The sequence below is a fragment of the Pseudomonas sp. NPDC089918 genome, from assembly GCF_050280605.1.
GTDB lineage: Bacteria > Pseudomonadota > Gammaproteobacteria > Pseudomonadales > Pseudomonadaceae > Aquipseudomonas.
In genome coordinates, this window is sequence record NZ_JBNNVP010000004.1 from 115,344 (window position 1) to 171,423 (window position 56,080).

At 59.9% G+C, this 56,080-nt stretch carries 56 protein-coding genes (2 of these 56 only partly in view); 22 read left to right on the plus strand and 34 right to left on the minus strand.

Annotated elements, in window-relative coordinates:
- Positions 1-68, minus strand: partial view of a Nif3-like dinuclear metal center hexameric protein gene (locus ACQKPC_RS04660; protein WP_018927191.1) — the start only. The gene continues 691 nt to the left of window position 1, outside the view; the window shows 68 of its 759 coding nt (coding positions 1-68); its start codon is at positions 66-68; its stop codon lies beyond the left edge, outside the window.
- A gap of 103 nt (positions 69-171) precedes the next feature.
- Here ACQKPC_RS04660 and algW point away from each other — a divergent pair, with 103 nt between their 5' ends.
- From algW to ACQKPC_RS04675, 3 genes are all read left to right on the plus strand, one after another.
- Positions 172-1,329 carry a Do family serine endopeptidase AlgW gene (gene algW / locus ACQKPC_RS04665; RefSeq protein WP_427623330.1) on the plus strand — a complete coding sequence of 386 codons (1,158 nt, stop codon included), beginning with the start codon at positions 172-174 and terminating at the stop codon, positions 1,327-1,329.
- Positions 1,330-1,451: 122 nt separating this feature from the next.
- Positions 1,452-3,557 carry a TonB-dependent siderophore receptor gene (locus tag ACQKPC_RS04670; RefSeq protein WP_427623331.1) on the plus strand — a complete coding sequence of 702 codons (2,106 nt, stop codon included), beginning with the start codon at positions 1,452-1,454 and terminating at the stop codon, positions 3,555-3,557.
- A gap of 13 nt (positions 3,558-3,570) precedes the next feature.
- Positions 3,571-4,290, plus strand: a complete 720-nt coding sequence (locus ACQKPC_RS04675; RefSeq protein ID WP_427623332.1) for a DUF4198 domain-containing protein — start codon at positions 3,571-3,573, stop codon at positions 4,288-4,290.
- 118 nt (positions 4,291-4,408) lie between these two features.
- Here the strand turns inward: ACQKPC_RS04675 and hisC are convergent, their stop codons facing one another.
- The 10 genes from hisC to ACQKPC_RS04725 all read right to left on the minus strand — a co-directional run bounded on the left by hisC (position 4,409) and on the right by ACQKPC_RS04725 (position 12,375).
- The gene (gene hisC, locus ACQKPC_RS04680; RefSeq protein ID WP_427623334.1) at positions 4,409-5,461 is read right to left on the minus strand and encodes a histidinol-phosphate transaminase; all 1,053 of its coding nucleotides are present in this window, start codon (positions 5,459-5,461) and stop codon (positions 4,409-4,411) included.
- A gap of 2 nt (positions 5,462-5,463) precedes the next feature.
- Positions 5,464-6,801 carry a histidinol dehydrogenase gene (gene hisD, locus ACQKPC_RS04685; RefSeq protein WP_427623336.1) on the minus strand — a complete coding sequence of 446 codons (1,338 nt, stop codon included), beginning with the start codon at positions 6,799-6,801 and terminating at the stop codon, positions 5,464-5,466.
- Positions 6,802-6,927: 126 nt separating this feature from the next.
- The gene (gene hisG, locus ACQKPC_RS04690) at positions 6,928-7,563 is read right to left on the minus strand and encodes an ATP phosphoribosyltransferase (RefSeq protein ID WP_007901570.1); all 636 of its coding nucleotides are present in this window, start codon (positions 7,561-7,563) and stop codon (positions 6,928-6,930) included.
- 128 nt (positions 7,564-7,691) lie between these two features.
- Complete coding sequence (gene murA / locus ACQKPC_RS04695; protein WP_008070575.1) at positions 7,692-8,957, minus strand: UDP-N-acetylglucosamine 1-carboxyvinyltransferase; 1,266 nt, start codon at positions 8,955-8,957, stop codon at positions 7,692-7,694.
- 22 nt (positions 8,958-8,979) lie between these two features.
- Positions 8,980-9,219 carry a BolA family protein gene (locus tag ACQKPC_RS04700; protein WP_007901566.1) on the minus strand — a complete coding sequence of 80 codons (240 nt, stop codon included), beginning with the start codon at positions 9,217-9,219 and terminating at the stop codon, positions 8,980-8,982.
- A gap of 115 nt (positions 9,220-9,334) precedes the next feature.
- Complete coding sequence (locus tag ACQKPC_RS04705) at positions 9,335-9,640, minus strand: STAS domain-containing protein (protein WP_253553224.1); 306 nt, start codon at positions 9,638-9,640, stop codon at positions 9,335-9,337.
- Positions 9,637-10,290: an MlaC/ttg2D family ABC transporter substrate-binding protein gene (locus tag ACQKPC_RS04710; protein ID WP_427623338.1), complete on the minus strand. Its 654-nt coding sequence runs from the start codon at positions 10,288-10,290 to the stop codon at positions 9,637-9,639. The genes ACQKPC_RS04705 and ACQKPC_RS04710 overlap by 4 nt, the downstream gene beginning before the upstream one ends.
- Before the next feature lie 11 nt (positions 10,291-10,301).
- Positions 10,302-10,769 (minus strand): outer membrane lipid asymmetry maintenance protein MlaD, encoded by a 468-nt coding sequence (gene mlaD, locus ACQKPC_RS04715; RefSeq protein WP_008070583.1) that lies wholly within the window; start codon positions 10,767-10,769, stop codon positions 10,302-10,304.
- Positions 10,769-11,566 carry a lipid asymmetry maintenance ABC transporter permease subunit MlaE gene (gene mlaE, locus ACQKPC_RS04720; RefSeq protein ID WP_008070585.1) on the minus strand — a complete coding sequence of 266 codons (798 nt, stop codon included), beginning with the start codon at positions 11,564-11,566 and terminating at the stop codon, positions 10,769-10,771. The genes mlaD and mlaE overlap by 1 nt, the downstream gene beginning before the upstream one ends.
- Complete coding sequence (locus ACQKPC_RS04725; protein WP_008070586.1) at positions 11,566-12,375, minus strand: ATP-binding cassette domain-containing protein; 810 nt, start codon at positions 12,373-12,375, stop codon at positions 11,566-11,568. The genes mlaE and ACQKPC_RS04725 overlap by 1 nt, the downstream gene beginning before the upstream one ends.
- 277 nt (positions 12,376-12,652) lie before the next feature.
- Here ACQKPC_RS04725 and ACQKPC_RS04730 point away from each other — a divergent pair, with 277 nt between their 5' ends.
- The 10 genes from ACQKPC_RS04730 (at position 12,653) to ACQKPC_RS04775 (ending at position 19,683) form a co-directional block, all read left to right on the plus strand.
- Positions 12,653-13,627 (plus strand): KpsF/GutQ family sugar-phosphate isomerase, encoded by a 975-nt coding sequence (locus tag ACQKPC_RS04730; RefSeq protein ID WP_032830275.1) that lies wholly within the window; start codon positions 12,653-12,655, stop codon positions 13,625-13,627.
- Positions 13,627-14,151, plus strand: a complete 525-nt coding sequence (locus ACQKPC_RS04735; protein WP_192346224.1) for a KdsC family phosphatase — start codon at positions 13,627-13,629, stop codon at positions 14,149-14,151. The genes ACQKPC_RS04730 and ACQKPC_RS04735 overlap by 1 nt, the downstream gene beginning before the upstream one ends.
- 7 nt (positions 14,152-14,158) lie before the next feature.
- A complete protein-coding gene (gene lptC, locus ACQKPC_RS04740; protein WP_008070592.1) occupies positions 14,159-14,731 on the plus strand; it encodes an LPS export ABC transporter periplasmic protein LptC in 573 nt (190 codons plus the stop codon).
- On the plus strand, positions 14,718-15,266 hold the full coding sequence (lptA, locus tag ACQKPC_RS04745; RefSeq protein WP_030128010.1) for a lipopolysaccharide transport periplasmic protein LptA: 549 nt from the start codon (positions 14,718-14,720) through the stop codon (positions 15,264-15,266). The genes lptC and lptA overlap by 14 nt, the downstream gene beginning before the upstream one ends.
- The gene (gene lptB / locus ACQKPC_RS04750) at positions 15,266-15,991 is read left to right on the plus strand and encodes an LPS export ABC transporter ATP-binding protein (RefSeq protein WP_008070596.1); all 726 of its coding nucleotides are present in this window, start codon (positions 15,266-15,268) and stop codon (positions 15,989-15,991) included. The genes lptA and lptB overlap by 1 nt, the downstream gene beginning before the upstream one ends.
- Positions 15,992-16,176: 185 nt before the next feature.
- Positions 16,177-17,670 (plus strand): RNA polymerase factor sigma-54, encoded by a 1,494-nt coding sequence (locus ACQKPC_RS04755; protein ID WP_032830276.1) that lies wholly within the window; start codon positions 16,177-16,179, stop codon positions 17,668-17,670.
- A 79-nt stretch (positions 17,671-17,749) separates the two neighbouring features.
- Positions 17,750-18,058 (plus strand): ribosome hibernation-promoting factor, HPF/YfiA family, encoded by a 309-nt coding sequence (gene hpf, locus ACQKPC_RS04760; RefSeq protein WP_003178005.1) that lies wholly within the window; start codon positions 17,750-17,752, stop codon positions 18,056-18,058.
- Between the two features lie 12 nt (positions 18,059-18,070).
- Positions 18,071-18,535 (plus strand): PTS IIA-like nitrogen regulatory protein PtsN, encoded by a 465-nt coding sequence (gene ptsN, locus ACQKPC_RS04765; RefSeq protein ID WP_008070599.1) that lies wholly within the window; start codon positions 18,071-18,073, stop codon positions 18,533-18,535.
- A 2-nt stretch (positions 18,536-18,537) separates the two neighbouring features.
- The gene (gene rapZ / locus ACQKPC_RS04770; protein ID WP_123498993.1) at positions 18,538-19,395 is read left to right on the plus strand and encodes an RNase adapter RapZ; all 858 of its coding nucleotides are present in this window, start codon (positions 18,538-18,540) and stop codon (positions 19,393-19,395) included.
- 15 nt (positions 19,396-19,410) lie between these two features.
- Positions 19,411-19,683 carry an HPr family phosphocarrier protein gene (locus ACQKPC_RS04775; protein ID WP_063341543.1) on the plus strand — a complete coding sequence of 91 codons (273 nt, stop codon included), beginning with the start codon at positions 19,411-19,413 and terminating at the stop codon, positions 19,681-19,683.
- 104 nt (positions 19,684-19,787) lie between these two features.
- Here ACQKPC_RS04775 and ACQKPC_RS04780 read toward each other — a convergent pair whose 3' ends face one another.
- From ACQKPC_RS04780 to pmbA, 6 genes are all read right to left on the minus strand, one after another.
- A complete protein-coding gene (locus tag ACQKPC_RS04780; RefSeq protein ID WP_427623340.1) occupies positions 19,788-20,681 on the minus strand; it encodes a ZIP family metal transporter in 894 nt (297 codons plus the stop codon).
- A gap of 297 nt (positions 20,682-20,978) precedes the next feature.
- On the minus strand, positions 20,979-21,590 hold the full coding sequence (locus tag ACQKPC_RS04785; RefSeq protein WP_427623342.1) for a superoxide dismutase: 612 nt from the start codon (positions 21,588-21,590) through the stop codon (positions 20,979-20,981).
- Between the two features lies 1 nt (position 21,591).
- Positions 21,592-22,032: a hypothetical protein gene (locus ACQKPC_RS04790; RefSeq protein ID WP_008070619.1), complete on the minus strand. Its 441-nt coding sequence runs from the start codon at positions 22,030-22,032 to the stop codon at positions 21,592-21,594.
- Between the two features lie 27 nt (positions 22,033-22,059).
- Entirely contained in the window at positions 22,060-23,436 is a 1,377-nt protein-coding gene (locus tag ACQKPC_RS04795; protein ID WP_427623344.1) for a class II fumarate hydratase, read from the minus strand.
- Positions 23,429-23,824 carry a FagA protein gene (locus ACQKPC_RS04800; protein WP_427623346.1) on the minus strand — a complete coding sequence of 132 codons (396 nt, stop codon included), beginning with the start codon at positions 23,822-23,824 and terminating at the stop codon, positions 23,429-23,431. Before ACQKPC_RS04800 ends, ACQKPC_RS04795 begins: the two co-directional genes overlap by 8 nt.
- Before the next feature lie 245 nt (positions 23,825-24,069).
- Complete coding sequence (pmbA, locus tag ACQKPC_RS04805) at positions 24,070-25,416, minus strand: metalloprotease PmbA (protein ID WP_427623348.1); 1,347 nt, start codon at positions 25,414-25,416, stop codon at positions 24,070-24,072.
- A gap of 108 nt (positions 25,417-25,524) precedes the next feature.
- Here pmbA and yjgA point away from each other — a divergent pair, with 108 nt between their 5' ends.
- Positions 25,525-26,049 (plus strand): ribosome biogenesis factor YjgA, encoded by a 525-nt coding sequence (yjgA, locus tag ACQKPC_RS04810; RefSeq protein ID WP_007901505.1) that lies wholly within the window; start codon positions 25,525-25,527, stop codon positions 26,047-26,049.
- A gap of 48 nt (positions 26,050-26,097) precedes the next feature.
- Here yjgA and tldD read toward each other — a convergent pair whose 3' ends face one another.
- The 8 genes from tldD to mreB all read right to left on the minus strand — a co-directional run bounded on the left by tldD (position 26,098) and on the right by mreB (position 37,475).
- A complete protein-coding gene (gene tldD, locus ACQKPC_RS04815; RefSeq protein WP_427623350.1) occupies positions 26,098-27,540 on the minus strand; it encodes a metalloprotease TldD in 1,443 nt (480 codons plus the stop codon).
- Between the two features lie 12 nt (positions 27,541-27,552).
- On the minus strand, positions 27,553-28,407 hold the full coding sequence (locus ACQKPC_RS04820) for a carbon-nitrogen hydrolase family protein (protein ID WP_427623352.1): 855 nt from the start codon (positions 28,405-28,407) through the stop codon (positions 27,553-27,555).
- Between the two features lie 186 nt (positions 28,408-28,593).
- Positions 28,594-32,397 carry a YhdP family protein gene (locus ACQKPC_RS04825; RefSeq protein ID WP_427623354.1) on the minus strand — a complete coding sequence of 1,268 codons (3,804 nt, stop codon included), beginning with the start codon at positions 32,395-32,397 and terminating at the stop codon, positions 28,594-28,596.
- A gap of 75 nt (positions 32,398-32,472) precedes the next feature.
- Complete coding sequence (gene rng / locus ACQKPC_RS04830; protein ID WP_008067330.1) at positions 32,473-33,930, minus strand: ribonuclease G; 1,458 nt, start codon at positions 33,928-33,930, stop codon at positions 32,473-32,475.
- A 57-nt stretch (positions 33,931-33,987) separates the two neighbouring features.
- On the minus strand, positions 33,988-34,584 hold the full coding sequence (locus ACQKPC_RS04835) for a Maf family protein (protein ID WP_427623356.1): 597 nt from the start codon (positions 34,582-34,584) through the stop codon (positions 33,988-33,990).
- 89 nt (positions 34,585-34,673) lie between these two features.
- On the minus strand, positions 34,674-35,165 hold the full coding sequence (gene mreD, locus ACQKPC_RS04840) for a rod shape-determining protein MreD (RefSeq protein WP_007901481.1): 492 nt from the start codon (positions 35,163-35,165) through the stop codon (positions 34,674-34,676).
- Positions 35,165-36,295, minus strand: coding sequence for a rod shape-determining protein MreC (gene mreC, locus ACQKPC_RS04845; protein WP_427623421.1), 1,131 nt, complete (start codon positions 36,293-36,295; stop codon positions 35,165-35,167). Before mreC ends, mreD begins: the two co-directional genes overlap by 1 nt.
- Positions 36,296-36,437: 142 nt before the next feature.
- The gene (gene mreB / locus ACQKPC_RS04850) at positions 36,438-37,475 is read right to left on the minus strand and encodes a rod shape-determining protein MreB (RefSeq protein ID WP_002555108.1); all 1,038 of its coding nucleotides are present in this window, start codon (positions 37,473-37,475) and stop codon (positions 36,438-36,440) included.
- 210 nt (positions 37,476-37,685) lie between these two features.
- Here mreB and gatC point away from each other — a divergent pair, with 210 nt between their 5' ends.
- From gatC to ACQKPC_RS04880, 6 genes are all read left to right on the plus strand, one after another.
- A complete protein-coding gene (gatC, locus tag ACQKPC_RS04855) occupies positions 37,686-37,973 on the plus strand; it encodes an Asp-tRNA(Asn)/Glu-tRNA(Gln) amidotransferase subunit GatC (protein WP_007901429.1) in 288 nt (95 codons plus the stop codon).
- 16 nt (positions 37,974-37,989) lie between these two features.
- On the plus strand, positions 37,990-39,441 hold the full coding sequence (gene gatA / locus ACQKPC_RS04860) for an Asp-tRNA(Asn)/Glu-tRNA(Gln) amidotransferase subunit GatA (RefSeq protein ID WP_427623359.1): 1,452 nt from the start codon (positions 37,990-37,992) through the stop codon (positions 39,439-39,441).
- A gap of 10 nt (positions 39,442-39,451) precedes the next feature.
- Positions 39,452-40,897: an Asp-tRNA(Asn)/Glu-tRNA(Gln) amidotransferase subunit GatB gene (gene gatB / locus ACQKPC_RS04865; protein ID WP_427623361.1), complete on the plus strand. Its 1,446-nt coding sequence runs from the start codon at positions 39,452-39,454 to the stop codon at positions 40,895-40,897.
- Positions 40,898-41,046: 149 nt separating this feature from the next.
- Entirely contained in the window at positions 41,047-41,421 is a 375-nt protein-coding gene (locus ACQKPC_RS04870; RefSeq protein ID WP_048396578.1) for a septal ring lytic transglycosylase RlpA family protein, read from the plus strand.
- A gap of 50 nt (positions 41,422-41,471) precedes the next feature.
- Positions 41,472-42,533: a calcium/sodium antiporter gene (locus ACQKPC_RS04875; RefSeq protein WP_427623363.1), complete on the plus strand. Its 1,062-nt coding sequence runs from the start codon at positions 41,472-41,474 to the stop codon at positions 42,531-42,533.
- Positions 42,530-42,910 carry a carboxymuconolactone decarboxylase family protein gene (locus tag ACQKPC_RS04880; RefSeq protein ID WP_008067305.1) on the plus strand — a complete coding sequence of 127 codons (381 nt, stop codon included), beginning with the start codon at positions 42,530-42,532 and terminating at the stop codon, positions 42,908-42,910. Before ACQKPC_RS04875 ends, ACQKPC_RS04880 begins: the two co-directional genes overlap by 4 nt.
- A gap of 129 nt (positions 42,911-43,039) precedes the next feature.
- Here the strand turns inward: ACQKPC_RS04880 and ACQKPC_RS04885 are convergent, their stop codons facing one another.
- The 5 genes from ACQKPC_RS04885 to kdgD form a co-directional block, all read right to left on the minus strand.
- Positions 43,040-43,981, minus strand: coding sequence for an AEC family transporter (locus ACQKPC_RS04885; RefSeq protein WP_427623365.1), 942 nt, complete (start codon positions 43,979-43,981; stop codon positions 43,040-43,042).
- 167 nt (positions 43,982-44,148) lie between these two features.
- Entirely contained in the window at positions 44,149-45,702 is a 1,554-nt protein-coding gene (garD, locus tag ACQKPC_RS04890) for a galactarate dehydratase (protein ID WP_427623367.1), read from the minus strand.
- A gap of 11 nt (positions 45,703-45,713) precedes the next feature.
- Positions 45,714-47,081: an MFS transporter gene (locus ACQKPC_RS04895; RefSeq protein ID WP_008015294.1), complete on the minus strand. Its 1,368-nt coding sequence runs from the start codon at positions 47,079-47,081 to the stop codon at positions 45,714-45,716.
- Between the two features lie 160 nt (positions 47,082-47,241).
- Positions 47,242-48,687, minus strand: coding sequence for an aldehyde dehydrogenase family protein (locus tag ACQKPC_RS04900; RefSeq protein WP_427623369.1), 1,446 nt, complete (start codon positions 48,685-48,687; stop codon positions 47,242-47,244).
- A gap of 60 nt (positions 48,688-48,747) precedes the next feature.
- Positions 48,748-49,659, minus strand: coding sequence for a 5-dehydro-4-deoxyglucarate dehydratase (kdgD, locus tag ACQKPC_RS04905; RefSeq protein ID WP_192346260.1), 912 nt, complete (start codon positions 49,657-49,659; stop codon positions 48,748-48,750).
- 235 nt (positions 49,660-49,894) lie between these two features.
- Between kdgD and ACQKPC_RS04910 the strand changes: the two genes are divergently transcribed.
- On the plus strand, positions 49,895-51,226 hold the full coding sequence (locus ACQKPC_RS04910) for a phospholipase (protein WP_427623371.1): 1,332 nt from the start codon (positions 49,895-49,897) through the stop codon (positions 51,224-51,226).
- A gap of 14 nt (positions 51,227-51,240) precedes the next feature.
- Entirely contained in the window at positions 51,241-51,432 is a 192-nt protein-coding gene (locus ACQKPC_RS04915; protein ID WP_427623373.1) for a hypothetical protein, read from the plus strand.
- Between the two features lie 156 nt (positions 51,433-51,588).
- On the opposite strand, the gene ACQKPC_RS04920 is transcribed toward ACQKPC_RS04915, so the two are convergent.
- From ACQKPC_RS04920 to ACQKPC_RS04935, 4 genes are all read right to left on the minus strand, one after another.
- Positions 51,589-52,338 (minus strand): FadR/GntR family transcriptional regulator, encoded by a 750-nt coding sequence (locus ACQKPC_RS04920; protein WP_427623375.1) that lies wholly within the window; start codon positions 52,336-52,338, stop codon positions 51,589-51,591.
- 220 nt (positions 52,339-52,558) lie between these two features.
- The gene (locus ACQKPC_RS04925) at positions 52,559-54,286 is read right to left on the minus strand and encodes an ABC transporter ATP-binding protein/permease (RefSeq protein WP_427623376.1); all 1,728 of its coding nucleotides are present in this window, start codon (positions 54,284-54,286) and stop codon (positions 52,559-52,561) included.
- Between the two features lie 96 nt (positions 54,287-54,382).
- Positions 54,383-54,943, minus strand: coding sequence for a response regulator transcription factor (locus tag ACQKPC_RS04930; protein WP_007901386.1), 561 nt, complete (start codon positions 54,941-54,943; stop codon positions 54,383-54,385).
- Positions 54,936-56,080: the 3' portion of an ATP-binding protein gene (locus ACQKPC_RS04935; protein WP_007901384.1), read on the minus strand. The gene runs 118 nt beyond the window's last position; 1,145 of the gene's 1,263 nt are visible here — the last part of the coding sequence; its start codon lies beyond the right edge, outside the window; the stop codon is at positions 54,936-54,938. The genes ACQKPC_RS04930 and ACQKPC_RS04935 overlap by 8 nt, the downstream gene beginning before the upstream one ends.

The following is a 56,080-nucleotide window of genomic DNA, read 5'->3' on the forward strand; positions in this document are numbered from 1 at the left end:
TCGGCGATCTTCGCACTTGCCAGGTAGCGGTCGGCTTCTTCGACCAGGGTGCTCAGGGCGACGGCCATAAAAGACTCCTAAATATCCCATTCAGAGGCGCGCTTGGCCTCGTATAATGCGCGACATTATGGGCGGTCTCACACCGCCTGCAACCTCTGTAGGACTTGCTTAATGCTCAAGGCGCTGCGTTTTTCCGGCTGGCCGCTGTTGGCCGGCGTGCTTATCGCTCTATTGATTATGCAGCGTTATCCGCAATGGGTCGGGCTACCGAGCCTGGACGTGAATCTGCAGCAAGCCCCGCAAACCATCGGTCTGCAGCAGGGCCCGGTGTCCTATGCCGACGCGGTGACCACGGCCGCGCCGTCGGTGGTCAATCTGTACACCACCAAAGTGGTCAACAAGCCCAGCCATCCGCTGTTCGAAGATCCGCAGTTCCGCCGCTTCTTCGGCGACAACTCGCCCAAGCAGAAGCGCATGGAGTCGAGCCTCGGTTCGGGCGTGATCATGAGCCCGGAAGGTTATCTGCTGACCAACAACCACGTGACCAGCGGTGCCGACCAGATCGTGGTGGCGCTCAAGGATGGCCGTGAAACCCTGGCCCGGGTCATCGGCAGCGACCCGGAAACTGACCTCGCGGTATTGAAGATTGACCTGAAAAACCTGCCATCGATCACCGTCGGCCGTTCCGACAATATCCGCATCGGCGACGTGGCCTTGGCCATCGGCAACCCCTTCGGCGTCGGCCAGACCGTGACCATGGGCATCATCAGCGCCACCGGGCGCAATCAGCTGGGGCTGAACAACTACGAAGACTTCATCCAGACCGATGCCGCGATCAACCCCGGCAACTCCGGCGGTGCACTGGTGGACGCCAATGGCAACCTGACCGGCATCAACACGGCGATCTTCTCCAAGTCCGGCGGTTCTCAGGGCATCGGCTTCGCGATCCCGGTCAAATTGGCGATGGAAGTGATGAAGTCGATCATCGAACACGGCCAGGTGATTCGCGGCTGGCTCGGCATCGAAGTACAACCGTTGAGTCAGGAACTGGCGGAATCGTTTGGTCTGTCGGGACGTCCGGGGATTGTGGTCGCGGGGATTTTCCGTGACGGCCCGGCGCAAAAGGCCGGCCTGCAACTGGGCGACGTGATCCTTAGCATCGACGGTGAACCGGCCGGCGACGGTCGCCGTTCGATGAACCAGGTGGCACGGATCAAGCCGACCGACAAGGTCACCATTCAGGTGATGCGCAACGGTAAAGAGCTCAAGCTCACGGCAGAAATCGGTCTGCGTCCGCCACCCGCGCCGATCAAGGAAAAAGAAGAGTAGGAGCTGCCGAAGGCTGCGATCTTTTCGAGGTCTTTGAAAGCACAGAGACAGCTAGCCTTAAACGAATACATTCTCATTAGGCATGTTATATTGTTTCAATACTACTATTGGAACAACATAACATGTCGTCTCGAACAATGGCTTCCCTCGCAGGCCTGGCCCTCGGTTTGCTGGGGGATCCGGTCTTTGCCGAAGAATCGCAAACCGTTGAACTGGACGCCATCAGCGTCACCTCCGACTACGAATCCCCCACCGGCCCGGTCAACGGTTACCGCGCCACACGCTCCTCCAGCGCCACCAAAACCGACACCGCCCTTCGCGATATCCCGCAATCGATCAGTGTGATTCCCGTCAGTGTGCTCAAGGACTTGGGTAGCACCAGCGTCGAACGCGCACTGGAATTTGCCGGTGGCGTGTCTAAACAGAACAATTTCGGCGGCCTGACGCTCTACGAATACAGCGTGCGCGGCTTCACCACGTCGGAGTTCTACAAGGACGGTTTCAGCGCCAACCGTGGCTATCCAAGCACGCCGGACGTGGCCAACATCGAACGCATCGAAGTGCTCAAAGGCCCGGCCGCCAGCCTCTATGGTCGTGGCGATCCGGGCGGCACGGTGAACATCGTCACCAAGAAACCCCAGCCCGAAGCCTTCACCACACTGCAAACCAGCGCCGGCAGTTGGGATCGCTATCGCACCGCCGTGGACGCCAACACACCGCTGGATGATGACGGCAACGTTCTGTCCCGGGTGAACCTGGCCGTCGAGGACAACCACAGCTTCCGCGATCACGTCGACAGCCAGCGTGTGTTCGTTGCGCCCTCCTTCAGCTGGCAACTGAACCCGGACACCAGCCTGTTGGTGGAGAGCGAGTTCGTGCGCCACAGCTCGACCTTCGATCGCGGTATCGTCGCGCCGAACAATAAATGGAGCGGTGTCTCCCGTTCGACCTTCCTTGGTGAACCCAACGACGGCAACATCGACAACCATAACAATCTGCTGCAAGCCGCCCTCGAACATCAGCTCAACGACCGCTGGAAACTACGCCTCGCCAGCCATTACAAGGAAGGCAAGCTCTGGGGCTTCGCCTCCGAAAACCGTCCATTGAACGCCGACGGCCACACCATCAACCGTCGCTATCGCGAGCGCGATACCAACTGGCATGACAGCATCACCCAACTCGAACTGCGTGGTTTGTTCGACATCGGCAGCTGGCAACACGAACTACTAATTGGCAGCGAATACGAGAATTTCCGCAAGAACGAACGGGTCACGACCATTGCCGGCGGCCCGTACGCCATCGATATCTATCGACCGATCTACGGCCAGCCGAAACCCAATGGCGCACGCTCCGGGACCGACTTCTTCGAGCACGTCGAAAGTCAGGCACTGAACCTTCAGGACCAGATCGTCTTCACCGACAAACTGCGCGGCATGCTCGGTGCGCGCTTTGAGCATTTCGAACAAAGCATCAACGATCACAGCCGCAACGCCACCAGCCGCCAGCGCCACGATGCCCTGACCCAGCGGGCCGGCCTGCTCTACCAGATGACGCCCGAAGTGGGCTTGTTCGCCAACGCCTCCACCTCGTTCAAACCGAACAACGGTCTGGACGCCGCCGGCAAATCCTTCAACCCGGAAGAAGGCGTCGGTTATGAAGTCGGGATCAAGAGCGAGCTGTTCGATGAGCGCTTGAGCACCACCCTCGCCGCCTTCCATATCGAAAAGGAAAACGTCCTGGCGCTTGATCCCAGCACCGATTCCAGTCGCGCCATGGGCAAGGCCCGCAGCCAGGGTGTCGACCTGCAAGTCACCGGGCAAGTAACCGATGCCGTGCGAGTAATCGGTGCTTTCGCGTACATCGACGCCGAAGTCACCCAGGGCGACAAGGTCATTCCCACTGGCAGCCGAATTCTTGGCGTGGCCAAACGCAGCGGCAGTCTGTTGGGTGTTTATGAATTTCAGGACGGCTATTTGCGCGGTTCGGACCTTGGTGCAGCGTTCACTTATGTCGGCGATCGCTCGGGTGAAGCCGGCAGCGACTTCGAACTGCCGGCCTACCACTCCGTCGACCTGCTGGCCCATTACAAGGCCAGCGAAAACGTCACCGTGGGCCTGAACCTGAACAATCTTTTCGACGAGAAATACTTCGAGCGCTCCTACAGCAACTACTGGGTCAACCCCGGAGAGCCGCGCAATTTCACCGTCAGTCTGACACTCAACCTGTAAAAGGACGTCCACCATGCGACACCTAAAATCCCTGGCGCTACTCAGTCTGTTGTGTGCCGGCCAAGTCTCGGCCCACGGTCTCTGGACCGAAGAACGTCGCGGCAACATCGAAGTCATCTACGGCCACGGTGCCGAAGACAACGCCTTCAAGGCACAGAAAATCAGCGGCGCGTGGGCCTATGACGTAGCCGGAAAAATGATCCCGGTGAACGTGCAACGGCTGGCCGACCACGCCCGCCTGCAACCGTTGAAACCACCGGCGGTGATGGCCGTGGCGCTGAACAATGGCATGTGGTCGCAGACGGCGGATAAGAAATGGATCAACGAAGGGCGCAGCAAAGTACCGGGGGCCATTGAGTCGACCCAGACCTTCAAGTACAGCCTGGCGATCTACCAGCCGGGGACGAAGCTGCCGAAGCTCGATCAGATGAAACTGCTGATTCTGCCGGAGGTTGATCCGCTAACCGTGGGGCCGGGCAAGTCGTTGCCGGTTCGGGTGCTGCTGGACGGTAAGCCGGCGGCGGGCGTGAAGTTGGTGGGCGACTATCGCAGCGCGCCGAATACGTTAAGCACCGAGACCGATGCAGAGGGTCGGGCGCAAGTATTGGTGCGTAATGAAGGGTTGAATGTGATTGCGGCGCAGATGGAGATTGCGCTGAAGGACAACCCGGATGTCGCGACGCGCGGGTTGTTCACGTCGCTGACCTTCCTGGGCGAAGCGCATCACGAGTAACCCACAGCCCCCTTGTGGGAGCGAGCCCTGCTCGCGATAGCGGTCTTGCATTCAACATCAATGCTGAATGTTATGGCCTCATCGCGAGCAGGCTCGCTCCCACAGGATCGGGGAAGCCTTACAGGTCGCCGAGGCCGTCGATCAGCGCCTGATTCTGCTCCGGCGCGCCGATGGAAATCCGCAGGAACTGGGCAATCCGCTCCTGCTTGAAGTGCCGAACGATTACGCCCTGTTCGCGCAACTTCGCCGCCAGCCCTGCCGCATCGTGCTTCGGGTGACGGGCGAAAATGAAGTTCGCCGCCGACGGCAACACCTCAAACCCCTTTGCCTCCAGCTGCGCGACCACCTTTTCGCGACTGTCGATGACCAACCGGCAGGTCTTGTCGAAATACTCACGATCCTCGAACGCCGCCGCAGCCCCCACAATCGCCAGTCGATCCAGCGGGTAGGAGTTGAAGCTGTTCTTGATCCGCTCCAGCGCCTCGATCAGATCCGGATGCCCCACCGCCAGACCAACCCGCAGGCCCGCCAGTGAACGGGACTTGGACAGGGTCTGAGTCACCAGCAGGTTCGGATAACGGTCCACCAGCGTGATCGCCGTTTCACCACCGAAATCAATGTAAGCCTCATCCACCACGACCACCGAATCCGGGCTGGCCTTGAGGATTTGCTCAACCGCGTCCAGCGCCAGCAGGCAACCGGTCGGCGCGTTCGGGTTGGGGAAAATGATCCCGCCGTTCGGCTTGGCGTAGTCCGCCGGGTTGATCTGGAATTGCTCATCCAGCGGCACCGCGTCGAATGCAATGCCGTACAGCCCGCAGTAAACCGGGTAGAAGCTGTAGCTGATATCCGGGAATAGCAGCGGCTGATCGTGTTGCAGCAAACCGTGGAAAATGTGCGCCAGGACTTCATCGGAACCGTTGCCGAGGAACACCTGATTGCCCTGCACGCCGTAGTACCTGGCAACAGCCTGCTTGAGCAGGTCGCTGTTCGGGTCCGGGTAAAGACGCAGGTTATCGTTCAGTTCGGTCTGCATCGCGGCCAGCGCTTTGGGCGATGGACCGTATGGGTTTTCGTTGGTGTTGAGCTTCACCAGTTTTGCCAGCTTCGGCTGCTCGCCCGGCACGTAAGGCACCAGACTCTTGACGAAGGGACTCCAGAATTTACTCATGTTCAGTTGCCCTGCTCTTGAAGAAAGTCTTCGTCAACGATGCGGTATTCGGCGCTCCGCGCGTGAGCGGTCAGCGACTCGCCACGGGCCAGCACGGAAGCGGTTTTGCCCAGTTCGGAGGCACCCTGCTCGGAGCAGAAGATGATCGACGAACGTTTCTGGAAGTCGTAAACACCCAGCGGGGAGGAGAAGCGCGCAGTGCCCGACGTCGGCAACACGTGGTTCGGGCCGGCACAGTAATCGCCCAAAGCTTCGGACGTGTGACGGCCCATGAAGATCGCGCCGGCGTGGCGGATCTGCGGCAACCAGGCCTGCGGATCGGCAACCGACAGCTCCAGGTGTTCCGGCGCGATACGGTTGGCGACTTCAATCGCTTGTTCCATGTCGCGAACCTTGATCAGCGCTCCGCGACCATTGATCGAGGTTTCGATGATTTCGGCGCGTTCCATGGTCGGCAGCAGTTTGGCGATGCTGGCGGCGACCTTGTCAAGGAACTCGGCGTCCGGGCTGACCAGAATCGCCTGGGCGTCTTCGTCGTGCTCGGCCTGGGAGAACAGGTCCATGGCAATCCAGTCCGGATCGGTCTGACCGTCACACACCACGAGGATCTCGGAGGGGCCGGCGATCATGTCGATGCCGACCTGACCGAACACGTGGCGCTTGGCGGTGGCGACATAGATGTTGCCAGGGCCGACCACTTTGTCGACCTTCGGAACGCTTTCGGTGCCGTAAGCCAGCGCCGCAACTGCCTGGGCGCCGCCGATGGTGAACACCCGGTCAACCCCGGCAATGCAGGCCGCGGCCAGCACCAGCTCGTTGATCTCGCCTCGCGGAGTCGGCACGACCATGACCACTTCGCTCACGCCTGCAACCTTGGCCGGAATCGCGTTCATCAGCACCGAAGACGGGTACGACGCCTTGCCGCCCGGCACATACAGACCGGCGCGATCCAGCGGCGTGACCTTCTGGCCCAGCACCGTGCCATCGGCTTCGGTGTAGCTCCAGGAATCCTGCTTCTGTTTTTCGTGGTAGCTGCGCACGCGAGTCGCGGCTTTTTCCAAGGCTTCACGCTGAGGCGCGGTGATGCGGGTCAGGGCCAGTTCCAGGCGTTCACGCGGCAGGATCAGGTCTGCCATGGAGGCGACTTGCAGGCCGTCGAACTTCTGAGTGAATTCCACCAGTGCCGCGTCGCCGCGTTCGCGCACAGCCTTGATGATGTCCAGCACCCGCTGATTGACCGAGTCGTCAGACACACTTTCCCAGCTCAGCAGATGATCCAGATGATGTGCGAAATCCGGGTCAGCAGCGTTGAGTCGGCGAATTGCAGTCGGTGCGGTCATAGCGAGAGCCTCATAGGAATGGCAAAAACTCAGGCGCCCTAACTTAGCAGTCGTTTCCGCTTGGGCACCTGAGAATTCTGGCTATGAGGCGGATAGACGGGCGCGACTCAAGGTCGCGCGGGTGAATCAGCCGCGGTGTCGAGACTCCACTGCTTTGCGCAGGGTGTCGATCAACGCCTGGATTCGGGCGTGCTGCATTTTCATCGAAGCTTTGTTGACGATCAGCCGGGAGCTGATGTCGGCAATGAAATCCTGGGGCTCCAGGCCATTGGCACGCAGAGTGTTACCGGTGTCGACTACGTCGATGATCTTGTCCGCCAGACCGATTAGCGGCGCCAGCTCCATCGAGCCGTAGAGCTTGATGATGTCGACCTGACGGCCTTGCTCGGCATAGTAACGCTTGGCGACGTTGACGAATTTGGTCGCCACCCGCAGACGCCCCTTGGGCTCGACATCGCCGACACGGCCGGCGGTCATCAGCTTGCAGAGGGCAATTCGCAGATCCAGAGGCTCGTACAGACCCTGGCCGCCATATTCCATCAGCACATCTTTACCGGCGACGCCGAGGTCCGCGGCACCATGCTCGACATAAGTCGGCACATCGGTGGCGCGCACGATCAGCAAGCGCACATCGGCCTGGGTTGTGGGGATGATCAGCTTGCGGCTCTTGTCCGGATTCTCGGTCGGCACGATACCCGCTTCAGCCAGAAGCGGCAGGGTGTCGTCAAGGATGCGGCCCTTGGACAGTGCGATGGTCAACATGGGAAACGTCAGTCCTTATCAAGGTACTCATGCCCGGTCGCAAACGGCGCCGGACATACATCGAGGCCGTTACCAGCCCCGACTTGAACAAAATCAACGGGCGCGTCCTTGCGCCCATGCAGCAGAAACTAGCCCGGTACGCGGCGGATCTTCGCGCCGAGCATCTGCAGTTTCTCTTCGATGCACTCGTAACCACGGTCGATGTGGTAGATGCGGTCGATCAGGGTATCGCCTTCGGCGATCAGCGCTGAGATCACCAGGCTGGCCGAAGCACGCAGGTCGGTGGCCATTACTGGCGCGCCCTTGAGCTTCTCGATACCGGTGACGATGGCGGTGTTGCCTTCGACCTGGATATGAGCGCCCATGCGGTGCAGTTCGTAAACGTGCATGAAGCGGTTTTCGAAGATCGTCTCGATCACCGCACCAGTGCCTTCGGCAATGGCGTTGAGGGAGATGAACTGCGCCTGCATGTCGGTCGGGAACGCCGGGTATGGAGCGGTCCGCACGTTGACGGCTTTCGGCCGCTTGCCGTGCATGTTCAGCTCGATCCAGTCTTCGCCGCAGGTGATTTCAGCACCCGATTCGCGGAGCTTTTCCAGAACGGCTTCGAGGATGGTCGGATCAGTGTCCTTGACCTTCACACGACCGCCGGTCACCGCCGCCGCCACCAGGTAGGTGCCGGTCTCGATGCGGTCAGGCATCACTTTGTAAGTGGTGGTGTGCAGACGCTCGACGCCATCGATGGTGATGGTGTCGGTACCGGCGCCGGAAACCTTCGCGCCCATGGCGTTCAGGAAGTTCGCCAGGTCGACGACTTCAGGCTCGCGAGCGGCGTTGGCCAGAACGCTACGGCCCTTGGCCAGAGCGGCCGCCATCATGATGTTTTCGGTACCGGTCACGCTGACGGTGTCGAAGAAGAAGTGCGCACCGCGAAGGCCGCCTTCAGGGGCCTTGGCCTTGATGTAGCCGCCTTCGACGTCGATGACCGCGCCCATGGCTTCGAGGCCACGGATGTGCAGGTCGACCGGACGCGAACCGATGGCGCAACCGCCAGGCAGTGCGACTTCGGCTTCACCGAAACGGGCAACCATCGGGCCCAGCACCAGGATCGAGGCACGCATGGTTTTCACCAGTTCGTACGGCGCGATCAGGGTCTTGATGGTGCGCGGGTCGATTTCGACGCTGAGCTTCTCGTCGATCACCGGCTCGATGCCCATGCGACCGAACAGCTCGATCATCGTGGTGATGTCGTGCAGGTGCGGCAAGTTGGCCACGGTCACCGGGCCATCGCACAGCAAGGTGGCAGCCAGGATCGGCAGGGCAGAGTTCTTTGCCCCGGAAATGCGAATCTCGCCATCAAGACGAGCGCCACCAGTAATAATCAATTTATCCATAAGAATCTCGACGCCCTTGGGCTCAGGTGCGCTCGGCCCAGGCCGCGCTGCTGAAAAATTTCATAGTGACCGCATGGATGCTGCCATCGGTGATCCATGGGTTCAAATGGGCATAGACCTGCTGCTGACGCTTCACCGGGCTCAACGCCGCCAGTTCATCGCTAATCACGTTCAGCTGGAAATTGCAGCCTTCGCCTTCAACTTCCACCTTCGTGTTTGGCAGCTTTCCTTCAAGGAAGCTCTTCACTTCTACGGCCTGCATGCTCAACCTCAATCGGCGCCCTGTGCGCGCGGGTCGGACATCATACAAAAAAGCCCCGCGCCTGCGAACCCCGCATTCACAGGACTCTGACGGGGGGCTTCTTTATAGATGCGGTTCAGGGGTGCGCCAACAGCTCGGTCAATTCGCTGACCTGAGCGATTTCACGCATATCGTCGGGCATCGCGCGAATGCTCAGGGCCTTGCCGGCCGCCTGGGCATCGCGCATGAAGCACAGCAACAGCGACAAGCCGACGCTGCTGGACTTCTCCACCGCTGAGCAATCAACCACCAGCGCAGCCGCGTTACTGGACTTGATCAGCGCCTGCCCCTGCTTGCGCAGGTTCGGGCCTGTGCGGTAATCCAGCACGCCACTGAGCAGCAGCTCGCCGGTTTCGCTCATGCGAATGACCGACTCACTCATTGGGTTTGCTTCTCGGCGGATTTCTCGGTGACTTCCTTGGCTTTGGCGACTTCCCCGGCCCAACCGTTGATGGTCTTGTCCAGGTCGTTGCCATTGCGCTGCATCGCATCAGCGAACTGATCGCGGAACAGCTTGCCAATGTTGATGCCGTTGATGATCACGTTGCGCAGCTTCCACTCGCCGTTGATCTTCTCAAGTGTATAAGACACAGGATAGATCGCGCCGCTGCTACTCTTGACCGTCATGCCAACGCTGGTACGGTCGCCTGACTCATCCTTGGCAGGATCGACGACGATGCCCTGGTTGTCGTACTCAAGCAAAGCATTGCCATAGAACTGGAACAGGCCTTTTTTGAAGTTCTCGACAAACTTCTGCATCTGCTCGGGCGTGGCCTTGCGTGAATACTTGACCGTCATGATGCTCTTGGAAATGCCTTCGGCATCCACCACAGGCCCGACGATGGTGTTCAGCGCCGTATAAAAGTCCTGCGGGTCCTGTTTGTACTTTTCTTTGTTGGCGGCAAGATCCGCCAACAACCGGGTGGTGGTGTCCTGTACCAGATCGTGCGCGGAAGGCGCCGCCACGGCGTTAGCCATCAACGGCAAAGCCGCGAGTATTACCAACAGGCCACGTCGCAAGATAGAGATCATTCAAAAGCTCCTCATTTGGCGTCTTTGCTAACGGTATTGAGCAGGAATTTACCGATCAGGTCCTCGAGCACCAGCGACGACTGCGTGTCGTGGATGGTTCCCCCTTCCTTGAGCAGGGTTTCTTCCCCGCCCACGCTGATACCGATGTATTTCTCACCCAACAGGCCAGCGGTCAGGATAGATGCAGTGGAGTCAGTCGGCAGATTATCTACGCGCTTTTCCAGTTGCATGGTCACCCGACCGGTGAAGCTGTCGCGATCCAGATCGATTGCGGTGACTTTGCCGATGGTGACACCGGCCATGGTCACTTTAGCTCTGACCGTCAAACCGGCGATATTGTCGAAATACGCATAAAGTTTATAAGTATCGGTGCTCGCCGTCGGAGCCAGGCCACTGACCCGCAGCGCAAGCAACAGCAAAGCCAGGATGCCAGCCAGCAAGAAAAGGCCGACACCGATTTCCAGGGTGCGGTTTTGCATCAGAAATCTCCAAACATCAAGGCGGTCAAGATAAAGTCCAGGCCAAGTACAGCCAAAGAGGCATACACCACGGTCTTGGTAGTGGCACGACTGATCCCCTCGGAAGTGGGCTCGCAGTCATAGCCTTGGAATACGGCGATCCAGGTCACGACGAAGGCAAAAACGATGCTTTTGATAATACCGTTGAGCACATCGTCGACAAACGTCACGCTGTTCTGCATGTTCGACCAGTAGGAGCCTTCATAGACACCCAGCCAGTCGACGGCCACCCACGAACCGCCCCAGATACCCACCACGCTGAAAATCGTCGTCAGCACCGGCAAGGAAATGAAACCGGCCCACAGGCGCGGGGCAATGATGTACTTGAGCGGGTCGACCCCGATCATTTCCAGGCTGGACAATTGCTCGGTGGACTTCATGTTGCCGATTTCGGCGGTCAGCGCCGACCCAGCGCGCCCGGCGAACAGCAAGGCCGTGACCACCGGCCCCAGTTCACGCAGCAGCGTCAACGCGACCATCTGCCCGACGGCCTGTTCCGAACCGTAGCTGGACAGAATATTGAACCCCTGCAGGGCCAGCACCATGCCGATGAACACCCCGGAGACCACGATGATCACCAGGGACATCACGCCCACCGAATGCAGTTGCTTGACCAGCAAGCCGAAACCGCCGCCGATGCCGCCACGACCGAGCAAGGCATGGAACAGGAACAACGCCGAACGCCCGAACACCGCCATCACATCGATGCCGGCATGACCGAAACGGCGCACCCTTTCTATTAGTGTGATCTTGCGCATCAACGCTTCCCCAGAAGATCTGCGCGGTAATCCGGCGCTGGAAAGTGGTATGCGACCGGGCCGTCGGGTTCGCCAGTCAAGAATTGACGAATACGTGGCTCATCCGATTTCATCAGATCCTTGGGCGTGCCTTGCCCCAACACTTGCCCGTCGCCCACCACGATGAGGTGGTCGGCGATGCTCGCGGTCTCGGCCAGGTCGTGGGAAACCACAATGCTGGTGATGTTCAGCGCATCGTTGAGCAGGCGGATCAAGCGCACCAGCACGCCCATGGCGATCGGGTCCTGGCCGACGAAAGGCTCGTCGTACATCAGGATTCGCGGATCGAGAGCAATTGCCCGGGCCAGCGCGACGCGACGTTTCATGCCGCCGGACAATTCGTCAGGCATCAGGTCGATGGCGCCACGCAAGCCAACAGCCTGCAATTTGAGCAGGACAATGTCGCGGATCATTTCTTCCGGCAGCGCTGTATGAACACGTAGCGGAAAAGCGACGTTCTCGAACACATCAAGGTCGGTAAACAATGCACCGCTCTGAAACAGCACACCCATGTGCTTGCGCGCATCGAACAGATCGTTGCGCGACAGTGTTGGCAGGTTCTGGCCATTGACCCAGACTTCGCCGCTGGTGGGGCGCAATTGTGCGCCGATCAGCCGCAACAGCGTGGTCTTGCCACACCCGGAAGGTCCCATGATGCCGGTAACCTTGCCGCGCGGGATGCGGATATCGATGTTATTGAAAATGCTGCGCGTACCGCGCTTGAAGGTCAGTCCCTTCAGCTCGACCGCGTAGGCGTTATCGGCACTCATCTAAACTCCTTGCGATGCAGCCTCTCACTCGGACGCCTGGCTTTCTGGCGAAAGCACATACCTCCCCGGGCAGGCCGAACTGGCGGCGAACTATATCACTGCAAAGCTCAAGCGCCCAAGGCCCAAGCCGGGCATGTTCAGCAACATGACTGCCCGAAATCATCCATTTAGAGAGGATTCGGTAACAAGGAATGACAAACCGCGACGAACTAGCGTGAGGGTTTTGATCATTACCGCTATAATCGCCGCCTTTTCATCAGGCTATTCGATTTCCGACATGAACCAATCCAGCGACCTGATTCAATCCGCACAACGCACCATCCGTTTGGAACTGGAAGCCGTACAAGGCTTGCTACCCCATATCAATGCGGATTTCGTACGTGCGTGCGAGATGATTCTGGCCAGCAAAGGCCGCGTAGTCGTGGTCGGCATGGGCAAATCGGGGCACATCGGCAACAAGATTGCCGCCACCCTGGCCAGCACCGGCACCACAGCGTTCTTCGTGCATCCGGCCGAGGCCAGCCATGGCGACATGGGCATGATCACCCGTGATGACATCATTCTGGCGCTGTCGAACTCCGGCTCCACCAACGAGATCGTCACCTTGCTGCCGCTGATCAAACGCCAGGGCATTCAAATGATCAGCCTGACCGGCAACCCCGAGTCGCCGCTGGCCAAGGCGGCGGAAGTCAACCTCAATGTAAGCGTCGAACACGAAGCCTGCCCGCTGAATCTGGCACCTACCTCGTCGACCACCGCGGCACTGGTCATGGGTGATGCTCTCGCCGTTGCCTTGCTTGAAGCTCGCGGCTTTACCGCCGAAGATTTCGCCTTTTCCCACCCGGGCGGCGCCCTTGGCCGCCGCTTGTTGCTGAAAGTGGAAAACGTCATGCATGCCGGCACCGAATTGCCGCAAGTGATGTGCGGTACGCTGCTCAAGGATGCCTTGATGGAAATGACCCGTAAGGGATTGGGCATGACCGTTGTACTGAGTACGGATGGAAAACTCGCCGGGATCTTCACCGACGGCGACCTGCGTCGCACGCTGGACCGCACCATCGATATCCACAGCACGACCATTGATGAAGTGATGACCGCCCACGGCAAGACCGCCCGCGCCGAGATGCTCGCCGCCGAGGCCCTGAAAATCATGGAAGACCACAAGATCAACGCACTGGTAGTGGTCGACAGCGAAGACCGTCCGGTCGGCGCCTTGAACATGCACGATTTGCTGCGTGCGGGAGTAATGTAATGAGCACGGACCTGCTGCAACGCGGCAAACAGATCAAACTGGCGGTGTTCGACGTCGATGGTGTGCTGACCGACGGGCGCCTGTACTTCCTCGAAGACGGTAGCGAATTCAAGACGTTCAACACCCTCGACGGCCAAGGCATCAAGATGTTGATGGCCGCCGGCGTGCAGACCGCTATCATCAGCGGCCGCAAGACCCCGGTGGTTGAACGGCGCGCGAAGAACCTCGGCATTCCGCACCTTTACCAGGGTCGCGAAGACAAACTGGTGGTGCTCGACGAACTTCTTGGCCAGCTAAACCTGAGCTATGAACAAGTGGCCTACCTGGGCGACGACCTGCCGGACCTGCCGGTGATTCGCCGCGTAGGCCTTGGCATGGCGGTGGCCAGCGCCGCCAGTTTCGTGCGCGAACACGCCCACGGCATCACCCAGGCCCGCGGTGGCGAGGGGGCCGCTCGCGAATTCTGCGAATTGATCCTGCGCGCCCAGGGCCGCCTCGATGCGGCCAACGCCGCGTACCTGTGAGCCCATCATGCTGAGCAAGAAAATTCGTAACATCCTGGTGTTCGGTTGCATCGCCGCGATTTTTGCAGCGGTCGGCTACTGGAACATCAGCCCGGAGCGTTTCCTCGACAAGCCGGTGGTGAAGGTCGATGAAACCGCGATCGACTATTACGCCATCAACGCCCACAGCGTGCAGTACCTGCCCGACGGCAAACTGCAATACGAGATGACGTCGGACAAGGTCGAACACGTCAAAGCGAGCGAGGTGACGTTGCTGACCAATCCGGACCTGAACATGTTCCGTGGCACCGAATTCCCCTGGCACGTCCAGAGCGAGCGCGGCGAAGTCAACCCGGACGGCACTCAGGTCGAGCTGATTGACTCGGTACGTATCACGCGTTTCGACGAAAAAAACCGCAAAACCCTGATTACCACCACCCGTATGACAGTGTTCCCGCAGCAGCAATATGCGCAGACCGATCAACCCGTTAGAATCGACGGCGCCGGCGGTGTATCGACAGGCAACGGAATGAAAGCGTACTTGAAAGAAAGCAGGATACACCTGCTATCTAACGTAAGAGGACAGTATGAGGCTCGTTAAAACCCTCCCTATTTTGCTCAGTCTGGGCGCAGCACTGGGAAGCGTGAGCGCCTGGGCTCTGCCGAACGATCAAGAGCAGCCTATCCGCATTCAGGCCGACGATGCCCAACTGGACGACAAGAACGGCGTTGCCACCTATAAGGGCGATGTAATCATCACCCAAGGCTCGATGAAGGTCACCGGCAATACCGTGACCATCACCCGCACCCCGGCCGGCGACATCGACGTGGTAACTTCGGTGGGCAACCTCGCCTACTTCGAGCAACTGCAAACGGCGGGCGATACCAAGCCGGTCCAGGGCTACGGCGTAACTATCCAGTACCACGCCTCGCAAAACCGCGTAGTGCTGATCGATCGCGCCAAGGTCATCGATAAGGACAACAACGTCACCCAAGGCGAGAAAATCGTCTACGACACGGTCAAAAAGCTTGCGAGCGCCGGTCGCGCCACGGGTAACAAGGTCACCGAGGCACGCCCTCGCATCGACATGGTGATCCAGCCGAAGAAGAAAACCGACGAGCAAAAGGCCCAGTAATGGCAACTCTGAAAGCTCAGCATCTGGCCAAGAGCTACAAGAGCCGTCAGGTCGTGCGCGACGTCAGCCTGTCCATCGACAGCGGTCAGATCGTCGGCCTGCTTGGCCCTAACGGCGCCGGTAAAACCACCTGTTTCTATATGATTGTCGGCCTGGTACAGGCTGACCAGGGCCGCGTACTGATCGACGACCTGGACGTCAGCCACCAGCCGATGCACGGTCGTGCGAAGGCGGGCATCGGCTATCTTCCGCAAGAAGCGTCGATCTTCCGCAAACTGTCGGTGGCCGACAACATCATGGCCATCCTCGAGACCCGTAAGGAGCTCGATCAGGCCGGTCGTCGCCAAGAGCTGGAAAGCCTGCTGCAGGAATTTCACATCCATCACATCCGCGACAATCTCGGCATGAGTCTGTCCGGTGGTGAACGCCGCCGTGTGGAAATTGCCCGGGCACTGGCTACAAACCCGAAATTCATCCTCCTCGACGAACCCTTCGCCGGCGTGGACCCGATTTCGGTGGGCGACATCAAGCAGATCATCCATCACCTCAAGGCTAAAGGCATTGGCGTGTTGATCACGGACCACAACGTTCGTGAGACCCTGGATATCTGCGAAACCGCCTACATCGTCAACGATGGCCAACTGATTGCTGAAGGTGACTCCGCCACCATCCTCGCCAATGAACTGGTCAAGGAAGTGTATCTGGGCCACGAGTTCCGCCTGTAAGCACCTGAGGTGCCCGGGTCGCCGAGGGAGCGCTCGCTTCAATAAAAAATCAATAACTTTTTATTGTTACAGCGCTCTAGGCAAACACTTCAGTTTCGGGCATATAATTTGCTTATGTTTGGCGCTTCGGCGCCCTGTAGTGGATGGCGCATGTGCGCCGGCGAATAAGGTGTTAAGCCCCTGCCATGAAACCATCGCTAGTCTTGAGAATGGGCCAGCAGCTGACGATGACACCGCAGCTGCAACAGGCCATCCGCCTGCTCCAATTGTCGACCCTGGACCTGCAACAGGAAATCCAGGAGGCTCTGGAGTCCAATCCGATGCTCGAACGCCAGGAAGAAGGCGACGACTTCGATAACGCCGACCCCTTGGCCGATAGCGCCGAACAGAAACCCAACGCCGACATTCAGGAACCCTCCTACCAGGAAACCGCCCCGACGGTGGACAACCTTGAGGAAGGCGACTGGAACGAGCGCATCCCCAACGAATTGCCCGTCGACACAGCCTGGGAGGATGTCTACCAGACCAGCGCCAGCAGCCTGCCGAGCAACGATGACGACGAGTGGGATTTCACCACCCGCACATCGGTCGGTGAAAGCCTGCAAAGCCATTTGCTCTGGCAACTGAACCTGGCACCGATGTCCGACACCGATCGCCTGATCGCCGTGACCTTGATCGACTGCATCAACAATCAGGGCTACCTGGACGAAACCCTCGAGGAAATCCTCGAAGCGTTCGACCCGGAGCTGGACATCGAACTGGACGAAATCGAAGCCGTCCTGCACCGCATCCAGCAATTCGAACCCGCTGGCATCGGCGCCCGCAACCTCGGTGAATGCCTGCTACTGCAACTGCGCCAGTTGTCCGCCAAGACCCCTTGGCTGGCCGAAGCCAAGCGCCTGGTCACCGATTACATCGACCTGCTCGGCAGCCGCGATTACAGCCAGCTGATGCGCCGCATGAAGCTCAAGGAAGATGAGCTGCGCCAGGTCATCGAATTGGTCCAGAGCCTCAATCCACGCCCGGGCTCACAAATCGAGTCCACCGAAGCCGAATACGTCGTTCCCGACGTGATCGTGCGCAAGGACAACGAGCGCTGGCTGGTGGAGCTGAACCAGGAATCGGTGCCACGCCTGCGGGTCAACGCCCAATATGCCGGTTTCGTGCGCCGCGCCGATACCAGCGCTGACAACACCTTCATGCGTAATCAGTTGCAGGAAGCTCGCTGGTTCATCAAGAGCCTGCAAAGCCGCAATGAAACCCTGATGAAAGTCGCCACCCAGATCGTCGAGCATCAACGCGGCTTTCTCGAATACGGTGACGAAGCCATGAAGCCGTTGGTGCTGCATGACATTGCCGAAGCAGTCGGCATGCATGAATCGACGATTTCACGGGTGACCACGCAAAAATTCATGCATACCCCACGGGGCATCTATGAACTGAAATACTTTTTTTCCAGCCACGTCAGTACCTCTGAAGGCGGTGAATGCTCGTCCACGGCGATCCGCGCGATCATCAAAAAACTGGTTGCCGCGGAAAATCAGAAAAAGCCGTTGAGTGACAGCAAGATCGCTGGTTTACTGGAGGCACAAGGCATTCAGGTAGCCCGTCGCACCGTCGCCAAGTACCGCGAATCCCTGGGGATCGCGCCTTCCAGCGAACGGAAGCGGTTGATGTAGCCGCCGGGCTCGCCACAGCGTTCCAGTGGCAGGCATTTCTGCCTGCCGCTTTATGCACTGGCAACGAAGGAGAAGCTGTATGCAAGTCAACATCAGTGGACACCAACTGGAAGTGACCGAACCCCTGCGCACCTACATCGGCGAAAAACTCGACCGATTAGAGAGGCATTTCGACAAGATCACTAATGTGCAAGTCACGATGAACGTCGAAAAACTGCTGCAGAAGATCGAAGCCACGCTGCATATTCCCGGCGGAGAAGTGGTCGCCAATGCCGAGCATACGGACATGTATGCCGCCATCGACCTGCTGACCGACAAGCTGGATCGCCAACTTAAAAAGCATAAGGAAAAGACCCAGAGCCTCCTCCAGGGCGCGACCGGTCGTTAACACCCCCAATCCATGATCCGACTAGAAACCATCCTGACCCCCGGCCGTTCCCAAGTGAACGCGCCGGGTGGCAGTAAAAAGAAAGCCCTCGAGCAAATTGCCAACCTTATCCACCGCGAAGTACCGGATCTGGAAATGCAGGACGTCTTCGAGGCCTTGATTGCCCGTGAGAAACTCGGTTCTACCGGTTTCGGCAACGGCATCGCCATCCCCCACTGCCGGCTCAAAGGCTGCACCTCGCCAATCAGTGCGCTGCTGCACCTGGAAGCCCCTATCGATTTCGATGCCATCGACGGTGCCCCGGTTGACCTGCTGTTTGTGCTGCTGGTCCCGGAAGCCGCCACCGATGCACACCTGGAATTGCTGCGCCAGATTGCCAGCATGCTGGATCGCAAGGAAGTGCGTGAAAAACTGCGCAGCGCCCCGAGCAACCAAGCCTTGTATCAGGTTGTCCTGGACGAGCAGAACGGTCACTAATCATGCGCCTGATCATCGTCAGTGGCCGCTCCGGCTCAGGTAAAAGTACCGCCCTCGATGTGCTCGAGGACAACGGCTACTACTGCATCGACAACCTGCCTGCCGGCTTGCTGCCGGAACTGGCCGAACGCGCGCTGATTCACACCGAACTGGCACAACCGCTGGTGGCCGTGTCCATCGATGCACGCAACTTGCCAAGCCACCTGTCACGGTTCCCCGAATTGCTGGAGGAGGTCCGCAGCCGGCATATCCAGTGCGATGTGCTGTATCTGGACGCTGACGAAGAAACCTTGCTCAAGCGCTTTTCGGAAACTCGCCGTCGTCACCCGTTGAGCAGCGCCAATCGTTCGCTGGCGGAGGCGATCCAGGATGAAACCAATCTGCTGGGGCCTATCGCCGATCTGGCTGACCTCAAGGTCAACACCACCAATCTGAACCTGTATCAGCTACGCGATACCATCAAGCTGCGCCTGCTGAATCAGCCGGAGCCCGGCACTGCGTTCCTGGTGGAATCTTTCGGGTTCAAGCGTGGCATGCCGGTGGACGCCGATCTGGTGTTCGACGTGCGCTGCCTGCCCAACCCTTACTGGAAGCCGGAGCTACGGGCACAGTCCGGGCTCGATCAACCGGTGGCCGAGTACCTGGCGGCACAGCCGGACGTAGAAGAGATGTTCCAGGACATTTCCTCATACTTGCTCAAGTGGCTACCCCGCTTTGCCGCCAGCAATCGCGCCTATGTCACCATTGCCATTGGCTGCACTGGCGGGCATCACCGCTCTGTCTACCTGACCGAACGTCTGGGTCAGGTCCTGCAAAAAACCCTGAAGAACGTCCAGGTCCGCCACCGCGACCTCAGCTAAAGGATTCACATCGCGATGCCTGCTCTGGAAATCGAAATCATCAACAAGCTGGGCCTGCATGCCCGCGCGTCTGCAAAATTCGTTGGGGTAGCGGGTCAGTATCCTTGCCAGATCAGGGTTGGCCGTACACCGGAATCAATGATCGACGGCAAAAGCATCATGGCCATGATGATGCTGGCCGCTGGCAAAGGCACCACAATTCACCTGAATACCGAAGGCGAGCAGGAACAGGAAGCGCTGGATGCATTGGTGGCACTGATCAACAACTTCTTCGACGAAGGCGAATAAACAGCAAAAGATCGCAGCCTCGTTTCACTCGACAGCTCCTACGGCATCCGATCCTTGTAGGAGCTGTCGAGTGAAACGAGGCTGCGATCTTTTGATCCTGTTTTTCAAGTCAACGCTGTATCCATCACCATCATCAGACAAAACCCGATCAGCAGCCCAAGGCTGGCCAGTTTGTCGTGACCATGGCGGCGCGATTCGGGGATGACTTCGTGAGTCACCACCAGCAACATCGCACCGGCCGCCAGTGCCAGCCCCAAAGGCAACAGCAGTTCGGCCAGGCTCACCAGCCAGGCGCATAACAATGCAAAGACCGGCTCGACCAACCCTGATGCAGCACCGATCAGGAACGCCTTGACCCGCGACATCCCTGCTCCGGCCAACACCAACGCAATGACCAGTCCTTCCGGCACATCCTGCAAGGCGATGCCCATGGCCAGGCTGTCGGCGTCAGGCATGCCACCGCCCGCCGAAACGCCAACCGCCATGCCTTCGGGGATGTTGTGGGCGATGATGGCAAACACAAACAACCAGATCCGCGGTGGAATCACCGATCGCTTCAGTGTCCCCACGAGCATTTCGGGCGTAGCGCCAGACACCCTGCGATCCACCAGAAACAACCCGAATGCGCCCAGAAGGATGCCGAAGCTGATCAGGCCGCTGGCCGCCCAAGGCGTCAGCCCGAGGTTTTCTGCCGCGGCAATGCCCGGCACGATCAGCGAAAACGCCGTCGCGGCGAGCATCACCCCGGCTCCGAAACCGAGCAATATGTCGCTGACAGCCTGAGGTATCTGCCGAATCACCAGCACCGGCACCGCGCCCAAAGCCGTACCCAAGGCACAAATCGCCCCGCCTTGCAGGGCGCGCTGCAGTTTCGGTTCGAGGTCCAGCCAGCTCAGCCCTTGGGCAGCCAATAACGTCATACCCGCCAGCAGTAACAGCGATCCCAGTGCGTAACGAAACATTCGTCCACTTCCGACCGCCAGTGTTTCAGTGCCCATAGTCAGCCCTGGATTGTTTTATAGAGACTTAGGGGGGCGCTCTCAACTAGTTCCCCCTCCGCGTTGTCGCCTTAAAGCGGGCCAGGCAAGGCGCAGGCCGCTGGGAATGGTTGTTCCCTTTCCAAGGCCTGCAACGCAGCCTGGCCCGCTTTAAGGCACAACCCGAAGGGCCGGGCCTGCTGTTGTGCAGGGCTGCGTTGCTCGAAGCTTATTTGGAATGACCAAACCACGCTTCTCGCGCCTTGCCCTGCACAACAGCAGACCCGGCGCGGAGGGGAAACTAGTTGAGAACGCCCCCTAAACCAGCGCAGCCTGATAACGCGCAGCGACTTCAGGCCAATTGATCACGTTGTAGAACGCATTGATGTAATCCGGACGACGGTTCTGATAACGCAGGTAATAAGCATGTTCCCAGACGTCCAGGCCAAGGATCGGCGTATTGCCGTTCATCAACGGGCTGTCCTGGTTGCCGCTGCTTTCAACGATCAAGATCTTTTGCGGCGTCATACTCAACCAGGCCCAACCGCTGCCAAAACGGGTCAACGCAGCTTTGGTGAAGGCCTCCTTGAAGCTGTCGAGACCACCCAGCTGTTCGTCGATCGCCTTGGCCAGCGAGCCTTCAGGTTGGCCTCCGCCGTTGGGTGCCATCACTTCCCAGAACAACGAATGGTTGGCATGCCCACCGCCCTGATTGATCACTGCAGCACGGAGCTTTTCCGGCAATTGCTGGACAGCCGCCACCAGTTTTTCCACCGGCCATTCAGCAAATTCAGTGCCTTCGACTGCAGCGTTGAGGTTGTTGATGTAGGTCTGGTGGTGTTTGGTGTAGTGGATTTCCATGGTTTGCGCATCGATGTGCGGCTCCAGGGCGTCGTAGGCGTACGGCAAGGCGGGCAAGGTAAAAGCCATTTCAATGAACTCCATGTTGTAAGGGCGCAGGCTGATGCGAGGTCGAAGCGGTGTCGGTGCGCAGCAATCTGTGGGTGCGCGGATACTCGCCGTGTTCGCTGATGAAATTCAGCAGCTCGACATAGGTTTTGCTGCTCTGGCGTAGCGCGGCTTCACGCAAGGCCGGCGCCAGTCGCGGGTCCTGCATGGTCTGCAAAAGCCGTTGATGGATCGCGCACAGGTACTCGGCGCTCTCCTCCGGCTGGTTCAGACGCAGGTGCAGGTCCGCCAGGTTATGGTGGGAAATCACGCAAGCCGCCACCGCTTCGTCGGCATCCGCCCAGCGCTCGAACAACACCTGGGCCAGGGCCAATGCCTGCAAGTAGGCCTCGCGGGCATCGATCAGCTCGCCCAGCATGAAACAGCGATTTGCTCTTTCGATCGTGCGTTTCCAGTGCTCCATGGTGAGCCTCCAAAGCGGTAGCGGTGATTACACGCCGCCTGCGGTGAGCTTCTCCGGGTTGAGCAATTCTTCCAGTTGGCTGCGCGTCAGGTCGGTGTGTTCCAGGGCGACATCGATCACCGGCCGGCCCTGCTGATAAGCCTTCTTGGCAATCTCAGCAGCTTTTTGGTAACCAATGATCGGGTTGAGTGCGGTGACCAGAATCGGATTGCGCGACAGCGCTTCCTTGAGCCGGGCCTCGTTGACCTTGAAGCTGGCAATAGCCTTGTCGCCCAGCAGACGGCTGGCGTTGGCCAGCAACTCGATACTGCTCAGCAGGTTCTGGGCGATGATCGGCAGCATGACGTTCAGCTCGAAATTGCCCGACTGACCGGCGACGGTGATCACCGTGTCGTTGCCAATCACCTGAGCGGCGACCATGGCGGTGGCTTCGGGGATCACCGGATTGACCTTGCCGGGCATGATCGACGATCCGGGCTGCAAGGCTTCGAGTTCGATTTCACCGAGCCCGGCCAACGGGCCGGAATTCATCCAGCGCAGGTCATTGGCGATTTTCATCAAGGAAACCGCCGTGGCCTTGAGCTGCCCTGAAACGCTGACCGCCGTGTCCTGCGAGCCGATTAGCGCAAACAGGTCCTTGCCCGGCGTGAACTGCACCTGCGTCAGTTGGCTGAGTTGCTGGCTGAAACGCGCCGCAAACTCTGGATGGGCATTGATCCCGGTACCCACCGCCGTGCCGCCCTGGGCCAGGGATTGCAGGCTTGGCAGCAGATCCTGCAGGTGACCGATATTGGCCTTGAGCTGTTGCGCCCAGCCATTGAGCACCTGACTCATGCGCACAGGCATGGCGTCCATCAAATGGGTACGCCCGGTTTTGACGAACGGATGAACCTGCTCGGCCTTGTGCTCGATCACCTGCACCAGATGCACCAGCGCCGGCAGCAACTGCTCATGCAAGCTCAACGCGGCGCTGACATGGATGGTGGTCGGGATGATGTCGTTGCTGCTTTGGCCGCAATTGACGTGATCGTTGGGATTGACCGGCTCGCCCAACAAGCGGCTGGCCAGGGTGGCGATCACTTCGTTGGCGTTCATGTTGGAACTGGTGCCGGAACCGGTCTGGAAGATATCCACCGGGAAGTGCTGCATGAAGTCGCCTTCAAGCAGTCCTTGAGCGGCGTCGACGATCGCCTTGCCCTGGGATTCGCTGATCTGTTTGAGTTCGACGTTGGCTCGGGCGGCAGCGGCCTTGGCCAGAATCAGCGCCCGGATGAACTGCACGGGCATCGGTTTGCCGCTGATCGGGAAGTTATCCACCGCGCGTTGGGTTTGCGCGCCGTACAAAGCATCAATCGGGACATTTAACTCGCCCATGCTGTCGCGTTCGATACGTGTGTTATTCATCAGGAGATCCTTGCACCAGTTCTATGAGAGGAATCGAAGGTTGCAACTCGCAAGTCGCCAATTGCCACGCGTAGCTTTGCCAACGTTTGAGGCGGCATTTGCAGAGTGACTGCCGCTCGAGATCGCGCAACGGCCGCCAGGCCTGGTCGAGACACAAGCTGCGCCAGTGCCAGGGCAGCGCGACGTCGGCGGCCGTGTCGAGCAATAAACGGAAGGAAGTTTCGGCGATGGTCCAGGGAGCGGTGGCCGTGCAACACGCCAGATACCGGCCTTCGGCCAGGTAATGTTCAATCAGGCGCGGCTCGTCAGGGTCCATGGCGCAACGGATCTGGCGACTCATCCAGCGCCAGCTTTCGAGGTAAGGCTGCTCGTGCAAGGCAGAACTCATGATCCGGGCTCATTCGGTAATGAGATTTATTATTAGATGATAATGAGAACCAAAACAAGGTCTACAGCCCACACCGATCATGTGGGAGCGAGCCTGCTCGCGATATTGGCGGAACATTCGCCAACTTTGTCGACTGACACATCGCTATCGCGAGCAGGCTCGCTCCCACAGGGGAACACTGCAAGGCGCATAAAAAAGGCGCGCCACCCAACGGTGGCGCGCCTTTTTGTGCAGCGATCTGAGGCTTAGCTACCCGCCACCGTCATCCGCTCGATCAACACCGACCCGGTGCGAATATTGCTGCGCAGTTCCAGGTCATTACCAACTGCGATGATCTGCTTGAACATGTCACGCATATTGCCGGCGATAGTCACCTCCTGCACCGCGAACTGGATTTCGCCGTTCTCGACCCAGAAACCCGCCGCGCCCCGGGAATAATCGCCAGTGACCATGTTCAGGCCCTGCCCCATCAGTTCGGTGACCAGCAAGCCTCGGCCCATGCGGCGCAGCAAGGCTGCCTGATCTTCATCGCCGTGGGTGACGAACAGGTTGTGCACGCCGCCGGCGTTGGCGGTGCTCGGCATGCCTAGCTTACGACCGGAGTAGGTGCCGAGTACGTAGGACACCAACTCGCCCTTCTCCACGAAGGGCTTGGCGTAGGTCGCCAGGCCATCGCCGTCGAAGGCCGAACTGCCCAGAGCGCGCATCAAATGCGGACGCTCATCGATGGTCAGCCATTCCGGGAAAAGCTTCTGCCCCAGGGTGCCTTCGAGGAACGAGGATTTGCGGTACAGACTGCCACCGGAAATCGCCGACAGGAAACTGCCGAACAAGCCACCGGCCAGTTCCGCAGAAAACAGCACCGGCACTTCGCAAGTCGGCACCGGACGCGCGCCCAGGCGGCTCGCCGCCCGTTGCGCGGCACGTTGGCCGATGCTCTCCGGAGAGGCCAGCAAATTGCCCTGACGGTTCACGTCATACCAGTAATCGCGCTGCATCTGGCCATCGGCTTCGGCGATCATCACGCAACTGAGGCTGTGACGAGTCGACGCGTAGCCACCGATAAAACCGTGGCTGTTGCCGTAAACCCGGCAGCCCTGGTGAGTGCTGAGGGTGGTGCCGTCGGCATTCTTGATCCGGCTGTCGGCGGCAAACGCCGCCGCTTCACAGGCCAGGGCCTGCTCGATGGCTTGCTCCGGGGTAATGTCCCATTGATGAAACAGGTCGAAATCCTGCAGATCCTTGGCCATCAGCGCGGCATCCGCCAGGCCCGAGGCTTCGTCTTCAGACGTGTGCTTGGCGATGGCGAGTGCCGCGGCGACGGTTTCGCGAATCGCTTCCGGGCCGCTGGCCGATGTGCTGGCCGAGCCCTTGCGCTGGCCTACGTACAAGGTGATGCCGAAGCCCTGATCGCGATTGAACTCAACGGTTTCGACTTCCCGCTGACGCACCGTGGTCGACAAGCCCTGCTCCAGCGACACGGCCACTTCACAGGCACTGGCGCCCTGGCGCTTGGCTTCAGCGATGATCTGCTCGACTTGTTCTTGCAGTGCCGGCAACGCTTGTGGGCCGACGCTTTCAACTGCACTCATGCTGTTCTCCACTCAAATTCTGCTTTCGGCTGGGGCCTTCGAGCGACCGGGCCGGACAAGCGGCCCCCGACTGGTTATCATGGCGGCGTTTCTTTGCGGACGGCCACCATGGTTGATTCTTACGACGACTCCCTCGATACGGGAGAAAAAAGCAAATCCCAGGTTAAACGCGAGCTGCATGCTCTGGTTGACCTCGGCGAGCGCCTTACAACGCTCAAGCCTGACTTGCTGGCAAAACTGCCATTGACCGACGCTATGCGCCGGGCCCTGGCCGATGCGCCCAAGCACACCGCGAATATCGCGCGTAAACGGCACCTTATGTTCATCGGCAAACTGATGCGCGATCAGGACACTGACGCCATTCTGACTCTGCTCGATCAACTCGATGCCTCCACTCGGCAGTACAACGAACGTTTCCATGGCCTGGAACGCTGGCGCGATCGCTTGATCGCGGGCGACGATGCAGTCCTGGAGAAGTTCGTGCTCGACTACCCGGAAGCTGATCGTCAGCAATTGCGCTCCCTGATCCGTCAGGCCCAGCACGAACTGGCGACCAACAAGCCACCGGCTTCGAGCCGTAAAATCTTCAAGTACATCCGTGAGCTGGACGAGACTCAACGCGGTCTGCGTTAAGTCCCGAATCGGGTGAGTCGCTACGCGGTTCACCCGAAGCTCCATCCCTCAAGATCCTGTGCCACCCACAGTGATCGCATCGATTTTCAGCGTTGGCTGGCCGACACCCACCGGCACCGACTGCCCATCCTTGCCACACGTGCCCACACCGCTGTCCAGCGCCAGATCGTTACCGACCATCGACACCTTGCTCATGGCTTCCGGCCCGTTGCCGATCAACGTCGCACCTTTGACCGGGGCAGTAATCTTGCCGTCTTCGATCAGGTACGCCTCGCTGGTGGAGAACACGAACTTGCCGCTGGTGATGTCCACCTGGCCACCGCCGAGGTTGGCGCAGTAGATGCCGCGCTTCACCGAGGCGATGATTTCCGCCGGGTCGCTTTCGCCACCGAGCATGTAAGTGTTGGTCATGCGCGGCATCGGCAGGTGCGCATAGGACTCCCGACGACCGTTGCCGGTGCGGGCCACGCCCATCAGACGCGCATTAAGCTTGTCCTGCATATAACCTTTGAGCACGCCGTTTTCGATCAGCGTGGTGCACTCGGTCGGGGTGCCTTCGTCGTCGACGCTCAGCGAACCACGGCGCCCGGCGAGGGTGCCGTCATCGACGATGGTGCAGAGCTTCGAGGCAACCATCTCGCCCATGCGCCCGCTGTAGGCCGAACTGCCCTTGCGGTTGAAATCGCCTTCCAGGCCATGACCGACAGCTTCGTGCAGCAACACGCCTGACCAACCGGAACCCAACACCACCGGCAACGTACCGGCCGGGGCCGGGATCGCTTCCAGATTCACCAGCGCCTGACGCAACGCTTCGCGGGCATAGCCCATGGCGCGGTCGTCGCTGAGGAAATAGCGGTAATCGGTACGACCGCCACCGCCATGACCGCCGCGTTCACGACGACCATTCTGCTCGACGATCACGCTGACGTTGAAACGCACCAGTGGTCGCACATCCGCCGCCAGCCCGCCGTCGGTGGAAGCAATCAAAATCCGCTCCCAGACCCCGGCCATGCTCACGGTGACTTGCTGGATACGCGGGTCGAGGGCGCGAGTCGCCACGTCGATGCGCTTGAGCAGTTCGACTTTCTCGGCACGGGTCATCACTTCCAGCGGGTTATCCGGCCCGTACAATTGGGCGACATCCTGGGTGGTGAATGCCTGCACAGTGCCGTTCTGCCCGGCCCGGGAGATCGAACGGGCTGCACGGGCTGCCGCGCCCAGCGCTTCGAGGGTGATCGCATTGCTGTAGGCGAAACCGGTCTTCTCACCCGATTGCGCACGCACGCCGACACCTTGGTCAAGATTGAAGCTGCCTTCCTTGACGATCCCGTCTTCCAGCGCCCAGGATTCGGAAATCTGCCCCTGGAAATACAGGTCGGCGGCATCGATGCCCGGGCCGGCCAGATCGCCGAGCACACCTTGCAGGCTCTCGATCGTTACGCCGCCGGGCGCCAGGAGGTGTTCACTGACGGAGGACAACAACTCGCTCATATGCTTTACGCCTTAAATTCGTCGTTCTGATGCAGGTCGCTGGGCGCCCTGCGAGAAAAAGCGCCGGTGAGTGGACACCGGCATCCGCGCCCTGATAGACGCCTGTTCGCTGCTGTCGCGCTCGGCCAGCAGCACGGCCTCGCCTTGATCCTGTTGCGCCAGCACACGTCCCCATGGGTCGATAATCGCGGCATGACCAAAGGTTTCTCGTGGCCCCGGATGCATCCCACCCTGAGCGGCCGCGAGCACATAACACTGAGTCTCGATAGCCCGCGCGCGAATCAGCACATCCCAATGGGCCGCGCCGGTCACCGCGGTAAAGGCCGACGGCGCGGTAATCAATTCCGCGCCGGCCGCACGCAATTCGCTGTACAGCTCCGGGAAACGCAGGTCATAACACACCGTCAGGCCGACTCGACCGACCGGAGTGTCGGCAATAACCACACCACTGCCATAAGCATAGTCATCGGATTCGCGATAACGCCCGCGATTATCCGCCACGTCTACGTCGAACAGGTGCAGCTTGTCATACCGTGCAACGGTTTCGCCGCGGTCATCCACCAGCAACGAGCATGCATGCACTTTGGCCGTCGGTTGATCCACTGGCGGCAACGGCAATGTGCCGGCCACTATCCATAACTTGAGGTCGCGGGCGGTCTGTTTCAACCACGGCAGGATCGGGCCTTCGCCCAAGGCTTCGGCGCGGCCGATGTCAGCAATGTCGCGCCGGCCCATGGCAGCGAAGTTTTCCGGCAGCACGGCAAGCCGCGCGCCACCGGTCGCCGCCTGCTCAAGCAGACGACGGGCCTGGGCCAGATTGACCAGCACGTCGCTCTGGCTGACCATTTGAATCACCGCTACAGACATGGCCTATTCCCTATGTGAAATCTACGCATACCTGTAGGAGCTGCGGAGTGAAACGAAGCTGCGATCTTTTGACCTTGAACTTTGAAGTCAAAAGATCGCAGCCTGCGGCAGCTCCTGCAGGGGTATGCGGCGTCGCATGAAAACATGCTACTCCATAGGCCCGAAGAGTGCTTTTTCAAAAAGAATTCAAAAAGGCTTGTCGAAGGTGATTTTCGGTTCTTTCCATGGGCCTTTGACGGTGTATTTGACGCTGGCAAAGCGCGCCACGCGGTCACCGATCAGCTTATCGATCAGGAATAGCGCCCCGCCGACAGCCGGTGCACCGACGATCAGCGCGGCAATCGGCAGGTTGTTGGTCACCGGCAAAGTCACCAACAACTTGGCATCGACCTGATCACCCACCAGGTCCAGTGTGCCATTGAGCTCCACATTGCTCGACGGCCCGGTCAGCAGAATGGGTTCACGGGTCACGTAGACCCCGTTACTGGCGACCAGCAGGCCTTTGACCCGGTCATAGCTCAAGCCTTTGCCGAACAGGTCGGAAAAGTCCAGGCGCAAGCGGCGGCCGATTGAGTTGAAGTTGAGCAGACCAAATACCCGCAGCGCCTGAGCGCTGCCCTCGACTTCAACAAACTGACCTTTATTCAGTGACGCATCAAGGCTGCCGGAGAAGCGTTTGGTGGCCAGCCACGCGGGTGACCCAGGCCAACGACCATCGACGTCCATGTGAAACTCTTCGCTGGTGACGCTCGGTGCAAAACCCCAGCCCTTGAGCACGTCGGCAAGGTTCTTGCCACTGACTCGGCCCTTGTACCAACTGCTGGAGTTACCCGGCACGCCTTCCCAGCCACCGCTGCCCCGCAAGAGAATGCCCTTGAGGCCCAGATCAAGGGCATTGAAGGCGACGCCCTTGTCGGTCGGCCGAACCTTCAGGTGCCACCCGCCCACCAGATCCGGCCCCTGGAACAGCTGATTAATAGTGACATCCAGCGCCGGGATCTTCGTCGGGTCCACCGTGGCCAGCGGATCCGGCGAATTCTCGTCAGCCAGCGCGGTAGGGTCTCGTGCCGGCAAACGTACGTATTGCAGATTGACCGCAATCGGTGCGGCTTTCGCATCGGGAATTCCGACGCTGCCCTTGGCTTGCTGACTGTCGAGTTGCAAGGCCCACGCGGTCGGTTTACGCGTCAACTGCACCGACGCCTGATCGAGGGTGGTGCCGAAACCAGTGAGTTTTCCAACCTTCAAATCCGCGCCACTGAGCAACTGTTTGGCACTGCCGCCAGGATCCTGGCCAGCGTATTTGCTCACCAGATCCTGCCAAGGGGCGAGATCCAGCTCGGACAGTACCCCACGCACGCGCAAGCCTTTGGCGCCGGGCAACACGGCACTGCCGCCACCGAGAAACAACTCGCCGCGACCGTCGGCGAAATTGCCGGTCGGTGCCGCAAACGTGAAACTCGCCAGTTCACCATAGGTGGCCCAGTAACGCCGCTCCGGCCCCTGCAGGGTCATGCGGAACACGGTATCGCGCCCGACATCGGCCGCCATGCCGAACGGTGCCGGCAAATCCACCGCCACGCCTTTGAGGTTGGAGCTGACCATCAATTGGCTGTCTGCGCCATCAAGGTTCAGTTGCAGCTGATAAGGGATCGTCCCCGTCACCGGCAATGGCTGAGTGACATTCAGCCATTCAGTCAGCTTTTTGACCTCGACCTCACTCGTTGCCGTGACCCGAGTGTTGAGCTTGCCCGGGCTGCCTTCAGCGAAGATCTGTGCGGTCACCGGCTTGTCGAAGGCTCGCGCCGTGATCTTTTGCCCGCTCAGCCCCTTGGTGCTGTCGAAACGGAAATCACCCTTGAGGTGCGTCAGTTCCAGGGTGGGCTCACTGAGCTTCAAACGGGCCTTGGCGGTTTTGAAGTCGACGAGGATTTTCGGCTGCTCGCCTTTGACCAGCGGGATATCGAGTTTGAGCTTGCCTTGCAGATCGCCCTCGCCTTCCCAGCCAGCGAACGTGTCGGCGGTGCCGATTGGCGCTTCTTGCAGAATCTTCAGGCCATCGCCCAACCCGCCAGCGAACGCGCCATCGAGGAACAGATGAGTGCTCTGCCCGGCAGGCACACGAGGAATATTGACGTAGACGTCGCTGACCTGGGTGTCGAGCAATTGGCCCTCGCTCGCGAGGATCCGCACGCCGCTGTCTTCGATGAACACATCGCCGCTGACCTTGCTGACATGCGGCCAGCCCGGCTGAAACGCCAGCTCGGCATCGTGGACCTTGAAAAACAGGCTGATGCTGCGAGCCGTTTCGGCGGCGCCGTGGTTCAGCGAACCCTGGTACTGGAAGAAGCCTTCATCCACGGCGCCTTTGAGAATCGCGGTGCGCAGCCATTCGTCCAGCCCCGGGCTGAGAACCGTCGGCAGGTACTTGGCGGTGTAGCGACCGTCGCCGTCGACCAGGCCGACCCGCAAGTCCATGTAGTCTTCCTGGGTGTGATCGAAATGCAGGCGGATCAGGAAGTCGCCGGCAATCTTGCCCTCCTCGCCCAGTACCTTCAGGTACGGTGCGATCAGGGTGAAACCTTCTTTGTCGAGTTTCCAGGTCAACCGGGCGTTGGCCTGAATGTACTGCCATGGCTTGGCGAAAATCGGGTCCAGGTGCAGGGAGAAATCCTTGCTGTCCATGCGCAGCTCGCCCTGCCCGAGGTCGCCGCTGATGTTGCCGCTGACATTTCGCACCGCTGGTGCACCGCGATAGGCGTCGAAGCCGACCTTTTCCAGATTGGCGGCAAAGCTGAATTTGCTGTCATCGGTAGCGCCTGGGCGGAAGTCGATCAGCACGTTGCGCAAAACTCCGGTGACCTTGAGCCGCTCGACCGCCGTGGCGACACCTTCGGGCAGTGGGCCCAGCGCGTTCAGCAGCGGAGTGAGCGGTGTGAGATCGAGACGGTCGGCTTGCAGGTGCAAGAGCTCTGGCACCTTGTCTGTCGCCGCCGTTTGTTGAAATTGCAGTTTCGATTCCCAGCGGGTGTCACCCAGGCTCATGGCCAGAGAATCCAGGGTCACCAGAACGCCTGTGGAACTGCGCTGGAAATACCCGTTCAGAGCCAGGTTGTTGATCTGGATCGGCTTGCGCTCGGCATAGGCGCCCTTGAGTTGCGGCGCGTTCAAACGAATCGCGGCGCGTTGCACGGTGCCCTTGCTCCAGTTAATCCAGAACTCGCCACCGGCCTTGATCTCGGAAAAATTCCATTGCTGGGTCAGGCGCTCAGGCAACCATTTCGACCAATCACTTTGCGGCAGGCTCAGGTAAGCGTCCGCTTCGCCGTCCTTCCATTGGGCAGCGCGCAAACGGGTGCGCAGGCTCATCGCCACCGGCTGGCCGTCGGGCAGGGTCAAACGGGCATCGAGCCGCTGGCGGGATGGACCGGTTTTCAGATTCAGGCCGACGTACGTCAGGGTCAGCGGCGACTCCCCCAACGGCTGCAAAGTGATCTGGCTATCGAGTACCGACAGCTGCTGGACCATCTGCATGCGATTGAGCAGTTGCTCCGGGTTCAGCGGCTGGTCCTGCTGCACTGGCAAACCCTCCAGCGCCCAATGACCGTCCTCACCTTCCTTGAGGCTGATCTTCAGGCCGTTGAGTTCCAGGTGTGCAATGCGCACTTCGCGCGCCAGCAGGCTGGCCCAGAGATCCGGCACCGCGCGCACCTGATCCAGGCGCAAGGCATTGGAACCCGCGCCAACCATCACGTCATGGGCCAAAAGAACCGGGGCGAAGCCGCTCCAGTTGCCTTCCAGCTTGCCGATCTGCAGGGGCATGCCCAAGGCATCGCTGGCTTTGTCTTCGACGTCGGCACGGTACTCGGCCACCAGCGGCGTCAGCTCTCGGCCAAGGCTGACGAACAGCGCCATCAGCACCAAAACCAACGCACACAGGCCCAGACCCCAGCGGGTCAGTGCGGCCAAAATGCGTGTCAGACGCTCCATGTCACTTGGCTCCCATGGCAAAAATACTGCAAAAAGCTGAGGCCAGCCGTTCTAGTGGAGGTGAAACACAACGATTCAGAGCAACACCACGTCGTATTGTTCCTGGGAGTACATGGTTTCCACCTGGAACCGAATGGTGCGCCCGATAAAGCCTTCGAGCTCGGCGACGTTGCCCGACTCTTCGTCGAGCAAGCGGTCGACCACTTTCTGATTCGCCAGCACCCGATAGCCTTCAGCCTGATAGGCCCGGGCCTCACGCAGGATTTCGCGGAAGATCTCGTAGCACACGGTTTCCGGGGTCTTGAGTTTGCCGCGACCCTGGCAGCTGCTGCACGGTTCGCACAGCACTTGCTCAAGACTTTCACGGGTGCGCTTGCGGGTCATCTGCACCAGGCCCAACTCGGTAATGCCGATGATGTTGGTCTTGGCGTGATCGCGTTCCAGTTGCTTCTCGAGGGTTCGCAACACCTGACGCTGATGCTCTTCATCTTCCATGTCGATGAAGTCGATGATGATAATCCCACCCAGATTACGCAGGCGCAGCTGACGGGCAATGGCGGTGGCGGCTTCGAGGTTGGTCTTGAAGATGGTTTCTTCGAGGTTGCGATGACCGACAAAGGCCCCGGTATTGACGTCGATGGTGCTCATGGCTTCCGCTGGATCGACCACCAGATAGCCGCCGGATTTGAGCGGTACCTTGCGCTCCAGGGCTTTCTGGATTTCGTCTTCGACACCGTACAGGTCGAAGATCGGCCGCTCGCCAGGGTAATGCTCCAGACGGTCGGCAATCTCCGGCATCAATTCGGCGACGAATTGCGTGGTTTTCTGGAAGGTTTCCCGGGAATCGATGCGGATCTTCTCGATCTTCGGGCTCACCAGGTCACGCAAGGTGCGTAGCGCAAGGCCGAGGTCTTCGTAAATCACACTCGGCGCGCTGATGGTCTTGATCTGTTCGTTGATCTGGTCCCAGAGCCTGCGCAGATAGCGGATATCCATGAGGATTTCATCGGCCCCGGCGCCTTCGGCAGCAGTACGCAAAATGAAACCGCCGGCCTCCTTGATGCCTTCTTTGGCCACGCAGTCGGTGACCACCTGCTTGAGACGTTCGCGCTCGGCTTCGTCCTCGATCTTCAGGGAAATGCCGACGTGGGCGGTGCGCGGCATGTACACCAGATAGCGCGACGGAATCGACAGTTGCGTGGTCAGGCGTGCGCCTTTGGAGCCGATCGGGTCCTTGGTGACTTGCACCACCAGGCTTTGACCTTCATGAACCAGCGCACTGATGCTTTCGACCGTCGGGCCTTCGCGAAGAGAAATCTCCGAGGCATGAATGAACGCGGCGCGGTCCAGACCGATATCGACGAAGGCGGCCTGCATGCCTGGCAGTACCCGCACGACTTTGCCTTTATAGATGTTGCCGACGATCCCGCGCTTTTGCGTGCGCTCGACATGGACCTCTTGCAGGACACCGTTTTCGACCACCGCCACGCGCGATTCCATCGGCGTGATGTTGATCAGGATCTCTTCACTCATGGCAGGGTCTCGTTCAGGCATGTTCACGATAATGGCCGCATCTTGTCAGTACGACGCTCAACGCGCGTTAAAGGTTTGCCAACAGGGTATGCCGAAATGGCCGAGTAGCTCGCAGGTTTCGCACAGGGGCAATCCGACCACCGCCGAGTAACTGCCGTTGAGCCCGGCGACGAACACCGCGCCCAGTCCTTGAATCCCGTAACCGCCAGCCTTGTCCCGGGGTTCGCCGCTGGCCCAATAGGCCGCTGCTTCGTCGGGGTCGATGTTGCGAAAACGCACCAGGCTACGCACCACCAAAGACTCGCAACGCTCGCCATTGCGCACCGCAATCGCGGTCAGCACTTCATGTTCGCGCCCGGACAACAGCATAAGCATGGCGCATGCGTCGGCTTCGTCCACCGGCTTGCCGAGAATTTTCCCGTCCAGCACCACGGCGGTGTCGGCACCCAGCACGCAGAAATCGGCGTCGGACACGACCGTGCCATGCCCGGCCTCGGCCTTGCCGCGCGCCAGACGCTCGACATAGGCCAATGGGCATTCTTCAGGTAAGGGGGTTTCATCGATGTCCGCGCTGATGACGGAGAACGACACGCCGATTTGCGTGAGCAGTTCACGCCGACGCGGCGAGCCTGAGGCGAGGTACAGCTGTTTCATCAAGACATCTCCCTGCTAGCGCCCTGTCTCACAAATACTGTTCCTTTTTGTCGAGACAGGGCACCGGTGCGAGCACATGCCTGACCGAATTAATTGATTTTGTAGCGTCGACGCAAACCGCGCAAACCGTAGCTGATCCAGGGCCAGAGCAACGCACTGACCAGTGCCGGCAACACCAGTGCCAGGGTCGGCTGACGATTGCCGGTCAGGGCGCTCAGCCACAACTGAACCAGTTGGGCGAGGCCGAAGATCACCAGGATCACCAGGCTCTGTTGCCACATCGGGAACATGCGCAGGCGCTGTTGCAGCGATAGCACCAGGAAGGTAATGAGTGTGAGGATCAACGCGTTCTGGCCCAGCAACGTGCCATACAGCACATCTTCGGCCAGCCCCAGGCACCAGGCGGTCACCATGCCGACTTTCTGCGGCAGGGCCAGCGCCCAAAAGGCCAACAGCAAGGCCAGCCATAGAGGCCGCAGGATTTCCATGAATTGCGGCAACGGCGAAACGCTGAGCAGCATGCCAATGGCAAAGGTCAACCAGACCATCCAGCCATTTCGGGAGGAAGTGGTACCGCCCATTATTCTCTTCCCCCAGTGGTAGCCGGCGCGGAGACAGGCGGTTTGGCAGCTGGCTTCACGGCAGCGGGTTGGGCCGCCGGTGGTTTGACGGCGGCCGGTGCCGACGCGGGTGGCTTACTGGCAGCATGAGGAGCGGCTGCCGGGGTTGCGGCAGCAGGTGCAGCCGCCGGAACAGCCGGAGCAGCAACGGCAGCCGGTATCACCGACACGGCAGGTTTGGGCACGGTTGCGGGAATGATCGGCCCACCGCCATGCTGGTCCAGCGCTTCCTGAGCCTGGGCGGCGTCGTTGGCGCGTTCCTCAGGCGTGCGTCCGTCACTGAATACCAACAACAGATAACGGCTGCGGTTCAATGCAGCGGTCGGCACCGCACGGACGATGGCGAACGGTTGACCGGAATCGTGAATCACTTCCTTGACCGTCGCCACCGGGTAACCCGCCGGGAAACGCTGACCGAGGCCGGAGCTGACCAGCAAATCGCCTTCTTTGATGTCGGCGGTATCGGCCACATGACGCAGCTCAAGGCGCTCCGGGTTACCGGTGCCGCTGGCAATCGCCCGCAGACCGTTACGGTTCACCTGCACCGGAATGCTGTGAGTGGTGTCAGTCAGCAACAGTACGCGGGAGGTATACGGCATCAACTCGACCACCTGCCCCATCAGGCCGCGGGCATCGAGCACCGGCTGACCGAGGATCACACCGTCGCGCTCACCTTTATTGATGATGATGCGATGGGTAAAGGGGTTGGGGTCCATGCCGATCAACTCGGCCACTTCGACCTTTTCGTTGACCAGCGCGGAAGAGTTGAGCAACTCGCGCAGCCGAACGTTCTGCTCGGTAAGGGCGGCCAGCTTTTGCATGCGCCCCTGCAACAGCAGGTTTTCGGTTTTGAGTTTTTCGTTTTCGGCGACCAGTTCGGTCCGGCTGCCAAATTGGCTGGCCACACCTTGCCATAGCCGCTGCGGCAGGTCGGTGATCCAGTAAGACTGCATCAGCACCAGCGACATTTGGCTACGCACTGGCTTGAGCAGTGTGAAGCGGGCATCGACCACCATCAGCGCGACCGATAGCACGGCCAGCACCAACAAGCGCACGCCCAGTGAGGGGCCTTTGGTGAAAAGCGGTTTAATAAGCCGCTCCTCCCAGGCAAATGTTCTCTTTATTCATACGGCATCAAACCGGCCTGGATGCAGACTGACAGAAGATAAACGCAACAGGCAGCACTGCAAAGTGCTGCCTGCGCGCTCAACAGCATAGAGGCGATCCGGCGACTTACTCGCTGGAAAGCAGATCCATGGTGTGTTTATCCATCATTTCCAATGCACGGCCACCGCCGCGTGCAACGCAGGTCAACGGGTCTTCGGCGACGATCACCGGCAGACCGGTTTCCTGGGCCAGCAACTTGTCGAGGTCGCGCAGCAAGGCGCCACCACCGGTCAGTACCAGACCACGTTCGGCGATATCCGATGCCAGCTCCGGAGGCGATTGCTCCAGTGCACTTTTCACGGCCTGAACGATGGTGGCCAGGGACTCTTGCAGAGCTTCCAGCACTTCATTGGAGTTCAGGGTGAATGCGCGTGGAACGCCTTCGGCCAGGTTACGGCCACGAACGTCGACTTCGCGAACTTCGCCGCCCGGGTAAGCCGTACCGATTTCCTGTTTGATGCGCTCGGCGGTGGATTCGCCGATCAGGCTGCCGTAGTTGCGACGCACGTAGGTGATGATCGCTTCGTCGAAGCGGTCGCCGCCAACCCGTACGGATTCGGCATAGACCACACCGTTGAGGGATATCAGCGCGATTTCAGTGGTACCGCCACCGATATCGACAACCATCGAACCGCGAGCTTCTTCCACCGGCAGACCGGCACCGATTGCAGCAGCCATCGGCTCTTCGATCAGGAACACTTCGCGGGCACCGGCACCAAGGGCCGATTCACGGATGGCACGTCGCTCAACCTGGGTGGATTTGCAGGGAACGCAGATCAGCACACGAGGGCTAGGCTGCAGAAAGCTGTTTTCGTGAACCTTGTTGATAAAGTACTGCAGCATTTTTTCGCAGACGCTGAAGTCGGCGATCACACCGTCCTTCATCGGACGAATGGCAGCAATGTTGCCCGGCGTACGGCCGAGCATGCGCTTGGCCTCGGTGCCGACAGCGACGACACTTTTCTGGTTACCGTGTGTCCGAATAGCCACAACCGATGGCTCATTCAGGACGATACCGCGCTCGCGCACGTAAATAAGGGTGTTGGCAGTGCCCAGGTCAATGGAAAGATCGCTGGAAAACATGCCACGCAGTTTCTTGAACATGGGAAAGGGACCCTAGGCAACGCGTGGGTAAAAAAGTGCGGCAAACTCTAACAACGACAGGGATTTTGGGCAAGGCGCCAATATGTTAAATTGGCCGCTTTTCTGTGCACCAAGCCCCACAATCGCGGCCTTGAGACCGTAGAAATGCGGTAGTGTTCCGACAATCTAACACACGGACGCCGTCCGTTCTGTTTTCCACTGGAGAATCCCATGGCGCTTGAACGCTCCGACGTGGAAAAAATCGCTCATTTGGCCTGCCTTGGCCTCAATGATGCCGATCTTCCACACATCACTTCGGCCCTGAACAGCATTCTCGGGCTGGTCGACGAAATGCAAGCGGTCAATACCGACGGTATCGAGCCGCTGGCCCACCCATTGGAAGCGAGCCAGCGCCTGCGTGCAGACGTCGTGACCGAAACCAATCATCGCGAGGCCTATCAGTCCATCGCACCAGCGGTCGAAAACGGCCTGTATCTGGTTCCGAAAGTCATCGACTAAAGGGAAAGAGCCTGCAATGCATCAATTGACTCTGGCCGAGATCGCCCGCGGACTCGCCGATAAAAAGTTTTCTTCCGAAGAGCTGACCAAAGTCCTGCTGGCGCGTATCACCCAGCTTGACCCGCAGCTCAACAGTTTCATCAGCCTCACCGAAGACCTGGCGCTGCAGCAGGCGAAAGCCGCTGACGCTCGTCGGGCCAACGGTGAGAGCGGCGCCCTGCTCGGCGCGCCGATCGCGCACAAAGACCTGTTCTGCACCCAGGGCATCCGCACCAGCTGCGGCTCGAAGATGCTCGACAACTTCAAAGCACCGTACGACGCCACCGTAGTCGCCAAACTGGCTGCTGCCGGGGCCGTGACCCTGGGCAAGACCAACATGGACGAATTCGCCATGGGGTCGGCCAACGAGTCGAGTTACTACGGCGCAGTGAAAAACCCGTGGAATCTGGAACACGTTCCGGGCGGTTCGTCTGGCGGTTCGGCTGCTGCAGTTGCCGCGCGCCTGTTGCCGGCAGCCACCGGCACCGACACCGGCGGTTCGATTCGTCAGCCCGCCGCGCTGACCAACCTCACCGGCCTGAAACCGACGTACGGTCGTGTTTCGCGCTGGGGCATGATTGCCTACGCGTCCAGCCTCGATCAAGGCGGCCCATTGGCCCGCACCGCCGAAGACTGCGCGATCCTGCTGCAAGGCATGGCCGGTTTCGACCCGCAGGACTCCACCAGCATCGACGAGCCCGTGCCTGATTACAGCGCCGGCCTCAACGGTTCGCTGCAAGGCCTGCGCATCGGCGTGCCGAAGGAATACTTCAGCGCAGGTCTGGACCCACGCATCGCTGACCTGGTCATGGCGAGCGTTGAAGAGCTGAAAAAGCTCGGCGCCGTGGTCAAGGAAATCAGCCTGCCGAACATGCAGCACGCAATCCCTGCGTACTACGTGATCGCCCCGGCGGAAGCGTCTTCCAACCTGTCGCGTTTCGACGGCGTGCGTTTCGGCTATCGCTGCGAAGACCCGAAAAACCTGGAAGACCTGTACAAGCGTTCCCGTGGCGAAGGTTTCGGCCCGGAAGTGCAGCGCCGGATCATGGTCGGTGCCTACGCGCTGTCGGCCGGTTACTACGACGCCTACTACCTGAAGGCGCAGAAAATCCGTCGCCTGATCAAGAACGACTTCATGGCTGCCTTTAATGAGGTCGACATCATCCTCGGCCCAACCACGCCGAACCCGGCCTGGAAGCTCGGCGCCAAGAACAGCGACCCGGTCGCTGCGTACCTGGAAGACGTCTACACCATCACCGCCAACCTCGCCGGTCTGCCGGGCTTGTCCATGCCTGCAGGTTTTGTCGATGGCCTGCCGGTCGGCGTGCAGTTGCTCGCCCCGTATTTCCAGGAAGGCCGCTTGCTCAACGTTGCGCACCAGTATCAGTTGAACACTGACTGGCACACCCGCACCCCAACCGGCTTCTGAGGAGAAACACATGCAATGGGAAGTCGTGATCGGGCTGGAGATTCACACCCAGCTCACCACCCGGTCGAAAATCTTTTCCGGTAGCTCCACCACTTTTGGTTCCGAGCCGAACACCCAGGCCAGCCTGGTTGATCTCGGCATGCCCGGCGTATTGCCGGTGCTGAACCAGGAAGCGGTGCGCATGGCGGTGATGTTCGGTCTGGCCATCGATGCCGAGATCGGTCAGCACAACGTGTTCGCCCGTAAAAACTATTTCTACCCGGACCTGCCCAAGGGCTACCAGATCAGCCAGATGGAATTGCCTATCGTCGGCAAGGGCCACCTGGACATCGCCATGGAAGACGGCACGATCAAACGTGTCGGTGTGACCCGTGCGCACCTGGAAGAAGACGCCGGCAAAAGCCTGCACGAAGAATTCACCGGTGCCACCGGCATCGACCTGAACCGTGCGGGTACGCCACTGCTGGAAATCGTTTCCGAGCCGGACATGCGCAGCGCCAAGGAAGCCGTGGCCTACGTCAAGACCATCCACGCGCTGGTGCGCTACCTCGGCATCTGCGACGGCAACATGGCCGAAGGTTCGCTGCGTTGCGACTGCAACGTGTCGATCCGTCCAAAGGGCCAGGTTGAATTCGGCACGCGCTGCGAGATCAAGAACGTCAACTCGTTCCGCTTCATCGAGAAGGCGATCAACAGTGAAGTGCAGCGCCAGATCGAGCTGATCGAAGACGGCGGCAAGGTGATCCAGCAGACCCGCCTGTACGACCCGAACAAGGACGAAACCCGTCCGATGCGCAGTAAAGAGGAAGCCAACGACTACCGTTACTTCCCCGATCCGGACCTGTTGCCGGTGGTCATCGAAGACTCGTTCCTCGACGACGTGCGCGCCACCCTGCCAGAACTGCCACCGCAAAAACGCGAGCGTTTCCAGGAACAGTTCGGTCTGTCGGTCTACGACGCCAGCGTCCTGGCCACCAGCCGCGAGCAAGCCGATTACTTCGAAAAAGTCGCGAGCATCGGCGGCGACGCCAAACTGGCGGCTAACTGGGTAATGGTTGAACTGGGCAGCCTGTTGAACAAGCAAGGCCTGGACATCGACCAGTCGCCGGTTTCGGCCGAGCAACTGGGCGGCATGCTGCTGCGCATCAAGGACAACACCATCTCCGGCAAAATCGCCAAGGTGGTGTTTGAAGCCATGGCCAACGGCGAAGGCAGCGCAGACGAGATCATCGACAAGCGCGGCCTCAAGCAAGTGACCGACACCGGCGCGATCTCGGCGGTGCTGGACGAAATGCTCGCGGCCAACGCCGAGCAGGTCGAACAATACCGCGCGGCAGACGAAGCCAAACGCGGCAAGATGTTCGGCTTCTTCGTCGGCCAGGCCATGAAAGCCTCCAAAGGCAAGGCCAACCCGCAACAGGTCAACGAACTGCTTAAAAGCAAGCTCGAAGGCTGATTGCAATGGAGCCAGTTTTAAAGCCTGGCTCTACCCCTTGTGGGAGCGAGCCTGCTCGCGATGACGGCGGCACATCCATCATTGATGTGACTGACAGTCCGCCATCGCGAGCAGGCTCGCTCCCACATTTGTTTTTGGGAGCTTTCTAAATGAAGCGTCTGCTCAGTGCCTGCGCCCTGCTCTCTCTGCTGGCCGGTTGCGCCAGCACGGATGTTGTTGATCCACACGGCTACGACAAGACCGGCGTAGCTTCGTATTACGGCGCCAAACACCATGGCAAACGCACCGCCAGCGGCGAGCGTTTCAACCAGCACGGCCTGACCGCCGCCCATCGCCAGTTGCCGTTCGGCACCCGGGTGAAGATTACCAACCTTAATAACGACAGGTCCTGCGTGGTGCGCGTCAACGACCGCGGGCCATACTCTCGTGGGCGCCTGATCGACGTGTCACGTGAAGCGGCCGAACAGTTGGGCATGCTGCGCAGTGGCACCGCGAAAGTTCGCGTGCAAGCCCTCGACGACTGATAGACGGAGCGCTGACTATTTTCGGACTTGCCGATTTACCCCTGATCAGCGTGATTGAATTGTTCAGCGGTCTGTTTTTACTGATCGCCGGTGCCGAACTGATGGTGCGCGCCGCCGTGCGCCTGGCCGCGCGACTGCATGTGCGGCCGCTGATCATCGGCCTGACCATCGTGGCCCTCGGCAGCAGCGCACCGCAGATGGCGGTCAGCCTGCAAGCCACCCTGGCGCAAAACGCCGACATCGCCGTTGGCAGCGTGATCGGCAGCAGCATCTTCAACATCCTCGTCACCCTCGGGCTCTCGGCGCTGATTATTCCACTGCGGGTGTCGCGGCAATTGGTGCGCCTGGATATTCCGCTGATGATCGGCGCCAGCCTGTTGGTGTTCGTGCTGGCGTGGAACGAAGAATTGAACCGGGCCGACGGCGTGATTCTGCTGGGCGCGCTGGTGCTGTACCTGGGCTTGCTGCTGCGCCAGTCGCGGCACTCGGCCCGTCCGCCATCGAGCGCGCATGAAGCGCCACAGGCACCGTGGTTCAGCAGCTTGCTGATGATCGTCGCCGGGCTGGCGATGCTGGTGTTCGCCGGACACTTGCTGCTTGGCGCCGCGGTGGCGGTCGCGACCGACCTGGGGTTGTCGGAGCGGATTATCGGCCTGACCATCGTCGCCGTCAGCACGTCCTTGCCGGAGCTGGCCACTTCGTTGATCGCCGCGTTGCGCGGTCAGCGGGACATCGCGGTGGGCAACGTGATCGGCAGCAACCTGTTCAACCTCCTGGGCGTGCTCGGGCTTACCGCATTGATCGCGCCGTCGCCGCTGTCGGTCTCGCCCAATGCCCTGGATTTCGACCTGCCGGTGATGCTCGGTGTCGCGGTGCTGTGCCTGCCAGTGTTCTATTCCGGCTACCGGGTGACGCGCGCCGAGGGCCTGCTGTTCTTGGGTTTGTACCTGGCCTATGGGCTGCATGTGGTGTCGTTCACCACGGGAATGCCGCTGGCCGGAAAGCTTGAACACCTGATGCTGTTTTTCGTCCTGCCGGCGCTGGGGGCGTTTTTGCTGTTCACCTCGCTGCGCGCCTGGCGTCGCCAACACCACAAGAGGGAATTGCCATGAGCACTGATAAAAAGCCTGGGGTTGAAGTCCGCCGCCAAGTGATGGGCGACGCTTTCGTCGACCGCGCCTTGGGCAACGCCACCGAGTTCACCCAGCCGCTGCAGGACTTCGTCAACGAACACGCCTGGGGCGGGGTCTGGAACCGTGAAGGTCTGCCGCTGAAAACCCGCAGCCTGATCACCCTCGCCGCGCTGACCGCGTTGAAGTGCCCGCAAGAATTGAAAGGCCATGTGCGCGGTGCGCTGAACAACGGCTGCACCGTGGAAGAAATTCGCGAGGCGCTGCTGCATTGCGCGGTGTATGCCGGCGTGCCGGCGGCGATCGATGCGTTTCGGGCGGCGCAGGAAGTGATTGATAGCTACCAGAAGCCGGAGTAACAGCCTGGCGGTTGTAGCGTTAGAAAGATTGCTATCGCGAGCAGGCTCGCTCCCACAGGTGAATGCATTCCAAATGTGGGAGCGAGCCTGCTCGCGATGAGGCCTTTAAGAACACCGCAAAACCTTCGCCTAAATCCACCCACCCCACTGCAACAAAAAGATCCCGATGTTAGTGGTGACCGCCGCCATCAGCGTGGTAATCACGATGATCGCTGCCGCCAGTTCATGATTGCCATTGGCCTGCCGCGCCATGACGAAACTGGCCGCCGCGGTGGGGCTGCCGAAGTACAAAAACAGAATCCCCAACTCCGCCCCGCGAAAACCCCAGAGCCAGGCGCCAAGCGTCGCCAGCACTGGCAGGCCGATCATCTTCACCAGGCTTGAACTCAGCGCCATCGTGCCGCTTTTGCGCATCGCCGCCAGCGACAACGTGCCCCCGATGCAGATCAGCGCCAACGGCAAGGTGGTTTGTGCCAGGTACTGGCCGGACGTTTCCAGCCACCCCGGCAAACCGATCTTGAAATAGGCAAACGGCGCCGCCGTAAACACGCTGATGATCAGCGGGTTGACCATCACGCTTTTGCAGATGCTCCACGGGTCAGACTTGATCACCGGGCTGTAGACCGCCAGCACGATGGTCGAGAGCGTGTTATAGAACAGGATCACCAACGCCGCGAGAATAGCCCCAAGGGAAATCCCGTAGTCGCCGTACATGCTCGCCGCCAGTGCCAGACCGATAACGCCGTTGTTACCGCGAAACGCGCCTTGGGTGTAGATCCCCCGGTCTTCCCTCGGGCATTTCCAGATCGCCCAGCCCCAGGCAATCGCAAAACACATCAGCGTGGCAATCGAGAAGTAGATCAGCAGCGCCGGTTGCAGCGCGGCATGCAGGTCAGCATGCAAGATGCCCAGAAACAGCAACGCCGGCATGGTGACGTTGAACACCAGGGCCGACGCGGTATGAATGAAGTTGTCGTTGATCCAGTCGATGCGCTTGAGCAGCGCCCCCAGAAACAGCATGGCAAACACCGGCGCGGTGATGTTCAGGGTTTCGAGGAAAATAGCCAGCATGCCGGAAGAACCTTGGGTGGGCGTCGTTAGGGGGCTAATGATAAGCCACTTTCACCCGGATCGTTCCCACGCTCTGCGTGGGAATTCCTCTTGTGACGCTCTGCGTCACGCTTTTGGGACGCAGAGCGTCCCGGGCTGCATTCCCACGCAGAGCGTGGGAACGATCATTACGTGATCGGCGCAGGGTTGAACAAGGTAATGTCGTTATGCAGCTTATGCTGCTCCGCCCACGTCAGTTTCTTGCCGCTGGCCACGTCCAGGTAGTAGTGGAACAACTCCCAGCCAAGCTCTTCAATCGACGCTCGCCCGGTCGCAATCCGCCCGGCATCGATATCGATCAAATCCGGCCAGCGTTGCGCCAGTTCTGTTCGGGTCGACACCTTTACCACCGGCGCCATCGCCAACCCATAAGGCGTACCCCGCCCGGTCGTGAACACATGCAGGTTCATCCCCGCCGCCAACTGCAACGTCCCGCAGACAAAATCACTGGCCGGGGTCGCGCAGAAAATCAGCCCTTTGCGCTTGAATCGCTCGCCAGGGCCGAGCACCCCGTTGATCGCGCTGCTGCCGGACTTGACGATCGAGCCCAGCGACTTCTCGACAATGTTCGACAACCCGCCCTTCTTGTTCCCCGGCGTGGTGTTGGCACTGCGATCCGCTTCGCCCTTGGCCAGGTAACGGTCGTACCAGTCCATCTCCCGCACCAGTTCCTGAGCCACTTCCTCGGTTTCGGCGCGGGACGTCAGCAGGTAAATCGCGTCGCGCACCTCGGTGACTTCGGAAAACATCACCGTCGCACCGGCCCGCAGCAACAGGTCCGAGGCGTAGCCGAGCGCCGGGTTGGCAGTGATGCCAGAGAACGCATCGCTGCCGCCGCACTGCATGCCGAGGATCAGCTCGGACGCCGGCACGGTTTCCCGACGACGCAGATCGAGCTTCTTCAAGCGGGTTTCGGCCAGTTCCATGATCTGCTCGATCATCTCGGTGAAACCGTGGCTGGAGTCCTGCAAGCGGTACAGCCACGGCTCGCTCAAATCCACCGAACTATCGTTCTCGTGCATCACCTGCCCGGCCTGCAATTTTTCGCAGCCCAGGCTGATCACCAGCGCTTCGCCACCCAGGTTCGGGTTGCGCGCCAGATTGCGCACGGTGCGGATCGGGATGTACGCGTCGGTGGCGGTGATCGCCACGCCGCAGCCGTAACTGTGGGTCAGCGCCACCACGTCATCGACGTTCGGGTACTTGGGCAGCAGTTCGTCCTTGATGCGTTTTACCGCGTGATCCAGCACCCCCGTGACGCATTGCACCGTGGTGGTGATGCCCAGAATGTTGCGCGTGCCGACGGTGCCGTCGGCGTTGCGATACCCCTCGAAGGTGAAGCCTTCCAGCGGTGCCTGTGCGGCCGGCACTTCGGTGGACAGCGGCAGGCTGTCCAGCGGCGGCGCGGTCGGCATGCGCAGTTGATCTTCCTTGACCCAGCTGCCGCGAGGAATGGGCTGCAACGCGTAGCCAATGGTCTGGCCGTAACGAATCACCTGGCCGCCCTCGGGAATGTCCTCGAGAGTGACCTTGTGGCTCTGCGGCACGAAATCCACGGTGACCAAACCATCGGGGAATTCGGTGCCGGCCGGTACGCCCTGATCGTTGACCACGATCACCACATTGTCCCGCTCGTGCAGGCGGATGTAGCGCGGCGAGTCGGAATGTTCAATCAACTGCATGACGCCGCTCCTCAGGAATGCGCTTCAGATAACTTATTGTTGGTTTCAGGACCGCTGACAGGCGGCTCTTTGAGTACCACACGTTTGATCGGGCCAACGATCACCAGATAGCTGAAGACGGCTACCAGCGCGTTGCAACCGACGAACACCAGCGCCCATTTGAATGAACCGGTGGAGCTGATGATGTAGCCGATAACGATCGGCGTGGTGATCGACGCAATGTTGCCGAAGGTGTTGAACAGGCCGCCGCTGAGGCCGGCGATCTGTTTCGGCGAGGTGTCGGACACCACGGCCCAGCCCAACGCGCCCACGCCTTTGCCGAAGAAGGCCAGGGCCATGAAGCCGACGACCATCCATTCAACGTCCACATAGTTGCAGGCCACGATGCTGCTGGACACCAGCAGGCCGGCGATGATCGGCGCCTTGCGGGCAAACGTCAGCGAGTGACCTTTGCGCAGCAGGTAATCGGAAATCACCCCGCCAAGCACACCACCGATAAACCCGCAGATCGCCGGCAGCGAGGCAATAAAACCGGCCTTGAGGATGGTCATGCCGCGCTCCTGCACCAGGTACACCGGGAACCAGGTCAGGAAGAAGTAAGTGATGCCGTTGATGCAGTACTGACCCAGATACACGCCGAGCATCATGCGGTTGGTGAGCAGTTGGCGGATGTAGTCCCACTTCGGACCGTCGCCTTTTTTGCCTTTGCCTTTGTCCTGGTCCATGTCGACCATGCCGCCGTTGTCGGCGATGTGCTTGAACTCGGCGTCGTTGATCATCGGGTGCTGGCGCGGGCTGTAGATCACCTTCAGCCAGATCCCCGAGAAGATGATGCCGATCACCCCCATGACGATGAACACGTGCTGCCAGCCGAAGCTGTAAACGATCCAACCCATCAGCGGTGCGAACAACACAGTGGCGAAGTATTGCGCCGAGTTGAAGATCGCAGACGCTGTACCGCGCTCAGCGGTCGGGAACCAGGCCGCCACGATGCGTGCGTTGCCGGGGAAGGATGGCGCTTCGGCCAGGCCCACCAAAAAGCGCAGCATGAACAGCGCAACCACCGCCGTGGACATGCCGAACTCACCGACATAGCCCTGCAGCACGGTGAACAGCGACCAGGTGAAAATGCTCAACGCGTAGATTTTTTTCGAACCGAAACGGTCCAGCAGCCAGCCACCGGGAATTTGCCCGGCCACGTAGGCCCAACCGAATGCGGAGAAGATATAACCGAGGGTGACCGCGTCGATGCCGAGGTCTTTTTGCAGGCTGGAGCCGGCGATTGCGATGGTGGCCCGGTCGGCGTAGTTGATCGTGGTCACCAGAAACAGCATGAGCAGGATCAAATAGCGGACGTGAGTCGGCTTGGTCGATTGCATTGTAGATGTACTCCCACTGATTATTTTTATGCGCGGGTGAATCTTCTTTGGTCTGTCTTTTGTGGGAGCTGGCCTGCCAGCGATACAGGCCACTCGGTGTGTCAGTCACACCGCGATGATGCTATCGCCGGCAGGCCAGCTCCCACAGGTATTGCGTGTATCAGGAGCCGATGTAGCTGGTCTTCACGACCGTGTAAAACTCTTGTGCATAGCGACCTTGCTCACGTGAGCCATAGGATGAACCTTTGCGCCCACCAAACGGAACGTGGTAATCCACGCCGGCGGTCGGCAGGTTGACCATCACCATCCCGGCCTGGGAGTGGCGCTTGAAGTGGTTGGCGTACTTCAGCGACGTGGTGGCGATACCCGCTGACAAGCCGAACTCGGTGTCGTTGGCCATGGCCAGCGCTGCCTCGTAATCGGCGACGCGAACGATGTTGGCCACCGGGCCGAAGATCTCTTCGCGGCTGATGCGCATCGCCGCTGTGCTGTCGGCAAACAGCGTCGGCGCGAGGAAGTAGCCTTCGGTGTCGCACGTCACCAGACCACCGCCACTGACCAGACGCGCACCTTCGGACTGGCCGATATCGATGTACTTCATGTCCTGTTCAAGCTGAGCCTGCGAGACGACCGGACCGATATCAGTGCCGGTTTTCAGCGCGTGACCGACCTTGATCGACTTCATGCGCTCGGCCATGGCTTCGACGAATTTGTCGTGAATCCCGGCGGTGACGATGAAGCGGCTCGACGCGGTGCAACGCTGCCCGGTGGAGTAGAACGCGCTCTGTACCGACAGCTCGACCGCTTGCTTGAGATCGGCGTCATCGAGAATGATCTGCGGGTTCTTGCCGCCCATTTCCAGCTGCACTTTCGCTTGGCGCGACACGCAGCTGACGGCGATCTGCCGACCGACACCGACGGAGCCAGTGAAGCTGATGCCGTCGACTTTCGGGCTCTGCACCAGCGCATCGCCAACCACTCGACCGCTGCCCATCACCAGGTTGAATACGCCGGCCGGGAAGCCTGCGCGGGAGATGATTTCCGCCAGCGCCCAGGCGCAGCCCGGTACCAGATCGGCAGGTTTCAGCACGACGCAGTTGCCGTAGGCCAGGGCCGGGGCAATTTTCCAGGCCGGGATCGCAATCGGGAAGTTCCACGGGGTGATCAGGCCGACCACACCCAGCGCTTCGCGAGTGACTTCGACGTTGACGCCCGGACGCACCGACGGCAAATAGTCGCCGGACAGGCGCAGGCATTCACCGGCGAAGAACTTGAAGATGTTGCCGGCGCGGGTCACTTCGCCGATGGCTTCGGGCAGGGTCTTGCCCTCTTCCCGGGCCAGCAAGGTGCCGAGTTCTTCGCGACGGGCGAGGATCTCGCTGCCGACTTTATCCAGGGAATCGTGACGTGCCTGGATGCCGGAAGTGGACCAGGCCGGGAACGCGGCGCGAGCGGCGTCGATGGCGGCGTGGACCTGAGCCAGATCAGCCTTGGCGTATTCGCCGATGGTATCGCTCAACTCGGACGGGTTGATGTTGGCGCAGTAATCACCGCCCTTCACCCATTCGCCGTTGATGTAGTTATCGAAATGCTTTGCATCAGCCACTTGAAAATCTCCTCACGCAAAAAGCCGCTGATTGCTCAGCGGCCTTGGTTTTATCGAGTGTTATTGCGCACCTTGCTTGTCGATCAGCGCGGCGAGCATTTCGTACTCTTCGCCCGTCAGATCGGTCAGCGGTGCACGCACAGGACCTGCGTCGAAGCCTGCGATTTTTGCCCCGGCCTTGACGATGCTCACCGCGTAGCCAGCTTTGCGGTTACGGATGTCCAGGTACGGCAGGAAGAAGTCGTCGATGATCTTGCCGACGGTGGCGTGATCTTCGCGAGCAATGGCGTGGTAGAAATCCATTGCGGTTTTCGGGATGAAGTTGAACACCGCCGAGGAGTAAACCGGCACGCCCAGCGCCTTGTAGGCCGCGGCGTAGACTTCAGCGGTCGGTAAACCGCCCAGGTAGCTGAAGCGATCACCGAGGCGGCGACGGATCGACACCATCAACTCGATATCGCCCAGACCATCCTTGTAACCGATCAGGTTCGGGCAGCGCTCGGCCAGACGTTCCAGCAAAGGAGCGGTCAGGCGGCAGACGTTGCGGTTGTAAACCACCACGCCGATTTTTACCGATTTGCATACCGCTTCAACGTGGTCGGCAACACCGTCCTGGCTGGCTTCGGTCAGGTAGTGCGGCAGCAGCAACAGGCCTTTGGCGCCCAGACGCTCGGCTTCCTGAGCGTATTCGATGGCCTGGCGAGTGGCGCCGCCTACGCCGGCAAGAATTGGCACGCTGGTAGCGCAAGTGTCGACGGCAGTCTTGATGATTTCCGAATATTCGCTGGCCGCCAGAGAGAAGAACTCACCGGTGCCGCCCGCGGCGAACAATGCCGAGGCGCCGTATGGGGCCAGCCATTCGAGACGCTTGATGTAGCCCGCGCGATGGAAATCGCCCTGAGCATTGAAGTCGGTGACCGGGAATGACAGCAGGCCGGAAGAGAGGATGGACTTCAGTTCTTGTGGATTCATTATTCGAACACCCTGAGTAGCAACGTTGTGTGAGAAAACCGTTCAGCCTTCGCCGAAGTTGTAGGTCATCGTACAACTTAAAATACAACCGTCAACTGCATTTCATCGCGAGCCGCAAAATTTGCGTCGGAAAAAGTAATCCCTTGACGTAGGAAACTTCTCATCTATGATCCAAACAGCTGTATATACATACAGCCAAATTTGAATCTACCTACGACATATCAAGGAGCTAGAAATGTCAGGTCTATACGCACAACCGAAGGAAAATACCCGACAGATCATCGCCGATCTGGATGATCTTTTTACCGAGCACGGCATCGCGTTTTCTGGCGATGGCGGCACGCTTAAACTCACCGCCGGCAGCCATCACAACCTCAAGCATCAGCGCCAGGGCTTGCTGCCGACGCCACCGAAAAATGCGCTGAAAGGCGCGCCGCAGCTTAGGTTTGAAGGTGCAGAACATACCGCGATCGGCGACAGCACCCTGCTGCGTTTCGTCAAGGATGCTCCTGCCATACCGGCCTCGCAGGTGGAGTTGCACCTGCCTAATGGCCTGGCATTGACCTATGGACAAGTGATTGCGCTGGGGGGTGATTTTTATGGAATTCCCGACCAACCGATCTGCGAAGGCGCAACAGCCGCAGACCGAATCCAGCGCTTTACCAACGCCTTCAACTCCCTGGCGGTACTGCCGGCCTCAAACGCCGAGGCGAAGTTGATCCTCGGCGTCATGCAGAAGGAAATCGCCGCCGTCAATCAAGCGATCAGGGACGGAAAACAGCCTCATGAGGCTTATGACGCCCTAGGTGATACGTTGTCGGAAGAGTGGAACAAGATCACCGGTGGCGGCAGTTTCGTTTCGGCGCTATTCCCTTTGGGGCGTTATCTGAAACTGGCCGCCAACAATGCTGACCACTTTGCCGAATGGGCGTTGCTGGCTTATATCGCCGGGCACACGGCAGCGCTGCAACAAGCAGTGCTGGCCCACAACAGCGGTGATGAAAAGCAGTTGGAGCTGGCCTATGCGATGAACGCTTTTGCCGATCACTCTTTGACCGACCTGTATTCCGCCGGTCACCTGCGAGTACCGCGCAAACAGTTGGCGGCAGTGGTCACGCCCAGTGATCTCGGCTCGTTGATTACCCGCTTCATGCACGATGAAGACAGCAAGTTCGGCCTCAACGTGAGCAACGGCAACGGCGATCGCTGGCACGCCTACGGCGACAAGCGCTACTTCGACGCGATCGACAGCGCCAATCGCGCCCAGGTGAATCAGGCCGTTCAGGTGTCTGCGGATGAAGTGTTCGCGGCGTACCTCAGTGGCACTGCTCCATCGGCCGGCAGCTTTGCTGCGTTGAAAAGACTGCCCGACCTGCAAGCGGTTCTGAACCCGGCCGGCAATTTCTCGCCACTGTTCAAGGTCGAGGGCAACAAGGTATTGCGGCGCAAGGACGTCAACAACTTGAACGATACCGCCACCGTGGACGACTGGTGGGGCTGGAGCACGTATCTGCTGCTCAAGGACTACCAACCAACCGGCGTGCTGAATTCAGCGGCCAATGCCTGATAAGGAGATCACTGATGACTATCAAATTGAAACTGGAACTGGCTTCTGGCCAGTCACTGAAAGGCGCGCCGCTGGAGTTGCTGTCGAAAGGCTTGCCAATTGCCCGGGCGCTTGTGGATGAGCGCGGGCATGCGATTTTCGATGCCAAACCCGGGGCTGCTGAGTTGGCGGTGAGGGTGGATCGTTCGATTTTGAGGACTGGCTGACATATTCCAGGAAGGCCACTGACCTCATCGCGAGCAGGCTCGCTCCCACATTGGATCTGCGTGTGATCGCATTATTGTGATCGACACCAATCCCTGTGGGAGCGAGCCTGCTCGCGATGGCTATCTGTCAGGCAGCAAATCACCCAACCTGAAACTCTACCCCCGCTGCGCCTGCGCCTCTTCATGCGCCTGGCGCAACCGCTCCCGGCTATTCGTCAAATGCAACCGCATCGCCGCTCGCGCCGCGTCGGAATCCTGCCGTGCAATTGCGTCATAAATCTCTTCGTGCTCACGACTCAGACGACTCATGTAGTGCTGCTGGTCGTCGTGAGCCAGGCGCGCGGAGTTCAGGCGCGTGCGTGGAATGATGCTGGTGCCCAGGTGGGTCATGATGTCGGTGAAATAGCGGTTGCCCGTCGCCAGGGCGATTTGCAGGTGGAACTGGAAGTCGGACGCCACGGCATCGCTGGCATGGGAGACACTTTCATTCAATGCATCCAGCGCCGCGCGCATCAACGCCAGTTGCTCGGGGCTTCGACGTTGCGCGGCAAGGCCGGCGGATTCCACTTCCAGGCTGATGCGCAATTCCAGAATTGCCAGCACATCGCGCAAGGTCACCACGGTGGCCGGATCAATACGGAAACCGCTCGGGCTCGGGGTATCGAGCACGAAGGTGCCAATGCCGTGACGGGTTTCAACCTGGCCTGCGGCCTGCAAACGGGAAATCGCTTCGCGCACCACGGTGCGACTGACGCCATGGGCATCCATGATCGCCGACTCGGTGGGCAACTTGTCGCCGCGCTTGAGGTGACCGTCGCGGATCTGCTCGGACAGCACCGTCACCAGTTCCTGAGCGAGGCTGCGGCGCTTGCGAGGGAGGCGAGGTGCGTCGATCGGTTTTTCCATGGTGAACGTCTATCTCGAAAATTCGGCTGAAGCCGCATCATAGCTCAACACGGTTGTACGATCACCGTCGGTGAACGCCGGCCCTTGTGGGAGGGCCTGTGGCGAGGGGGCTTGCCCCCGTTGGACTGCGCAGCAGTCCCTTGAACTTGGGGCCGCTTCGCGCCCCAACGGGGGCAAGCCCCCTCGCCACAAAAGCTCGTTCCTACAGAGGTGGTGGAATTCAGGCGGTCACGGTCTGATCCACCAAGTGACCATTCTCGATACGCACATGCCGTGGATGGAAACGCTTCAGGCTGCTGCGATGGCCAACGCTGACGATGCTCAGTCCAGGCAACTCATCAATCAATGCCTGATACAGCGACGCTTCATCCTCTTCGTCCATCGCCGAAGTGGCTTCGTCCATGTACAGCCATTGCGGGGCATACAGCAGCGCACGGGCGAAGGCCAAACGTTGCTGTTCGCCTGGCGAGAGCATGCGCTGCCAGTGATTGGCTTCATCCAGACGCGTAATCAGGTGTGGCAAGCGGCAGGTTTCCAGGACGTGGACGTAACGCTCATGCGAGTAGGTGTCGCCCGGCTGTGGATAACTCAGCACCTCGCGCAGGGTGCCAATCGGCAGATAGGGTTTTTGCGGCAGGAACAGATACCGCCCCGTGGGCAGACGGATGCTGCCGTGGCCAGCCGGCCAAAGATGCCCCATCGCCCGCAGCAACGTTGATTTGCCGCTGCCGGAACGACCGCTGAGCATGACGCGCTCGCCCTCCTCCACCGTCATGTCGGCGTTGGTCAGCAGGTGACGACCGTCAGCGAGGTCAAGGCCAAGGTTTTGCACCTTCAACGTTGTGCCCTGATTCTGCACATCGATGGCCGGCGCGCGCTGCTCGTTATCGGTCATGGCCTGATGGAAACTCAATAGACGATCGCAAGTGGCACGCCACTCGGCAAGGCCCTGGTATGCACTGATGAACCAGCTGAAGTTTTCCTGAACGTTGCCGAACGCCGAGTTGATTTGCATCAGCTCACCCAGCTCGATCTTGCCGGCAAAGTAACGAGGTGCAGCGACCATGAACGGGAAGATGATTGCGATCTGGCCATAACCGGAAGTGAAAAATGTCAGGCGCTTGGACACTTTCATGATGTCCCAGAAGTTGTGCCAGACCATGCTGAAGCGGCTGCTCAGACGGCGGTTCTCATTGGGTTCTCCGTTGTACAACGCAATGCTTTCGGCATTCTCGCGGACTCGTACCATGGAGAAACGCAAATCGGCTTCGAAACGTTGCTGGTTGTTGTTGAGGCCGATCAGGCGACGCCCGATCAAATGCGTGAGCCAGCTGCCGACGATGGCGTAAACCAGTGCACACCAGAACATGTAGCCGGGAATCGTATAGCCAAACACTTCGATGCTGCCTGAGACGCCCCACAGAATAATCGAGAACGACACCAGGCTGACGACGGTGCGGATCAAACCAAGGCCCAGGAGCAAGGTGTTGGTGGTGAATTTATTGAGGTCTTCGGAAATGCGCTGGTCCGGGTTATCGGTGTAACCGCCCTGCTCCAGCTGATAGTAGTTCTTGTTGCCCAACCAACGGGTGAAGTGTTTCTCGGTGAGCCAGGCCCGCCAGCGAATGGTCAGCATCTGGGTCAGGTAGAGCTGATACACCGCAGCGAGAATTGCCACGGCCGCGATGCCGCAGAAATACAGGATCAAATGCCAGAAGGCCGCTTCGTCCTTCTTTTGCAGGGCGTTATAGAAATCCTTGTACCAACTGTTGAGCCACACTGAAATCGCCACGCTGAACAATGACAGCGCGATCACCGCGATCAGCAACGTCCAGGCCTTGCCCTTCTCTTCACTGCGCCAGTAAGGCGTGGTCATCGCCCAGACTTTGCGAAAAAACTGCCCGCGCACAGCATCATTGACCGCGCAATATTCAGCGTTCTGATTCATGGATAAGGCTCGATAAAGAAAAGAACACACACGAGCCGATCATAAATGATCGGCCCGGCTTGTAACGAGGTGTGACAACAATTGTTCAGCGCCGGTTCAGCGACGGACCGGGCGCTTCTGCAGTTTGCGCTGCAGCGTGCGGCGGTGCATGCCCAAGGCGCGGGCGGTAGCGGAGATGTTGCCTTCGTGCTCGGTCAATACGCGCTGGATGTGCTCCCACTGGAGGCGATCCACGGACATCGGGTTTTCCGGCACCAGGGTGTCGAGGTCGGCGTGCTCGGAGAGCAACGCGGCCAGCACGTCATCGGCGTCCGCCGGTTTGCACAGGTAATTGCAGGCGCCACGCTTGATCGCCTCGACGGCGGTGGCAATGCTCGAGTAACCGGTGAGGATCACAACGCGCATTTCCGGGTCGAGTTCCAGCAGTTTGGGCAACAACACCAAGCCCGAATCGCCGTCCATTTTCAGATCCAGGGCGGCGTAATCCGGTATGTCGGCCTGGGCGATGGTCAGGCCTTCTTCGGCGGAACCTGCCGTGCTGACGCGAAAACCGCGGCGGGCCATGGCGCGGGCCATCACACGGGTGAAGGTTGCGTCGTCGTCTACCAGCAGCAAATGCGGCAGTTCTTCGCCTTCGACTTGGATCTCGTCACTCATGTTCGTCTCCTCGGGCGACACGGGGCAGGCGCAGCTCGGTGAGCGTGCCACCTTCCTCATGACTGTAGAGTTTCACTGAGCCGCCGGCGCGTGTCACGCTGGCCTTGCTCAAAAACAGGCCCAGGCCGAAACCTTTGCCCTTGGTGGTAAAAAACGGTTTGCCAATCTGCTCGGCAATAGCCAATGGCACACCGGCGCCATGGTCGCGAATGCTGATGGTCAAGTCCTCGGCATTCCAGTCCAGCGTCACTTGCAAGCCTTCGGGGCACGCATCGGCGGCGTTGTTCAGCAAATTCAGCAGTGCCTGAGTCAAATCCGGCGGCGGCGCCATGCGCGGCACGGTCCCCTGGCCCAGGCGCTGGAAGCGATAACTGGCTTCCGGGCGCATCAGGTGCCAACGGTTCAGGGCTTCGTCGAGCCAGTCGGTGACGTCTTGCATCTCCACCGCCAAGCGACGATTGGCTTCCGCCGCCCGGACCAACTGCTGCAAGGTCTCTTTGCAGAGTTTGACCTGATCCTGCAGCACGCTCAAATCGTCCTGCAACAGCGGGTCTGGATGGTCCTGGCGCATTTCCTTGAGCAGCACGCTCATGGTCGCCAGCGGTGTGCCCAGCTCATGGGCGGCGCCGGCAGCCTGGGTCGCTACGGCCAGCAATTGCTGATCGCGCAGGCCTTCTTCGCGACGAATGGCGCGCAATTCTTCCTGACGACGCAGCTCTTCGGCCATGCGGGCGGCGAAGAACGTAATGACCGCCGCCGCCAGGGCAAAGCTCAGCCACATGCCGTAGATCTGCAGGTTCTCTCGGGCGATCGGGAACGTTTCCAGCGGGTAGAACCGTGCCAGCAGCAACGTATAAAGCGCCAGGGCGATGCCCGACAGAATTACCGAATAGCGCCACGGCAAGGTCACGGCAGCGATGGTCAATGGCACCAGGTAATAAGAGACGAACGGGTTGGTCGAACCACCGGAGAAGTACAGCAAGGCACTGTGGATAAACAGGTCACAGGCCAGTTGCACGGCGTATTCGAGCTCGGTCACCGGCCACGACGTGCGCAGACGAATCGCGGTCAGTGCGCAGAGCACCATGGAAAAACCGAGGGTGATCGCCAATTGCAGCCAGGGCAACGGCAGCAGGT

Excerpts from the sequence above, each read along its gene's own strand:
- algW (WP_427623330.1), top strand. The coding sequence starts at position 172 with ATGCTCAAGGCGCTGCGTTTTTCCGGCTGGCCGCTGTTGGCCGGCGTG.
- ACQKPC_RS04670 (WP_427623331.1), top strand. The coding sequence starts at position 1,452 with ATGTCGTCTCGAACAATGGCTTCCCTCGCAGGCCTGGCCCTCGGTTTG.
- ACQKPC_RS04675 (WP_427623332.1), top strand. The coding sequence starts at position 3,571 with ATGCGACACCTAAAATCCCTGGCGCTACTCAGTCTGTTGTGTGCCGGC.
- hisC (WP_427623334.1), bottom strand. The coding sequence starts at position 5,461 with ATGAGTAAATTCTGGAGTCCCTTCGTCAAGAGTCTGGTGCCTTACGTG.
- hisD (WP_427623336.1), bottom strand. The coding sequence starts at position 6,801 with ATGACCGCACCGACTGCAATTCGCCGACTCAACGCTGCTGACCCGGAT.
- hisG (WP_007901570.1), bottom strand. The coding sequence starts at position 7,563 with ATGTTGACCATCGCACTGTCCAAGGGCCGCATCCTTGACGACACCCTG.
- murA (WP_008070575.1), bottom strand. The coding sequence starts at position 8,957 with ATGGATAAATTGATTATTACTGGTGGCGCTCGTCTTGATGGCGAGATT.
- ACQKPC_RS04700 (WP_007901566.1), bottom strand. The coding sequence starts at position 9,219 with ATGCAGGCCGTAGAAGTGAAGAGCTTCCTTGAAGGAAAGCTGCCAAAC.
- ACQKPC_RS04705 (WP_253553224.1), bottom strand. The coding sequence starts at position 9,640 with ATGAGTGAGTCGGTCATTCGCATGAGCGAAACCGGCGAGCTGCTGCTC.
- ACQKPC_RS04710 (WP_427623338.1), bottom strand. The coding sequence starts at position 10,290 with ATGATCTCTATCTTGCGACGTGGCCTGTTGGTAATACTCGCGGCTTTG.
- mlaD (WP_008070583.1), bottom strand. The coding sequence starts at position 10,769 with ATGCAAAACCGCACCCTGGAAATCGGTGTCGGCCTTTTCTTGCTGGCT.
- mlaE (WP_008070585.1), bottom strand. The coding sequence starts at position 11,566 with ATGCGCAAGATCACACTAATAGAAAGGGTGCGCCGTTTCGGTCATGCC.
- ACQKPC_RS04725 (WP_008070586.1), bottom strand. The coding sequence starts at position 12,375 with ATGAGTGCCGATAACGCCTACGCGGTCGAGCTGAAGGGACTGACCTTC.
- ACQKPC_RS04730 (WP_032830275.1), top strand. The coding sequence starts at position 12,653 with ATGAACCAATCCAGCGACCTGATTCAATCCGCACAACGCACCATCCGT.
- ACQKPC_RS04735 (WP_192346224.1), top strand. The coding sequence starts at position 13,627 with ATGAGCACGGACCTGCTGCAACGCGGCAAACAGATCAAACTGGCGGTG.
- lptC (WP_008070592.1), top strand. The coding sequence starts at position 14,159 with ATGCTGAGCAAGAAAATTCGTAACATCCTGGTGTTCGGTTGCATCGCC.
- lptA (WP_030128010.1), top strand. The coding sequence starts at position 14,718 with ATGAGGCTCGTTAAAACCCTCCCTATTTTGCTCAGTCTGGGCGCAGCA.
- lptB (WP_008070596.1), top strand. The coding sequence starts at position 15,266 with ATGGCAACTCTGAAAGCTCAGCATCTGGCCAAGAGCTACAAGAGCCGT.
- ACQKPC_RS04755 (WP_032830276.1), top strand. The coding sequence starts at position 16,177 with ATGAAACCATCGCTAGTCTTGAGAATGGGCCAGCAGCTGACGATGACA.
- hpf (WP_003178005.1), top strand. The coding sequence starts at position 17,750 with ATGCAAGTCAACATCAGTGGACACCAACTGGAAGTGACCGAACCCCTG.
- ptsN (WP_008070599.1), top strand. The coding sequence starts at position 18,071 with ATGATCCGACTAGAAACCATCCTGACCCCCGGCCGTTCCCAAGTGAAC.
- rapZ (WP_123498993.1), top strand. The coding sequence starts at position 18,538 with ATGCGCCTGATCATCGTCAGTGGCCGCTCCGGCTCAGGTAAAAGTACC.
- ACQKPC_RS04775 (WP_063341543.1), top strand. The coding sequence starts at position 19,411 with ATGCCTGCTCTGGAAATCGAAATCATCAACAAGCTGGGCCTGCATGCC.
- ACQKPC_RS04780 (WP_427623340.1), bottom strand. The coding sequence starts at position 20,681 with ATGGGCACTGAAACACTGGCGGTCGGAAGTGGACGAATGTTTCGTTAC.
- ACQKPC_RS04785 (WP_427623342.1), bottom strand. The coding sequence starts at position 21,590 with ATGGCTTTTACCTTGCCCGCCTTGCCGTACGCCTACGACGCCCTGGAG.
- ACQKPC_RS04790 (WP_008070619.1), bottom strand. The coding sequence starts at position 22,032 with ATGGAGCACTGGAAACGCACGATCGAAAGAGCAAATCGCTGTTTCATG.
- ACQKPC_RS04795 (WP_427623344.1), bottom strand. The coding sequence starts at position 23,436 with ATGAATAACACACGTATCGAACGCGACAGCATGGGCGAGTTAAATGTC.
- ACQKPC_RS04800 (WP_427623346.1), bottom strand. The coding sequence starts at position 23,824 with ATGAGTTCTGCCTTGCACGAGCAGCCTTACCTCGAAAGCTGGCGCTGG.
- pmbA (WP_427623348.1), bottom strand. The coding sequence starts at position 25,416 with ATGAGTGCAGTTGAAAGCGTCGGCCCACAAGCGTTGCCGGCACTGCAA.
- yjgA (WP_007901505.1), top strand. The coding sequence starts at position 25,525 with ATGGTTGATTCTTACGACGACTCCCTCGATACGGGAGAAAAAAGCAAA.
- tldD (WP_427623350.1), bottom strand. The coding sequence starts at position 27,540 with ATGAGCGAGTTGTTGTCCTCCGTCAGTGAACACCTCCTGGCGCCCGGC.
- ACQKPC_RS04820 (WP_427623352.1), bottom strand. The coding sequence starts at position 28,407 with ATGTCTGTAGCGGTGATTCAAATGGTCAGCCAGAGCGACGTGCTGGTC.
- ACQKPC_RS04825 (WP_427623354.1), bottom strand. The coding sequence starts at position 32,397 with ATGGAGCGTCTGACACGCATTTTGGCCGCACTGACCCGCTGGGGTCTG.
- rng (WP_008067330.1), bottom strand. The coding sequence starts at position 33,930 with ATGAGTGAAGAGATCCTGATCAACATCACGCCGATGGAATCGCGCGTG.
- ACQKPC_RS04835 (WP_427623356.1), bottom strand. The coding sequence starts at position 34,584 with ATGAAACAGCTGTACCTCGCCTCAGGCTCGCCGCGTCGGCGTGAACTG.
- mreD (WP_007901481.1), bottom strand. The coding sequence starts at position 35,165 with ATGGGCGGTACCACTTCCTCCCGAAATGGCTGGATGGTCTGGTTGACC.
- mreB (WP_002555108.1), bottom strand. The coding sequence starts at position 37,475 with ATGTTCAAGAAACTGCGTGGCATGTTTTCCAGCGATCTTTCCATTGAC.
- gatC (WP_007901429.1), top strand. The coding sequence starts at position 37,686 with ATGGCGCTTGAACGCTCCGACGTGGAAAAAATCGCTCATTTGGCCTGC.
- gatA (WP_427623359.1), top strand. The coding sequence starts at position 37,990 with ATGCATCAATTGACTCTGGCCGAGATCGCCCGCGGACTCGCCGATAAA.
- gatB (WP_427623361.1), top strand. The coding sequence starts at position 39,452 with ATGCAATGGGAAGTCGTGATCGGGCTGGAGATTCACACCCAGCTCACC.
- ACQKPC_RS04870 (WP_048396578.1), top strand. The coding sequence starts at position 41,047 with ATGAAGCGTCTGCTCAGTGCCTGCGCCCTGCTCTCTCTGCTGGCCGGT.
- ACQKPC_RS04880 (WP_008067305.1), top strand. The coding sequence starts at position 42,530 with ATGAGCACTGATAAAAAGCCTGGGGTTGAAGTCCGCCGCCAAGTGATG.
- ACQKPC_RS04885 (WP_427623365.1), bottom strand. The coding sequence starts at position 43,981 with ATGCTGGCTATTTTCCTCGAAACCCTGAACATCACCGCGCCGGTGTTT.
- garD (WP_427623367.1), bottom strand. The coding sequence starts at position 45,702 with ATGCAGTTGATTGAACATTCCGACTCGCCGCGCTACATCCGCCTGCAC.
- ACQKPC_RS04895 (WP_008015294.1), bottom strand. The coding sequence starts at position 47,081 with ATGCAATCGACCAAGCCGACTCACGTCCGCTATTTGATCCTGCTCATG.
- kdgD (WP_192346260.1), bottom strand. The coding sequence starts at position 49,659 with ATGAATCCACAAGAACTGAAGTCCATCCTCTCTTCCGGCCTGCTGTCA.
- ACQKPC_RS04910 (WP_427623371.1), top strand. The coding sequence starts at position 49,895 with ATGTCAGGTCTATACGCACAACCGAAGGAAAATACCCGACAGATCATC.
- ACQKPC_RS04915 (WP_427623373.1), top strand. The coding sequence starts at position 51,241 with ATGACTATCAAATTGAAACTGGAACTGGCTTCTGGCCAGTCACTGAAA.
- ACQKPC_RS04920 (WP_427623375.1), bottom strand. The coding sequence starts at position 52,338 with ATGGAAAAACCGATCGACGCACCTCGCCTCCCTCGCAAGCGCCGCAGC.
- ACQKPC_RS04925 (WP_427623376.1), bottom strand. The coding sequence starts at position 54,286 with ATGAATCAGAACGCTGAATATTGCGCGGTCAATGATGCTGTGCGCGGG.
- ACQKPC_RS04930 (WP_007901386.1), bottom strand. The coding sequence starts at position 54,943 with ATGAGTGACGAGATCCAAGTCGAAGGCGAAGAACTGCCGCATTTGCTG.